The following is a 55,562-nucleotide window of genomic DNA, read 5'->3' as shown; positions in this document are numbered from 1 at the left end:
TTCTGGGCGGCGTTCAAACCGGTTTAACAGCTTGTGATATTGCCCATGGCAGTGGTGCCGTGGCGGCTGCGGCAAAGGTGCTGGCACAAAATACATGATGTAACTGACAAAAGGGGGGGAGCGGCTCCCGCCCCCATTGGCGGGCTGGCTTTGCCAGCCCTGACCAAGATGGCGTTGGGCGTGGCGCGGCCCTTCTGACGAAGGGCCGCGCCTAGGCTGCGATGCAGCCCCAGTAAGAAGAACCATCCATCTGGTTGTACCTTTGCCAAAGAACTGGATCTGGCCATGACCTTCAGGCAGATCTATGCAGCCAAGACCAAGCATGAGAGGTAGTGAAATGTGTGGAGAGACCGGAACTGCCATTCCCACCGTCATAATCGACAATGACCGGGTGCGTGTTACTGAATGGCGGTTTACTCAGGCAGGGGACAATACCGGCTGGCATCGCCACGCGTATGACTATGTTGTGGTTCCGCAATTTGATGGCGTGCTGGAGATTGCCCGAGCTGATGGAACACGCGTAGAGGCACCGATGCAGTCCGGTGTTCCCTATTTTCGCGAACTTGGGGTCGAACATGATGTGATCAACGCCAACGACTTTGAATGCGCTTTTGTGGAAATTGAACTGTTGGAGCCTCGCGCGTCCTGAAACCAGGCGACACGGTACATGGCGGGGAGAGAACCGCCACCACAAAACCGGCCGTTGAAGGAGCATCCTGGCGTGATGTCGCGTCACATTCTTAGGCTTGTCAGAGCCGTTCCTCGGTCACGGTTCCCTCGTCCATAACCACGGCAATACGTGTGATGAGATGGTTCAGAACCAGTGCAAGAATGAGAACCGGGACCATGCCAAAAAGGGCCCAGACAATCATGAACAGCCAGACAAGGCTGACGCCCAGAAACACAAAAAGGGCGGATTGGTAGTCGGGTTGATCTTCGCGTGTCTGCATTGAACAAGCCTCCGTGCAATACAGACACATTAGGGCAAATCCTCTAACAATCGGTGAAAGCCCGTCACTTTGCCCAGAGCAAAGGTACCCAGAGCACAGGTTAACGCAGAGCACAGGTTAACGCAGAACACAAGTTAACGCAGAACACAGGGCGTGTTCACCCCGCCTTAGCACTCTTGCCTGGCACCTACCTCTGCCAAGGCGTCGGGCAGGGCGGTTTCAAAGACCAGAAGCTCTTTGGCAGGGGCGCAGGATACGCGGATGCACCGGTCCTGTGGCGCGACAAAAGGCATGCGGACAAAACAGCCCCGTTTCACCAATGCTGCCAGAACTGCGCGGGCAAAGTCTCCGTCGGAGCAGCAATCGATGGTCACAAAATTGGTGGCCGAGGGCAAAGGCTTCAGTCCGTTGACGGTGGCAATTCGGGCAATTTCGGTCCGCGCCTCGGAAATCTGGCTGAGCCGATGCCCAAGACCCTTAGTGTCCTGCACGCCGGCAAGGGCTGCGATCTGTGCCAGTTTGCCAACGCCAAAATGGTTGCGGACCTTGTCGAACGCCCGGATCAGATCCGGGTGCCCGAGGGCATAACCAATGCGCAGTCCGGCCATCCCATAGGCCTTTGAAAAGGTGCGCATGCGGATCACCCGCGGATCGTCGCAGGAAACCGGTGCGGCTGTGCCTTCAGGGGCACATTCCACATAGGCCTCATCCAAGACCAGCAAACACCCGTCCGGGAGCCTGTCCAGCGCCGAGACAATATCCGCGCCCGGATGCCAGCTGGCCATCGGATTGTCCGGATTGGCCAGATACACCAGCTTGGCGTCGACCTCTGCCGCTTTGGCAAAGAGACAGCCCGGGTCCTCGTGATCGCCAGAATAGGGGACCATCACCAGATCTCCGCCGCTGGCAGCCACGTGATAGTTGAACGTCGGATAGGCCCCGGCCGATGTAACAACACGGTCCCCCTCACCAACCAGCAGACGGACCAATGTTCCCAGCAACCCGTCAATGCCTTCGCCCACGATGACATTGTCGATGTGACAACCATGGGCTCTGGCCAGGGCGGTGCGCAGATCAAAGCTCGTGGGGTCTGCGTATTTCCATACCTCACCGATATGGTCCTGAAGCGCGGTCAGAGCGGCCGGAACGGGACCAAATCCGTTCTCATTTGCGCCAAGCCGCGCAGCGAAGGGTGCGCCGCGGGTGCGCTCGTTCTCTTCGGGGCCGACAAATGGCACAGTGGAGGGAAGGGACTGGATCAGTGGCGTATAGCGTGGAGTTTTCATGAATCTGAATTAACCTCTGCCAGCCCACTCTGGCAACCATACAGGTGCATGTGTGATACTGTTGCCGTTGCGGGAACATTCCCATGGCCACCCTGCCTGCTTCGGGGTCAATTGCACCCTATCAGCGGCGTGTATGTGCCGCCGCAGAAAAACTTTTCTGATGTTAGCGCAAGCATGCGTTGAGAGCGCGCAGTTTCACGTTATAGACGGGACAAAGACCCATTCTTCGGAGAGTGACACGTTATGGTTAAAGACGCATCTATTCAGCAAGCACAGTTTGAACGGATTTCCACAGGCAACGGTTTCATCGCGGCATTGGATCAATCCGGCGGTTCCACTCCAAAAGCTCTCAAACTTTATGGCGTAAACGAAGACGCCTATTCCAACGACGAAGAGATGTTCGGTGAGATCCACAAGATGCGCACCCGTATCATCACCGCGCCGTCCTTTGATCAGTCCAAGATCCTGGGCGCAATTCTGTTCGAAAGAACCATGGACGGTGCCATCGATGGCATCCCGACCGCACAGTATCTTTGGGAAAAATGCGGCGTTGTTCCGTTCCTGAAGGTCGATAAAGGTCTGGCAGACGAAGAAAACGGCGTTCAGATGATGAAGCCGATGCCGGAACTGGATGCGCTTCTGGCGCGTGCAGTGGACGCGGGTATCTTTGGAACCAAGATGCGCTCGGTTGTCAAAGAAGCCAATGTTGACGGTATCAAGGCTGTTGTCGCCCAGCAGTTCGAAGTGGGTAAGCAAATTGTGGCCGCCGGTCTGTGCCCGATCATCGAGCCCGAGGTCGATATCAACTCTGCCACCAAAGCCGAGGCCGAAGGTCTTCTGAAGGGTGAAATCCTGGCCCAGCTGAACGCTCTGGAAGAGGGCACCAAAGTTGCGCTGAAGCTGACCATCCCGACCGAAGCCGGCCTTTATGATGAACTGGCAGACCATCCGGCGGTTGTCCGTGTGGTTGCTCTGTCTGGTGGCTATTCCACCGACGACGCCTGCGAAAAACTGTCCAAGAACACCAAGATGATCGCCTCCTTCAGCCGCGCGCTGACCGAGGGTCTGAATGTTGCCATGTCAGACGCGGAATATAACACCGCTCTGGGTGCCAATATCTCCAAGATCTACGATGCTTCGCTCTGAGCTTTCATCTACCCAAGATCCGAACCTCTCCAGCCCGCCCGTTGGAGAGGTTTTTTTATGCGGTGAGGATTCGCAAGAGCGCACTGGTCATACGCTCGCCGCGCGCTATCACCCCGAGGGGCGCGAGTGTGTGAACGGCAATCCGTGGCGGGTTACAGAATATCTGCGGTACGAATGTCGTTGCTGGCAAAGTCGATCAGCGCCCGGATCTTGCGGGGGAGGGTCCGACCTTCCAGATAGACCGCGTTAAAAGGTCCGCTCACTCCTTTGTACGCCGGAAGAACCGGGACAAGATCCCCCTTCGCCAGCGCGTCATGCAGGGCAAACCGGGGAATATAGGCGATCCCCATCCCATCCGTGGCCAGGCTGGCCGCAGCGCGGGCAGAGTTTACGTTGAACACTCCCGTAACGGTGGTGCCTTCTTCCTTGCCATCCTGAACAAAGACCCAGCGGCGCGGCTGCATGCGGTTGGTGTCCACGATGCAGCTGTGTTGATCCAGATCGCGCAGGGTCTTTGGGGTGCCACGGGTTTCCAGATAACGTGGACTGGCGACAAGCATGGTGCGAAACACCCCCAGCTTTCGCGCTTTGATCGACAGCGCCTCTGGCTGCCCGGCGCGAAAGGCCAGATCAATTCCCTCGGTTGCCAGATCCACATGGCGGTCCGTCAATCGCAGATCAAAGGTCAGGCCGGGATGCTGTCTGGCAAATCGTGTCAGCATCCCGGCGATGTAGATTTCCCCGATGGTCAACGGTGCCGAAATACGGATCACACCGGATAAACTGCGCGATTCTTCTGCAATATCCGCCAACAAACCGTCCAGGTCATCCAACAGCGCCGGTGCGCGGGCCAACAGATCTTCGCCTGCCGGGGTCAACCCCACGCGCCGCGTGGTCCGTTGTAAAAGACGTACCCCCAGCCGCGTTTCCAGCTCGGCCACATATTTTGACGTCAGCCGGTTTGACACGCCCAACTGATCTGCCGCAGCCGTAAACGAACCGCTTTGTGCGGTGGCCACAAAAGCGCGCAACTCATCAACAAGATCCATAGGCTGCCCTTATTGGGAATATTATGAGGATAGTATTTCAATAAAGTCGCCATTTTGTTGATTGTGGTCAAGCGGTAAGTTCTCGTCACTGGCCCGATCTTGTTTGCACCCAAGACATAAGGGCGACGGCCCGGCGGTGCCGTGGGGAACAGTAATTCGGCACCGCCTGGCCATTTCCACAGGAGATCCTCGCATGATTATCCCATCGTCCTTGCAGAACCTGCGCGACCGCCTTTCGCCGAGCGCGCGCATGCCTTTGGTGTTTCTGGGCCACGGCAGCCCGATGAACGCGATTGAGGACACAGAAAGCAGCCGCGCTTGGACCGCGCTGGGCAAAAGCCTGCCTCAGCCCAAGGCGATCCTGGTGGTGTCGGCTCATTGGATGACACGGGGCACGACGCTGGTGGATGTCTCGGCCATGCCCAAAACCATCCATGACTTTTACGGCTTTCCCGACGCGCTTTATGCGCAGGACTACCCGGCCCCTGGTAACCCGGAGCTGGCTCGCGAGGTTGTGTCTCTTTTGGCCAGCCACCATGCCGAAGAGGATGAGACCTGGGGGTTGGACCACGGCGCCTGGACGGTGTTGAAATTCCTCTACCCAAAGGCAGATGTGCCGGTGTTTCAGGTCTCGCTCGATATGTCCAAGGGGCTGGAGTATCAGCTGGAAATCGGCAAAACCCTGTCCGAACTGCGCGACCGGGGCGTTTTGATCCTGGGTTCGGGAAATGTGGTGCACAATCTCTCTGCCTTGGACTTTGGCGGGCGTCCGCATGATTTTGCAGTGGAGTTCGACAGCTTCTTTGCCAAAAAGCTCAGCGATCGGGACATGACCGCGCTGGCCGACCGCAAGGGGATGGGCCGTCTGCTGCGCATGGCGCATCCGTCGGTGGATCACTACCTGCCTGCGCTCACCGTTGCCGGCGCTTCGGACAGCCGCGATGAGCTGACCTATATGACCGAAGGCATCGACCTGGGCTCTATTGCCATGCGGTCCTTTGTCTTTCACGCTGCTTAACAGGAGGTTCCCATGCTTGTTGATGGAAAATGGACAGACAACTGGCAGCCCGTGCAGAAGGCGGACGACAAGGGGCGGTTTGTGCGTCAGACGTCGAGCTTTCGCAACTGGATCACGCCGGATGGCAGCGCAGGCCCCACGGGCAAAGCTGGGTTCAAGGCCGAGGCCGGACGCTATCGCCTCTATGTGGCGCTGATCTGCCCCTGGGCCTGCCGGGCCTTGATGGCGCGCAAGCTCAAAGGGCTGGAAGAGCTGATCCCGGTGACCGTGGTCAACCCGACGTTGGGGGATCAGGGTTGGCAGTTTGGTGGCTATGACGGGGCGGACCAGGACCCGCTGTTTGACGCCCGGTATATGCACCAGATCTACACCCGCGCCGATCCGAACTTCACGGGGCGCGCAACGGTTCCGGTGCTGTGGGACATGAAACAGAACGTCATGGTCAACAATGAAAGCGCGGATATTCTGCGGATGCTGGACAGAGCGTTCGAAGAGTTGGTCCCGTCGGATCTGCGCCTTTACCCCACCGAACACGCGGCAGAGATCGACGCGCTGAACCCGCGGCTTTATGATCTGTTCAACAACGGGGTTTATAAATCCGGGTTTGCCTCCTCGCAGGAAGCCTATGACGAGGCGGTCGACGGCGTTTTTGCCATGCTGGACGAGATGGAGGAGCGCATCGTGGGCGACTTCTTCTTTGGCGACAAACTGACCGAGGTCGACATTCGCCTGTTTGTCACCCTGATCCGGTTTGATGCGGCCTATCACGGGCTGTTCAAGACCAACCGGAAACGGATTGCGGATTATCCGAAACTCTCCGCGCTGATGGAGCATGTTCTGGCGCTGCCCGGTGTGGTGGAGACGGTGAATATGGACCACATCACCCGCGGCTATTACTCGGTCAAAGCGCTCAATCCGCTGGGCATCCGCCCCACCGGTCCCGCCCATGTGGATGCGCTGCTGACCAAGGCCCGCGCCGCCTAAGGGGCTTAGAAACTCCGGACGTACCCACGCCCCTTGCACCTGCTGCGAGGGGCGTTTTTGTCGGACGATGGGGGAGGGGAAGTCTTAAGATCTATTAGGATTGAGCAGGCAAATCCCCCCAAATGTTTCGCACGCGAAACAATGGGTCAGGAGGGTTGATACGCTTTATAGGGGTGCTCTACACTCTATGGTGTCAAGAAGGCGCGTGCGGTAGGGTAGCATTTTTTAAATGGACTTTGCTCGTACCCGTCGGGGAAACTTAGCCACCAAATGGCCGGATCCAATGTGGTCAAATCCAAATTTAGCTATCACAGCGAGAGGGTGAAGTGAATACTGTACAAAAAGGCAACAAGCTTGAGGACGAGTTCTACGACTTCTTAAATAAGCAGCAAGAAGATGAGGCCTTTGTCTTTGATTTGTACCCTTGGCAACTCTGCACGATTTTAAAGAAGGAAAAGTACTTCAGTCCAGACCGAAAGGGCGAAGTCGAATTCGATATCGTGATCGAGTTGCGGAGAAATGATCATAGCGACCCCCATCTGTACGTGGTTTTCGAATGTAAAAACCACTCCAATTCTGTTCAAGAACGAGATGTTCGTGATTTTTCGGATAAGGTCAGAGAGATTTTCCCACACGCATCTAAAAGTGTTTTTGTTTTTTCTTCGAGGTTGCAGTCGGGTGCTGAAAATGTTGCGAAAAGCAGAAAAATTGGCTTGGTTAAATTTGATAACTCCGCAATGGATGTGATTGCAGAGCGTAGTGTTTCGAACCAGATGCGAAGCATGCTTGCTAAGGAGCAGCTAGCGTCATCGTCACAAAAGGTTCGCGCTTTGAAATTTTCTGCATATTACGATGGGGAGTACTTTGGATCTCCAGGGCAATTCTTGCGCCGAATCGAGGCAGGGACCGTCGAAAGCGAACTCTCCCCAAAGCTCGAGAGCGCTCGTGACACAGGTTTTATGTCAAATTCTTTTGCGAAACAGGCGTCAATCGAACTTCTGTCTCAAGTCCAATATAAAGGTGGAGCCGTCGACTTAGAGAAGATTTGCAGGCACTTGAACATAGATGTCCATTTCACGGAACACGAGAAATTTGACGATCAAGGGGAGCCCGTCCTCGGTGTGGCGAATTTTGACAATAGGTCAATATTGATAAGCGCTCATACGAACAGTAATCGTCAAAGATTTACACTTGCGCACGAAATTGGGCATTTTTATCTGAGGCACGATTTGTTTTTATTGTCTGATGAGGTTATCGGAAATAACTTGTTCAGCTACGATGTCGATGAAAGCGCATCGGATATAGAAAGATTAGAGCATCAGGCTAATTATTTTGCCTCAGAAATTTTGCTTCCCAGTGCAATTTTCTATCAAAAAGTTTCCGAATTGAGAGATGTATACGGAATAACGAGTAGGGGGCACGGTTATATTTTTGTGGACAATCAGCGTTGCAACTACGTTCCATACAATCATTTCATAAATGAGTTGTCGGAGTACTTTGAGGTATCCAAACAAGCTATTGAGGTAAGGTTGACGAAAGAGAATATGCTTAATGATCAGAGGTTGCTGTTTTGACAATGTGTCTGTCGAACCCTTTTCTAACCCTCTCGGGCCGTAATTTGCAACTGCGATGTTAGTTTCCGCTTGAAGGCAACACTGAAAGAAACACCCTGGATTTCTCCGAGGCGTTTCTTTGTTTCTGCACTGTCCTAACCCGCGTGGGGATCACACCAACCGTGACGCCTCTTTCGCGGCGCGGACGAAGTCTTTGAACAGCGGGTGCGGGTCGAACGGTTTGGATTTCAGTTCCGGGTGGAACTGGACGCCGATGAACCAGGGGTGGTCGGCCCATTCCACGATCTCGGGCAGGCGGCCGTCGGGGGACACGTCCACACTAGTCTTTGCTTAAGGTGCTTGCCTCCAGCCCCTCAAGCAAAGCATCTTGTATCGCAGCGGCCAAAACATCCAGCTTTTTGCGAGCCACAAGCATCTTCTCAAGAGTTGCCTCAGCGTCAAAAGGTTTGGTGCTACCAGTCTTGATGGTGTCCATGCGTGCTTCCAGGAAGTCCTTCAACGGGGGGATGATGTCGTCTTTGTTGGCCACAATAGCGGCATTGAGGTGTCGCCGAATTTCAGGGGAAGCAATTGAGGTATACCCTGCCTGCCCCATAACGCTGGTCCATCCTTGATAAAGCCGCACCCCTGCGCCAAGCACCACCGCATTGAGGGTAAGGGATAGGATAAAACAGGTAACAAGAACCAATCGACCCTTGTCTATTTTGCGGGTCATTTCAGGCCTCCCAACAGATCAAATAGGATGGCAAAATCCGACAAGAAAGCTGTCATGCCGCCGTCTAGGAGGGGCACGCTGGCATAGCCAACACACCCCATGAACAACAACATCCCAGAAAACCCGCCAATCCATGGCGCGGGTGCGGAGACCACCTCTGCGAACGGGTGTGTATTGGTCCGGCTATGGGTGGTTATGTTATTCAAAACCGCACGGGACATTAATGTGACATCACTGTCACCTGGTGTCTTGAACTGGTCAGAAAAATAGCGATCAAAGGCGTCATCTTCCGGTGGGAGTTCTTGTGTCTCTTTGATCATGATATCTCCTCCTAAGTATCTATGGCTTGACGCAATGTGGATCGTGCGCGCACCAGCAACTGCTCGACAGCGCCTTCGCTGGTCTCCAAAATTTCTGCGATGTCACGCACGCTCCTATCCCCTGCTGTTCTAAGCAAAATGGCGCGTTTTTGCCGGGAAGGGAGCGCAGAGATGGCGTCGCGTACACGACTTAGCTCTTGGCTGGCCATCAGATTCGTTTCCGGAGCAGGCGTGTCATCTGTTATCTCTGCTACTGCCTCTAACCCAACAAATCGACGAAACCGGGTGCGTCTGTTGCGATCGATGCACAGATTGACCGCAATTCTGTACAGCCATGTCGATACAGCTCCTTTGCTTGGATCATACTGTTCCGCTTTGTTCCAAGCTTTGAAAAACACGTCCTGGGCCACATCCTCCGCGTCCGCAGGCACTGTCAGAGCCTGCGCTGCATATCGCCTGATACCGGGGCCATAAAGCGTGATCAATCGGGCCAAAGCTCTGCGATCACCTTGGGCAATCGCGTAGGCAAGGTCCTGCGCTTCTTTCTGACTATTTGTCACAACTCTATGGATCGGATCTCTCCGGGGTTTTGATGGCTGGTGGCGCAGGCCCGAGGGCCTGCGTCAGGTTTGTTTCCCAAATTGACCTGGCGTCTATCAGCGGGAAACAGACACTTTACGGGTGCGGGAATTGCTCTGCCCGTTTGGACCGGAATTGCTAATGGTAGTGCTGCTCGATCCTGGTGTCGTTGTACGTGCCCGCGTTTTTGAGGCGGACTGCCCGCCTGCTGTGGTGGCAGTCGAGGTGGTTTGGCAATTGGCGGTGGCGTTTGAACGGTCACAAGAGCGAGATTTATCCAACGTTCCGCCATTTCCGGTCGTTACTGTCATGTTTTGAGCCATGGCAGGCACTGCAAGAGCAACGCAAAAAATGAGCGGCAGTGAGGTGTGAAGAAGTTTCATAGGAGTATCCTTTTAGAATTTTGCTGAGAGTAAGTTTTTGCCAGCAAGGAAATGCTGCCAAAATGCGGTCAGGGGGAGGTTTACCCGTTGTTGGGCGAAAGATGTTTTTGGACTCGGGCCAATTCTTTGGGACCCAGAACACCGTCGTTGTTGCGATCGGCCCTCTGGAACCCGCTTGCCTGAGACAAGAATTCAGATGGGGTCAACACGCCATCGCCGTCGCTGTCACGAGACAATACACGCGCAGGAAAAGGTGCATATGCACTGATTTCCGCTTTGCTTAATAACCCGTCGTTGTTGGTATCAGCTTGGTCAAACATGTCACGTTGCGTGACCTGGAATTCCGCCAAAGACAAAACACCATCATTATTTGTGTCGTAGGCGGATAATAAATCAGATTGAGCAAAGAGGGGCTGACAGAAAACTGGCAGTGCCGTTGCAAAACCAAGTATCAATGTAAAGGGGCGCATCACGCTCTCCTAAAATGTTTCGATACCTAGAATACGCAGCCAATAGGAGTGCCCTACGCAAATTCCGATTTTTTTTTGGAAAAAAAGTGGAATAACTTTCTGAGGGTGGTTCGCCAACTGGGCTTAGGCTAACTCGCATATTGGGGGCGGGCCCGTCCGTTAAAGCTGCCCTCTTGTGCGGGAGTATGTTTCAGCTTTGCAGCTGTGCAACGCCTACATTGCAGCAGGCGCACAGAGATTTGCGCCGTGACCTGACAAGAAACCGGTCGTTGAAACGAGGCATGGAAGAACTCGTGAACTCACACAGTCTGAGCTGATATGGAGTCATAAACTTTGTTCGACCAAGTCGAGGAGGTCGATCAGTACGCAGCAGTCACGATGATCTCGACCTTCAGGTCCGGACGGGCAAGATTTGCTTCACCACAGGCGCGAGCGGGAGCGCAACCTTCGGGAACCCATGCGTCCCAGACGGCGTTCATCTCTGCAAAATCCTTCATATCGGCAAGCCAGACCATTACCTGTAGCATCTGTGTGCGTGAAGAGCCGGCCTTTTCCAGCAGGGCATCCACACGGGAAAGGCAGTCTTGCGTTTGTTCGGAGACAGTCGCCCCATCGCCAACCTGGCCGCATAGATATGCGACCCCGTTATGCTTGACGATCTTGCTCATGCGAGCACCTGTTTCGATCCGTTCGATCATTGTTGCCTCCTATTCTGCGGCGTTTTGGATCGCATCATTCATGGCCGCAAGCTCACCCAGTGTTACGGGCTTGAGCGGCGCACGGATGCGGTAGTAACCTGTTTGGTCAGGGGTTTGCGCGTTCGCCTCGGCCAGCAATGCTGTCACCGTCAGTCCGCAGTAGCGCCCCTGACAGGGCCCCATGCCAGCGCGACCGAACGCTTTGGTCTGATTTGGGCCAATGCACCCAAGTTTTGCGTACCCACGGATATCTCCTGCCGTCACTTCTTCGCAGCGACAGATTACGGTGCTATCGGCGGGTTGCACCGCGGCGGCATAGGGGGGATATGCGGCATCCAGGAACGGACGCGCGGCGAGTTCGCGGGTCCGCGCTCGACACAACGGATCCGTCATGCGATTGAAGTCCTGTGTGGACAGACGTTCTGCGTCCTTTGCTATCTTCAAAGCAGCCAATCGCCCAGAGACTTCGGCGACTTTTGCACCGCCAATACCAGCCCCGTCACCAGCTATGAAGACCCCCGCGACATCGCTTTGGCCCCAATCGTCCAGTTCCGGCACGAATGCGTTTTGGGTCGCATCCCAGGTGTGGGAAATGCCAAGGGAACGGGCCGCTTGGGTATTGGGGACAACGCCGTGATGGAGGAATACCGTTTTGCAGGCGATCCGGTGCTGGCGGCCTTTGTGCGTGAATGTAACGGCTTCTGCTTTACCGTCACCTTCGATAGAAATGTCAGTTGCTCCCGCATAACGGGGCACCCAGGCACGTATGACTTCAGCCAGCATTTTCAGCCCTTTGAGCATGTAAGGCCAGCCTCGAATGGCCCCGCCCACATGGCGCAGGGCACCGATCATATCGCTGCGTGTCTGTGTTTCGATCATTGCTGAAGGTGGCGTACCCGCACGCACCATCTGAGCCGCGATCAGATAGAGAAGAGGCCCCGAACCCACCAGTACCGCGCCCTGCGCCACAACGCCGGATTGCTTCAGCAAGATCTGCCCCGCACCGGCTGTCATTACACCTGGCAGAGTCCAGCCGGGAATAGGCATAGGGCGTTCCAAAGCACCGGTTGCCAACAGAATATGGTCAGCCTCGATCTGTGCCCCATTCCCTTTGCAGGTGTAGGAAATGCGAAAATCGTCTTCGATGGCCCAGACGACGGCACCGGAAATATGCTCGACACCGCTCTGTCTGAGATCCTGTGTCAGGCGACTGCCGTATGTGTAGTCTTGACCAAGGATGTTCCCGCGCGACGGTGACGCCTTGTCTACATCGCGGTATATCTGCCCGCCTGCGCGAGGTTGCTCGTCCAGAACCGTCACGCTCAGCCCCAGTTCGGCTGCTTGCGAAGCCGCAGCCATGCCGGCGGGTCCGGCGCCAATGATGGCTAAATCACGCTTCATCGTCATATGACCCATTTTTGTGTGCAGGTGCGATAGACATGCCCTCGACGACCTCAAGCATACAGGCCTGAAGGGTTACACCGTCGATTTCAACAAGGCAGTCGAAACAGGCCCCCATCATGCAGAATGGCGCACGCGGTGCCCCGGATACGGGCGTGTGGCGGAACACGTCGACCTCTGCGGCCAGCAAGGCAGCAGCAAGGTTTGCCCCTTCGGGCAGACTGAGCGGCGCGCCATCCCATGTGACATCAACACGGGGCGCGTTTTCCAGCTCAAGAAACGGCGAAGCGGTTTTCACTGAAGACCTCCAGATCTGGCGCTGTGTCTGTGCCTTCCAGCCAATCCGGCAAGAGGCGCGAGTGAGCAGCAGCAAGGGAGATGCCGCTGTGACAGGTTACAAGGTAAGCTCCGGGCATTTCGGTGCTTTTTTGATAAATCGGAAGCCCATCCGGAGAGAGAACGCGCAATGCCCCCCAACTGCGCACCAGTTGGGCGCGGGCCAGTGCGGGGTAGGCAGCAATCGCTTCGGCGGCCAGGCCAGACAGTCCAGGCTGTGTAACCCTGTCGTCATGACCCACTTCTTCGTTTGTTGCGCCGATCTGGATACCGCCTTCGTCCACTTGGCGTGCAATCAGAGAAGGCCTATTGATCAGCTTTGGCAGCTTCTCGGTGATCAGTACCTGTCCGCGCTGCGGGCGCACAGGGGCTTTGAAGCCCATCTTTGGCCCAAGCTTTGAAGCTCCCAAACCTGCGGACAAGACAACCTTAGCCGAAGTCACGATCGTACCGTCTGAACATGTGATGCGGAAGCCGTCGGGCTTTGCCACATCTGTCACAGTCTTGCCAACCAGCACCCGCGCCCCCAGACGGCGCACGTCAGCAGACAAAGCCGTCAGCAATTTCAGCGGGTTCGTATGCCCGTCCTGATGATGCAAAATGGCACCGACAACCTTTGGGCCGATATTTGGCTCTTCTTTGCGTAACGCATTGTGGCCAAGCACTTCGTAGGGGTAGTTGCCGCCAAGCTGAGCCCTCAGCTTTTCGTATTGCTTGAGCGTGGCCTCCAACGTCTCTTCGGAAAAATGGAAATCAAATCCCCCGTTTTGTTCCAGCGGGATTGGTTTTCCGGTATTGCCTGACACCTCGCTTGCGAAGTCGGCCCAGAGTTCGGCAGACTGTTGGGACCAACTGGCATAGCGCGGCTGATCCATCCCCTTGGATTGGACCCATACCAGTCCGAAGTTTCCACGGCTGGCACGGAAAGACCCATCTTCACCGTCCAAGACAGTCACAGTGTGCCCGCGCCGAAGCAAGCCCCAAGCGACTGACAGGCCAACAACGCCCCCTCCGATAATGGTGTAATCGGTTTCCATTTATTCCGTTCCGATGTTGCGAAGTGGTGCCAGGGCGACGATAGCCGCCCTGACGCGTTTTGGCTTACTTGCCTGCTGCGGATACTTTGTCGAGGATAGCCTGACCCCAGTCGGTGCCAACATCTTCGAGGACAGCGGGCCAGATTTCGGATCGGGCTTTTGCGGCCATGATGTCAAGTTCCTCGTCAGTCAATTTGGCAACAGTCGCGCCCAGGTCGTCAACAAGTCGCTGCTCATTCTTTTTCTGATCTGCCTCAGCCACTTCCCAGCGGGTGGCTTCAAAGACAGTCGCCTGTGCTTTCAGGGCAGCCTGATCTTCGTCGGAAAGCTCTGCAAGGCTCTCGTTCGAGATGATCATGTACCAAACTTCAAAGTGTGTATTGGCCGGGATGTAGGTTTTCGTCACATCGCGGAACGACGCATAATAGCCTTCGGCACCCGAACCAATCACCCCGTCAACCACACCTGTCTGCACGGCAGTGAAGGCTTCTGAGAACGGAATCGGAGCAGGAATATATCCAAGAGCCTCTCCAGTCAGCTGGAAGCTTTTGATGCCAGGAACACGCACTTTAATTCCGTTTGGCTCAACTGAACCCGGATTTGCGTTTTCGACGTTCAGGGCAATGCCGCCAAAGTAAACAGGGTATGCAGCCAGCATGGTGATGTCCTGCTGCGCATAAAGGTCTGTCATGACATCACGGACCACACCGCCCGGACCGTAGACCGCACGTGCCTGGTCCCAATTGCTTGCCAGAAACGGAAAGGAGCTAATCTGCATACGGCGATCAGCGGCTGTTGCTGCGGGCTGGGTTGCCATGTCGATTGCGCCGACGCTGATGCGTTCCTGAACGGTTGTGTAGTCACCAAGGGCAGACGCCGCAAAGATGTTGATCTTCACGTCACCGCCTGTGGCCTCATCCACGGCTGCAGAAAACGCGCGCAGTTCCACATCGATGGTCGCGTCTTGTGGACGGACGTGGCTCATCTTCAAGTTCTGAGCTGCGGCATAGCTTCCAATCGCCATCAGGGCGGCAGTGGCTGTTGTCAATAGTGCATGTTTCATTTCAAGGTTCCTCCTTGGTTGGGATGAATTTTATTATTTATTTTCGTGGGTTAGTGCCGGCATTCAGGGTGCTACGTCATATCCGAAGAAGCGCGGCAAGAAGAGCGACAAGTCGGGCCAGAGCGAGGTCAGGAAAACCACCGGCACATACCCAAACAGGATCAGCTTCATGGCGGGCGGGATGACCTTCGTGACCTTCACTTTGCCGATACGTGCGCCAAGATAGAGGATCGAGGCATACGGCGGTGTCACGCCGCCCATCGCAGTATTAACGCCCATGATGGCGGCAAACTGCACGGGGCTGACCCCGATGGCCTGCATCAAAGGCAAGAGCAGCGGCGCGATCAGGATGATGGCGGTCACGTCATTGACGACCATGCCGACGAGGAACAGCATGACGTTGATCATGATCAAGAGCACGATCTTGTTTTCAGTGATCGAGAAAATGCCCTGTACCAGTTGCTGCGGAATGCTTTCGTAAACGAACATCTGGCTGAGGATCATCGAGAACAAGATCATCATCATGATCGCGCCAACGGCGGTTGCGGCTTCTTTACCGGCAGAGAAAAAGTTCTCCCAGCGCAGCCCCTTGTAGATCAGAAACCCCACAGGCACAGCGTAGATGACTGCGACTGCAGCGGCCTCGGTCGGGGTCATGATACCGCCATAGATGCCGCCCAAGATGATGACTGGCATCATCAGCGCTGGGAAAGCATGGAAACCGCGTTTGGCAACCTCACCGGACAGCTCCGAGAAGGACGGTTTCTCATCAAGGATCAAATTGAACTTGCGCGACATGAACAGGTTGATCACCGAGAACAATGTCATGATCAGCAGACCAGGGCCCAGCGTAGCAAGGAAGCAAGCCAAGATTGAGGTATCGGTCACCCAGCCATAAACGATCATAGTTACCGAGGGAGGAATCAACAGGCCAAGGAGGGACGAATTGGCAATCAGGGCCGTCGCATATTCTCGCGGATAGCCTCGCTTCTCCATCTCGGGGATCAACAGGGGGCCGATGGCAGCGATGCCGGTCAGGCCAGACCCGGAAATGGCACCGATCACAGCGCAGGACACAGCGGCAACAACACCAAGGCCACCGCGCACGTGTCCGATAAAAGCATTGACGAAGCGCAGAAGTGACGCGGCTATCCCACTTTCTGACATAACCGTCCCAGCGAGAACAAACAGCGGAATCGCCAGAAGTACCGGATTGCTCAGCTGCTGCGCACCCCAAAGCATCATCCCCTTCATGGTCACATCGCCCATGAAATACATGACCATCAAAGCCGCGCCAAAGCAGTAAGGCAGCGGAACGCCCAACGTAAGTGTGATCACAAGCAGGGCGATGGCAATAAGAGCAATCTCGATCATGCGATTTCTCCGGTCTTCAAGCTGCAGATATGACGCACCAAGTGCGATGCGGTGTACGTCATCATCAGGGCAAGCCCGACAACCAGCGCGACATCAGAGTAGAACGTCGGGATATAGAGCGTCGGGCTTTCGCGCCACACACGCCACGCGTACTGCGTGTAGTTCCAGGCCCAGTAGAGCAACCAAAGACCAACAATCAGACTGATGATTTCACCAACGATGGCAAGAATAGTGTGGCCGCGGTCAGTCTTGATAAAGATCTCAAGAACGTTGGCGCGGATATGCGTATTCTCGCGCGATGCATTGACCGATCCAAGAATGTAGAGCCACACAGTCGGGTAGGCCATCGTCTCTTCCAGTCCCATCACGGGCACCTGAAGAACGTATCGCGTTATGACCTGAACGAACTGACCCAAAGCCACTGACACGATCAGCGCGGTCAGAAGATATTTAGCAAATTTATCCATTTTCTCCCTCGTCCCACAGGATTCGAGCCGTGGGTTATCGCGAGATAAAACTGGACATTTGATATAAAATCAATTTCATACTTTTTTTAAATTCATAAACTGAATTTATACCTATGCATCTGTCTCTTCGGCAACTCTCAACCTTTCGCGAAGTTATGCGCTCTGGCTCTATCAGTCAGGCAGCCCGATCTGTCGGCCGTACGCAACCAGCCGTTTCCACGATGATCCAGACCCTGGAAGATCAGCTGGGATTCGCCTTGTTCCTCAGATCGCAAGGCAAACTGACACCGACACCCGAAGCTCATTTTTTTCTTGAAGAATGCGAGGACATCCTGGGCCGTGTCGAACGCACGGAACGCACCTTGGAGCGGATCAGCTCCCTGCAATCCGGTAAGCTCAAGATCGCCTGCCACCCTGCCGCGTCAAGTGCGTTCCTACCGCGCCTCCTCACCAGGTTTCTGCAAGACCGGGACGATCTTGATGTATCGCTCATCATGAGATCCTCGGACGTAATCGAAGATCTGATCGCTTCGCAGCAATTCGATCTTGGGTTTGCGGAAACCCCGCGGCCGCGTGCGTCAATCCGGCAAACGGATTTCGATCTTGAATGCGTTTGCATGTTGCCAAAAGATGACCCTCTGGCCCGGGCGGAAGTTGTCACGCCTGAAGACCTCGATGGCCGCCCGATGGCCGTTCTTTTTGACGAACATGGAACGGCCGTTCAAACAGAAGCCGCCTTTCGCGCTGCCGGATGCCATATCAACAAGCGGATCGAACTTCGCACCTTTTTCCCGGGACTGCAGTTTGTCGCTGCGGGAGTTTGTGTGATGGTCTGCGATATGTTCACCGCGTACAGCCATCTGGCTCAGGCCCCTGAAAAAGAACGCCTGGCGATCCGGCGCTTCCGCCCACACATATTGAACAGTGTCTCAATACTGACGCCGGGCTACGCCACGCAATCGATGGCCAGCCAGGCCTTCATAGGTGAGCTTCACGCTGCAGTAGAACAGATGCAGATCGAAATCCGCGACGCATTAAGCTAACAGCGATTTAGCTGAACAGCTTTGTGCGAACCCCTCAACGCAATCCGAAGTGAGGATACGCGCCTGCATCCCCGGCCGGAAGAACGGAAGAAACCGGCGAAGTACGATAAGCGTCGCTACAAACGGCGCAACTGCTCCTCTCGTGACATTGCTTTGCAATGCACTGCCGGGCAGCGATGCGAGATCATGTTTGGCAGGTTGAAGGATTGGAGGCGTGCGACGACGCGCTCTGACAGGTGTCCCAAGGTCTTCCTGTCAGCTATCGCTCTCGCGGCCATCGTCATCTACTGGCCTTGATACTCTATGAGTCTAGTCCCTAGTTTAAGCGGAGCTTGGGCCCAAAAACTCTAACCAAGGACAGGGCATCAATTCGATAGCGCAAAATCCCTTTGCCGATGCCCACCCGTTGCCGAAGCTCTGTCTCAGTGGTGCGTTACAGCAAGGCCATGAAAACTTCTGGCCAATGGCTGAATGGCAAGCTGTGCCCCGCGCCTTTCACGATGGTCAGGTTGCAGCTCCTTTCCTTTGCGAATTTCTGCGCTCGTGAGAACGGTACAATCTGGTCAGCATCGCCATGTAGAAAGTGCAGCGGCGCAGAGTGAGGACTGGCAGCACCTCCCCAATCTGACGTAATCAAACGGCAGTCATTGATGAAACTGTCATTCCCGGAAGCCACATGAAAGAAGTGTCCCTGCCACATCAGATCCAGAATTTCGGGGTCGCGACACGCTTCCAGATCAGCAGAGGCGCCACGAAAGACGGTTTCAGCAAAAGCCTCCTGGCCATCGTGACGTAGTTTCCTGTCTCCCAAGATGGCCAAGTATCGAAGCAGCGGTACGGATGTCCGGGCTGCCAACGCGAGGATCCGCTGTTGAGTGGGGGCTGATGCAAAATCCCTGAGGCTGCGCATTGGTGGAGTGATCGATACCGCAATGACTTGGCGTAGCCGCTTGCCAAGTGAGCCCGCTGCACAGCAAGCCAGCGCAGCCCCTGCATCATAGCCTACAAGAGTCACCTCAGAGAGGTCTAGGTGATCGATCAGAGCAGACAGGTCTTCGCCATATCGTGCCGGATCCGATAGAAGCTCTGGCCAGCCTGAGGAACTGCCGTGCCAGGGCCGCGCAGGAGCGATCCAGCGCAGCCCTCGCTTCTCTAGCTCCGCCTCAGCGGCCGCCGGCAATTGGGCTCCCCCCAGACAGCCATGTAGAAAAATGACCGGGCGTCCCATCTGATCACCACTTTGGAAAAAGCTCATAGACCGACCATCTGGCAAACGTAACTCAGAGCTTTTGGCCTTTACGGCCCGATTGGCCTGCATTTGAGTGCTGGAAACACACACAATACGGCCGAGATGCAGTAGGTCCTGCAAGCCAGTGGTTTCGGTTTTGGCGATCATTGCTTTGATCTGTTGACGGATGGTTTCCACCGATCGGGCACGCAGAGAAGCCGCTTCCTGCGGACTGTGGCCGTCGACCAGCAGCCCGAGCACCGCATTCTCCGACCGGCTCAGCCCATAAAGAGCCCTCATCGCGTCTGCTGCTCGATCATGCCAAGGTAGATTGTCTCCAAAACACTGTAGAGCGTCAGACTCAGCACATTTTTCGCAGCGCAGCAGCAACGGTTTACCTGAATCCAGACGGGTCAATCGAAGTACGGGAGCATAACTGGCTTCGCCGCGTAGAAAGTGCCGGATTGCTCCGATTTCGTCTACGGTCAGGTTCAAGGTGTCCAAAGGCATACCTGGGCGCAACCCAAACAACTCCTGCGTCAACTGATTGGGAGCAACAACGCGACACTGCCGGTCGATATAGAACCATGGCCGGAGGTCTTGCCGGGCTGATCCCGGTTGAGCGACCGGAGGGAGCGCCGCCAGCAGTTTCTCTGCCTTGGCCACATGAACTTCGAATTCTCTGCGTAGTTCATCAAACCTGCGGCGCTTGGCTTCATCTGACAGCCGCGTATCAGCCAGCTCCAGAAGCTCGGTAAACCCACTGGTGTCCATGGCCGTAGCGTAAACAGAACCAATCAGTGACGTCATATCGTCATGTTGTTCCATTGTCCCTTTGGTCATGGATTTGGCCCTAACTCTCTACGCAAAACTTTGAACCTAACTCGGGGGATATAACCAAAACTGGTCATGAGCCGTAAGAATAAAGCCGTTATAGCAGCATGAAAGACGCCAAAGTTTGGCAAAAAGGAAACAATCGACTCATGCAATATTTCCCTCTCATCAGCACCGGCCTGATGCTAGCTCCAGCCGCGCTTTTTGCGGCTGACTGCGCTCCTGCGACGATCCGCTTTCCCGAAAATGGCCCGGCTGAGTATATTGTGCCAGACGCAGATGAAACCGCATTGCGGCAGCGCGAGCATGGCTCAGCCCCCAGTTCGGATCATGTTCTGGTCATCCATGAAGGTGACAGCTACTGGGTGCCTGGCAGTGACCTCGATGCGGTCCAAGTGGTGTTAGGGACCGGCGCAGATAGCTTTGTTTATGACGGCCCGGACCATTGCGCCCCCAGGGACCTGCCGCTGGATACCGGGCTGTCCCAACCCGAAGACACGGAAAATTCCGCCACATCGGACCTTCAGCCCCGATCCGGCCTTTGGAAGTTAGAAGTTACGCCAGTTACTTTTGAAGGCTGTCCCGAAATGATCGCACAGAGCCTGCCCGCCGATTTGGTCGCACTGCCTGCAGAAGCAACCACACCTCAACGCCTAACCTTCTCGGTTCCGTTTCATCCCGATCAATTGGCAATGAACCAATATGCCGCGGGTTGGAAAGCCACAGGGCCCAGCCGCTGGGAAACCCGAGCAATGGAACATGTGTTTGCCCAATCGCCGGCCTACGGTGGTCGGCGTTCCTATTTGAACTGGACGTTGACCGTAAGCGGGGCAGAACAGATTTCGCACCGCTCAGAACTGCATGTTGTTATGCCCCCCGAAGCGGTTGCAGTGTTTAAGACAGATCACTGCACGGCGATTTCCACCGGCAACTGGATCCGGGTGGGGGATTAAGCCATGCGATATAGACTGATAGCCTCCGCCGTTTTGGCCATTCTGATGTCGCCTTTGGCCGCGCAAGACCTAAGCCGCAGCACCTTAGTACTGGATGCGTCTGGTTCGATGTGGGGACAAATTGACGGCACAGCCAAAATCACTATCGCCCAGACCGTTTTGCGGGGATTGCTTGAAAATCTGCACCGCTCCCAGGAACTTGGACTGATGGTATACGGGCACCGGCGCAAAGGCGATTGCAGTGATATTGAGCAATTGATTGCGCCCGGGGCAGATACGCGTGAGGCGATTGCGGATGCCGTGGCTGACATTAGCCCAAAAGGCAAGACACCACTGTCCGCAGCCGTACTTCAAGCGGCCGAAGCCCTACGTTACAGCGAAGAAAAAGCAACCGTCATTCTGATCTCTGACGGCAAGGAAACGTGCGGTCTTGACCCTTGTGCGGTTGGAACGAATTTGGAGGCCATTGGCGTGGACTTTACGCTGCACGCAATTGGCTTTGGCATAGCTGACGAAGCGGCGCGGGCCCAATTGCAATGTCTGGCTGAAAACACTGGTGGAGAGTATCGCGATGCTTCGGACGCTGCAGCCCTGTCAGCGGCACTTGCCCAAGTTGCAACACCCGCTTCAGAATCTGCGGAGAAAACTGCTGCCGCGACGCTCTCTGGCCCCACTTCCGCACAGGCTGGCCGTGTGATCGACATCCATTGGCAAGCTCCGGGAGAAGAGGGCGATTGGGTGGGAACTCTGGCCCCTGGGGCTGACGTCGGGGCCTTTTCATCGCGCATAGGCATTGACCACGGCAATCCTGCGCCCATGCCGACCCCCACAAAAGAGGGCAGCTATGATATCGTCTATGTGCGATCCGAGACAGGTGAGGTTTTGGCGCGGCAAGCGCTGAAAGTGACCCCGATGCAAGCCTCAGTCAGTGCCCCCACAACCGGAACCACCGGCGGATCTGTGACGGTGAGCTGGCAAGGGCGCGGCTCAGAGAAGGACTTTATCGGTATTGCACCAAAAGCCGATGGATTTCCTGCCACGAGTTTCTATTTCGAAACCAATGGGCCAGAGCAGCAGGAGTTGCGTCTGCCATCCCAGCCTGGAGACTATGAGATTGTCTTTATTGCCACCACAGATCCCTGGGAGGTGTTGGACCGAACTCCAATCACCCTATCGGACCCAGATCTGAAGCTGAAGGCGCAACCAGAGGTTACTCCCGGAGAAGAGTTTGCAGTGCTGTGGACGGGAATTGCGCCCAATCCGGCTGACTATATTGCGCTGGCAATACCAGGTGAACCACTTCCACATGTGGTTACGTATGCCCACACTGAAAGCCACCTTACGCGTCTCACCGCGCCGCAGGAACCAGGCCAATATGAGCTGCGGTTTTTCTATGCCGAAGGAGACCGTATCGTAGCCACACGGTCCATCACCGTTAGATAGGCTGCGAAAAATGGAAATCGTCTCAAAACTCTTGCCCTTGTTCGGGGCCAAGACAGGTCGCATTGGCGCGATGATCCGGGCTTCACTGTCTGTGCTTGGAACCGATACGAAAGTGGCTCTGCCTTTCATCCTTCTTTTCCTGGTCAAGGCAGGACGTGGGCTTCTGGCACTGTATCTGCTCTATCTGGGCTTTGTCACCCAGGACTGGGACCGCGCATTTGCCGCGATGCTAATCTTCATGGTCTACCTGCCGATCGAAATTCTGGTCCAGACTTTTCTGCAAGCCGCTATGAGCCAGATGGCGCGAGATGCGTTGATCGACGGCCGGATCAGCGGCAAGGAAATTGCCAAGACCCTGTTAGGTAATCTGTTTTCCCTCATATTCATCGGGCTTGTCTCGTATTTCGTACGCCGCGCATCAGACAGCAAACAAGAGGGTTTTTTCGGTTTTTTGGTTGCGTTGTTGACCTTTGTGGTCGCCGAAGTTTGGGATCTGGTATCCAATTTTGGCATATCAGCCATCGTGGTAGAGCGGGGGGGCGTCAAAGTCCTCGTCGCCCGCCTGAAGGCACTGCGCAGCTATGTGCCGGAGACACTGGCGGGAGTGATCGGCATAGATCTGATTGGAGGGGTGGCACAAGGTTTGTTTGCTGGCGGTGTGGTGTTTGGCCTATTTGGAGGCGGCGCGATGGGCTATGTTTTTGCCGAAAACCTACCAGCTACCTTTCTGGCAGAGTTCGGTGAGGTTCCGGTAAACACCCTCCCTGCGCTTGGGCTTCTTGCTCTGAGCTTTATTCTGTCCTCCTTCATCGCCGCGGCGACTGTTTTAGCAAAAAGCCTATATTTTACGTGCTTCTATCTGTTTATCCTTCACAAGGATGAGCTGCCTGGCCGTATGTCGCAGGCATTGGAACAGATGTTAGCAGACAGGCAGACCTGGGCCAAAGAGGGGACCGCCACTCAATGATGCGAAAAGCTGGATTGGGTCGCAGCTGCCCAGCAAGCCCAAAGTGATCTGATTGTGCCCTTGTAAGAAGCGGTTTGTATTCCGACTGTCCCCAAGACTGTGCAAAGCAATGTCCGGTGAGGGTTAGCAATCTTCCCCGCTTTCCCTTTACCGCAACAAGACTGGTTCACCTTTTTCAGGCAGAGACCCGCTACAAACTCTAGACAGGTACGGAACTTGTGGCCTAGGCCGATGAGCTGCTTCCCTGTGAGATCGCATTTTTCATTTGGCTCTGTTCGGCGTTTGGTCCTCTCTTGACCTTTGTTGGGTGATGCTTCCACGAGGTGAGCCGACCTAGGGGGAAACCCGTCGATTCCTTTCGCGCCTGCAGCAGTGGCATTGATCCGCCTTGCATGTTTGTCGTCTCCGCGCTGATGCAGAGTAAAAAATTGCCTGCTGGTGTTCTGCTGAGCGGCTTCGTCCCGATCCTTCAAGACATCGCTTTGCCGCGTGGTAATATTGCTTGTAGCGCCGACTTGGCACGGATGACTGGCCTCTATTGACCCTTCCTGGTACTGGTTTGAGCGCGAAAGACCATTTTAGCTCGGGTTTGCCGCCAGAAACTTTCTTACGCCGATCATGTCCCTGCATGTGCTTGATTTTGTAGTCACGCACATGCAGGGACATCTCGGTGCGTAGTTTGTCAAGTGTCGCAACCGGAAGTGTGTCGCTCCCATCCAAGCCTCGATGGTGCTGAATGGATGCTCGGCCGTCGCGCGGCGCAGCGTCATCAAGGCAGGATTTCGGTTCATTCGGTCCCACATGTCCTCCACCAGATGCTCATGTTCCCAGCGGGTGATCCTGCGCTCTTTGCCACTGGCGCAGGTATAGGTATCGTCTTGTACGTTAGACAAAGTCGGCCTTCACAAACATGCCGTTCTTGCGGCTGCCCGAGGTCTCAGGGCGGGCGAGGGTCGGTGTAATTCCCGCGTCGTGGCTGGCGAGAATTTCGCGTCCGCTAAAGGATCTCTTGTCGGCGACGGCGCTCATGTCTTGGCGATCCAGTGCGGCCTTTGCCCGCTCCCATTGCGTCGCCGAGATCACGCGGGTCGAACCTATAGGCCTGGTCACAGAAATATCGTTTTTCTGGCCCGCCAATTCCAGCGGGCCAGTTTCACACAAGCCTTGTTTACAGAAGAGCTTTAAAGCGTGGGTCTGTCACAATCTTATTAATGGAAGAGGCAAGCGCACGGTTGAATGCATCAGCTGTGTTGTTGCAAGCTGCCGCTGCAGAGAAACTGGTGCTGAATTTATGAACGTTTTTAACGTTGAAGCCTTGTCCCTTGCTCGACGAAATAGTCAAACCAATTGTCCAATTGCCTGAGAAAGAGTCAGGTTTTAGTTCGGTCAAAACGACGTCAATGTGAGTGCCGCGTGGACTGAAAACGTTTCCTGCCAATAGTTCAGCTTGGAACGCTTGTTTAATTGCGTCGGTTACTGAAATTCCGCCACCTACATCGATCGGACCAGCTAAACGGCAAGTTGGATTGGCTACCACACCTTCCGCGGTTGTAACTGAACCTACAGAGGCCCTTTTTCCTGACGCAGCCAATGCTTGCAAGGCAATTACATTGGATGGGTTGCTTTGATACTGTTGAGGGGAATAGGTGTCGCACGCTGCGAGAAGAATTCCCGCGACAGCCAAAGAAAGTAAATGAGTTTTCATTTTAGTTCCAAATTTGCATATTCAAGCTACCTTAAAGCGAACCTAGGAAATTTTGGCAAGCAGGTCGGGAATGAAATTTCTGCCTTTTTCGATAAGTAGCTCGACTTGTAAGAATAAAGGTGGCCATAAAAAAGGAACTCCTCGAAATTCTCCGAGGCGTTCCTTCATTTCTACCCTGTCTGAAACAGCGTGGAGATCACACTAGGCGGGACGCTTCTTTCGCGGCGCGGACGAAGTCTTTGAACAGCGGGTGGGGATCGAACGGTTTGGATTTCAGTTCCGGGTGGAACTGGACGCCGATGAACCAGGGGTGGTCGGCCCATTCCACGATCTCGGGCAGGCTGCCGTCGGGGGACATGCCGGAGAAGTTCAGCCCGCAGGCCTCCAGTTTCTCGCGGTATTTGGTGTCGACCTCATACCGGTGGCGGTGGCGTTCCTCGATTGCGGTTGCGCCATAGACGGCGGCGACGTTTGAGCCCTCGGTCAGAGTGGCGTCATAGGCGCCAAGGCGCATGGTGCCGCCCTTGTCGTCGCCGACCTTGCGTTCGACCTTGTGGTTGCCCTGCACCCATTCCTTGAGGTGGTAGACAACCGGTTCAAAGCGTTTCTTGCCTGCTTCGTGGTCGAATTCCTCGGAGCCGGCTTCCGCGATGCCCGCGACGTTGCGGGCGGCCTCGATCACGGCCATTTGCATGCCGAGGCAGATGCCCAGATAGGGGACGTTGTTTTCGCGGGCGTATTGGGCGGCCTTGATCTTGCCCTCGGTGCCGCGTTCGCCAAAGCCACCGGGGACGAGGATGGCGTGAAAGCCCTGCAGATGCGGGGTGGGGTCTTCGCGGTCAAAAAGCTCGGCGTCGACCCATTCGATGCGCACCTTGACGCGGTTGGCCATGCCGCCGTGAGTCAGCGCCTCGGCGATGGATTTATAGGCATCTTCCAGCTGGGTGTATTTGCCAACGATGGCAACGCGCACTTCGCCCTCGGGGTTATAGATGCGGTCGGCCACATCTTCCCAGCGGCTGAGGTTGGGTTTGGGGGCCGGGGCGATGCCAAAGGCGTCCAGCACGGCCTGATCCAGACCTTCGCGGTGATAGGCGAGGGGCGCCTCGTAGATGGATTTCAGGTCCTGGGCGGCGATCACACTGTCAGGGCGCACGTTACAGAAGAGGGCGAGTTTCTCACGCTCCTTCTTGGGGATCGGCCCTTCGGAGCGGCAGACGAGGATATCGGGGGCCAGACCAATGGATCGCAGTTCCTTGACCGAGTGCTGGGTCGGTTTGGTCTTCAGCTCGCCGGAGGCTTTGATATAGGGCAGGAGGGTGAGGTGCATAAAGATACACTCACCGCGCGGCTTGTCCTGGGCGAACTGGCGGATCGCTTCAAAGAAAGGCAGGCCTTCGATGTCGCCCACGGTGCCGCCGATTTCGCAGAGCATGAAGTCAACTTCGTCTTCGCCGATGGAGATGAAGTCTTTGATCTCATTGGTGACATGCGGGATCACCTGAATGGTTTTGCCCAGATAGTCGCCGCGGCGCTCTTTTTCCAGCACATTGGTGTAGATCCGGCCGGATGAGATCGAGTCAGTCTTGCGTGCGGGCACGCCGGTGAAACGTTCATAGTGGCCCAGGTCCAGATCGGTTTCTGCGCCGTCATCGGTCACAAAGACCTCGCCGTGTTCAAAGGGCGACATGGTGCCCGGGTCGACGTTCAGGTAGGGATCCAGCTTGCGCAGGCGGACCGAATATCCACGTGCTTGCAACAATGCGCCCAATGCGGCGGATGCCAGGCCTTTGCCCAGCGAAGAAACAACACCACCAGTGATGAAGATGAAACGCGCCATGAGTGTCGGCAGCCCCCGTGAGAGTTCAAAAAATAAGAAGACCCAATGGTTAAAAAACCACGGCATCACGGGACTTCAGTATATATGAGATTCGCGCAAGAAACGCAAGGGAACCGCAAGATGCTGTTACGGTTCCCGTTTTTTATTCTAAGTCTTGTGGATCAGTCGGCGCTGGGAACCAGCGGTGCATTGTCGCCAGCAGAAGGCGGCAGCAGATCATTGCCCAGCGGAGCAACAGGAGCTTCGGCCGGTGCCTCATTGCGTGTCGGCAGCAGCCCGCCGTCAAAGATAGATGAGTTGCCTGCCTTTTGCGCGGAAATCACCGTGAGGGTGATCGACGTACAGATAAAGGCAGCGGCCAGGATCCAGGTCAGTTTGCTCATCGCGGTTGCTGCGGCGCGGCCCGATACAGCCCCATTGCCACCGCCGCCACCCATGCCAAGGCCGCCACCTTCGGACCGCTGAAGCAGAACGACGGCAATCAGGCCCAGAGCCAGAAGAAGGTGGATGATGAGAACAACGTTTTCCATGTGATCCTGCGGCGGTTGGCTGACTATCGGGCGGTAAATAGGGGGAAACGCCGGAAGGGGCAAGGGCGGAGTTTCAAATGAGCGGCCTATCTGTTTTGTCGCGGGCGTTTGACGGAAGGGAACACCCAAATTTTACTGGAAATTTCGGCGGATGGCGCGCAGGGTTTTGCACATGGCCCATGACGATCCTCATTCACATGACCCGCACCACCCTCATGCCCATCTGCCGCCGGATCCGGCGCTGCGGGTGAAGGCGCTTGAGACGATTCTGACCCGACGGGGGCTGGTGGATCCGGCTGCATTGGATGAAATCATCGACATCTATCAGAATAAAATCGGTCCGCAGAATGGTGCCCGGGTGGTGGCGAAAGCCTGGAGTGATCCGGCGTTCAAAGCTGAATTGCTGGAAGACGCGGATGCTGTTTTGCGCGGCATGGATATCTATGGTCGGCAAGGGGAACATATGGTCGTAGTGGAGAACACGCCCGAGATCCATAACATGGTCGTATGTACATTATGCTCCTGTTACCCGTGGCCGGTTCTGGGCATCCCGCCTGCCTGGTACAAATCGGACGCCTATCGCGCCCGCGCCGTGCGAGAGCCGCGCAAGGTGCTTGCTGATTTCGGCGTGACCTTGCCCAAGGGAACAAAGGTGCGGGTGTGGGATTCGACCGCAGAGGTGCGCTATCTTGTGTTGCCGATGCGGCCCGCGGGCACCGAAGATATGGATGAGCACGCGCTGGCCGCATTGGTCAGCCGCGATAGTATGGTGGGCACCGCCTTGGTCACTGTGCCAGATGTCTTCACTGCGTCAGAGGTTGCGCCATGAGCCGGGTTCACGATATGGGCGGACGTTTCGGCGATGGTCCGGTGGTGGTTGATGCACCGGACGCGCCGGTCTTCAAGGAAGACTGGCACGGTCGCGCCCTGGCTGTCACCTTGGCCTCTGCTGCGCTTGGGCAATGGAATATCGACGTCTCGCGTCATGCACGCGAATGTTTGTCACCCCAGGATTACATGCGGTTTTCCTACTATGAGAAGTGGCTGGCGGGCCTTGCCGACCTGTTGGTGGAAACTGGTGTGCTTACGGTTGCTGATCTGGCTGATCCCGCGGCTGCGGCGGACATACACGCTTTGGCTGGGCGCAAGCTGGTAGCAGAGCGCGTGGCCGGGATGTTGGCTGCGGGTGGCCCGGCTGAACGCGAGAGCCCAGTGAAGCCTGTGTTCAAACCGGGTGACAGCGTGCGGGCTGTGGCCCATGCAGGTAACCGATTTGTGGATGGGGGGCACACGCGTCTGCCGTCTTATGCTGCGGGCGCGGTGGGCAAAGTGCTGCGCTACCACGGCACCCATGTTTTTCCCGACCGCAGCGCGCATGGTTTGGGAGAAGCGCCAGAGCCTCTTTATGCAGTGGCTTTCCCGTCCAATGCGCTGTGGGTGATTGCCGAGGATGATCACGATGACGTGGTGCTGGACCTGTGGCAGAGCTATCTGGAGCCTGTGTCCACGTGAGTGCCGTATCGACAGTATGTTTACCTCACGGCGGGACCGAACCCGTTTTTGCCGAACCGTGGCATGCGCAGGTCTTTGCTTTGACGGTGCATTTGAATGAGGCGGGTCGGTTTACCTGGGCCGAGTGGGTGGAGCGGTTTTCCGCGACACTAAAACGCCACGGGCTGGCGCGCGAGCTGGATGGCGGTTCAGATTATTTCACGGCCTGGCTGGAAACGCTTGAGGTCCTCATGGCTGAGACCGCGGATGTGGCCGCCGGGGAGATGCAGGAGATGCGGGAGGCCTGGGAAGCGGCCTATCGTGCCACCCCGCACGGGGATCCGGTCTGTTTGAACTTTGACAACGCAAAAGACGGTGCAAAATACTGAGCAAAAGAACTGTAATCCCGCTGTTACACTTTTCGGTTCCCCTTGGCAGCCGCGCTCGCTATACGGGGCGTCGGTTTTAACCTGCATGCAAAGGACCTGAGATGGCCAATGTCGTGGTAGTGGGCGCCCAGTGGGGCGATGAGGGAAAAGGCAAGATCGTTGACTGGCTCAGCGAACGCGCCGATGTAATTGCGCGCTTCCAGGGCGGCCATAATGCGGGCCATACGCTTGTCATTGATGGTAAGGTCTACAAGCTGCACGCGCTGCCGTCGGGCGTTGTGCGCGGTGGCAAGCTGTCTGTGATCGGCAATGGCGTGGTGCTGGACCCCTGGCACCTGATGAAAGAGATCGAGACCGTGCGCGCGCAAGGTGTTGAGATCACGCCGGAAACCCTGATGATTGCGGAAAATACCCCGCTGATCCTGCCGCTCCATGGGGAGCTGGACCGCGCCCGCGAGGAGGCGGCCTCCAAGGGGACCAAGATTGGCACCACCGGTCGGGGCATTGGCCCGGCCTATGAGGATAAAGTGGGCCGTCGTGCCGTGCGGGTGGCGGATCTGGCGGATGAGGCGACGCTGATCGCACGTGTGGACCGCGCTTTGCAGCACCATGATCCGCTGCGCAAAGGTCTGGGTGTGGAACCCATCGACCGCGATGCGTTGATTGCACAGTTGAAAGACATCGCTGGCCAGATTCTGCCCTATGCGGCGCCGGTGTGGAAAGTTCTGAACGAAAAGCGCAAAGCGGGTAAGCGGATCCTGTTTGAAGGTGCACAAGGCGCGCTTTTGGACATTGATTTCGGGACATACCCCTTTGTGACCTCCTCCAATGTAATTGCAGGCCAGGCGGCAACCGGTGTTGGTATTGGTCCGGGCTCGATTGATTATGTGCTGGGCATCGTAAAAGCCTATACCACCCGTGTGGGTGAGGGACCCTTCCCGACCGAGCTTCTGGACGCGGATGGCAAACCGGATGCGGATGGTGAGCGTCTGGGCACGCGCGGCCATGAGTTTGGCACCACCACCGGCCGTCAGCGCCGCTGTGGCTGGTTTGATGCGGCTCTGGTGCGTCAGACCTGTGCGACCTCGGGTATCAAAGGCATCTGCCTGACCAAGCTGGACGTTCTGGACGGGTTTGAGACCCTGAAAATCTGTGTCGCCTATGACCTGGACGGAGAACGGCTGGATTATCTTCCTACCGCAGCCGACCAGCAGGCGCGCTGCACCCCGATCTATGAAGAGATGCCGGGTTGGAGTGAATCGACCGAAGGGGCGCGCAGCTGGAATGACCTGCCAGCCAATGCGATCAAATACGTCAAACGGGTAGAAGAGCTGATCGAATGCCCTGTGGCGCTTTTGTCCACCAGCCCGGAGCGGGAGGATACCATTCTGGTCACTGACCCGTTTGCGGACTGATGGCAAAAGAGCTGAGCTATAAGGCGCGGCGGCGCTGGTCTCTGGTGATCCTGTTGATCGGGATGCCGCTTTATATTCTGGTTGCGGTGAATGTGGTGGCGCTGTTTGAGCGCCCCTCTATCCTGCTGGAACTGGGGATCTATGTGGGGCTGGGGATCTTGTGGATCCTGCCCTTCCGCTTTGTGTTTCGCGGCGTTGGCAAGGAAGATCCGGACGCCTGATATTTGCGTTACATCTGCCTGACCTAAATGGAAAAAGCCGTGGGATACCCCACGGCTTTTGCAGTTTTTGCAGTCCTTTTGCGGCTTAGCCAGCCGCGCGGTCCTGCGGCTGGAACCCAATCTGATCGGAGGCGGCAAAACGGCCGTTGTTTTTGCGGGCGATCTTGCCGTCGCGGAGAAGCTGGCCGAAGGAACGCATGCTGTCTTCGCGGTTGAACTCCGTTCCGGTTGCGCGGACCTTGTTGATCAGCTCGGGGCGAGAGAACACATCCTGACCTTTGACAAAGCTGAGGTAGGAGGCGGCGGCTTCAAGAAGCTCCTGCAGTTCCACTGCGCCGGTTTCCTGCACATATTTGGCAAAGCCTGTGTCGGAGTTGAAGGCTTCTGCCGAGGTCGGTTTCGCCTCGGTCCGCACGCGGCGGGGGCTAACAGGGGCAGAAGGTGCAGCCTCTACCGCCGGGGCTTCGGCAACACGCTGTTCGGCCACCAGTTTCAGCGGCGAAGGGCGGTTTTCTGAAGGCTCCGGGCGCGCGGCTTTGCGGCGGACAACCGGACGGCGCGGGTGCACAACGCTGGCCAGATCCTCGCGGTAGTCTTTTTCGGCGTCCTCTGCACTGGCCTCGGGATCTCCTTGCGCTGCGGCAACCGCTGCGCGCATATGGCTGTAGGTCTCGCGCGAAGAGGCCGTGTTGGGGTCGCCCAGTTTTTCGTCTGCGGCAGCCATCAGGCGGGAGACATCGCTGTCGGGAGCGTCCTTGGATTTGGCGCTGCGGGAAACCGGGGCTTCGGCTTGAGGTTGCTCTGCCGCGTCCTCTTCTTCGGCCATCGCAGCGTCTTTGGCTTCGGCATCGGCGCGTGTCGCGGCCAGCAATTCAGCTTCGACCTCTGCCAGTTCGCGGCGCAGATCATTTTCATCGGCTTCGCTGAGGGTCGAGGCCGGGCCAGCCGGAGCAGCTGCGGCTTCTGCCACTGTTTCCGTTGGCTTGGTGATGCCCCGACGGACGCGAATGATGCGGGCACGACGGGGCTGTGCTGCTGCGTCCTCCGCCTCGGGCTCATCTGTGGCGTCGACCTTGCCCGGTTTCGGCGTGCTCTGCAATTCTTCCAGTGCGCGGGTGATCAGCGTATCGTTGTCTTGCTCGGCTGCGTCTGGCGCTGCATCTGCTTCATCCTCTTCGGCATTCACAGTTGCATTGATGTCTTCGGCAATCTCGGCAATGGCGTCGGCGGCTTTTTTGGTAACAGCCTCTGCGTGCTGATCTTCGGAAAACTCCTCTGCCGGGGTGCGTGAGACAACGGCCCGGATGCGCTGCAGCTTTGCGGCGATGCTGTTGGGGGCGGGTTTGGCAGGTTCCGGTTTGGCAACCTCTTCGGCTTCGATCTCTTGCACATCGTCTGCCGCTTCAGCGCTTGCGCTGGCCGCAACCACGGCTGCGATCTGATCAAGATCTACAGTCTCCGCAACCGCGTCGTTTTGATCATCTGTGGCGTCTTCATAGGCCGCTTCGGCAGTTTCTGCGATCTCTTTGGCTTCTTCGGGCGCGACAAAGAAGTCGACCTCACCCGGAGGTGTTTCCACGAGTGTGTCCGTTGCACCCGCTGCATCTGCGCGAGCAGTTACAACGTCTTCGGCGAAAACTTCGTCTTCAAGCTCATCCGCAAAGGGCTCTTCGGTGCTGCCCTCAAAGCTATAGGTCGCTTCGGCAGGTGCCTCGGCGGTTTCTGCGATCTCTTTGGCTTCTTCGGGTGCGATAAAGAAGTCGACCTCACCCGGAGGTGTTTCCACGAGTGTGTCCGTTGCATCTGCTGCATCTGCGCGCGCAGTTACAACGTCTTCGGCGAACACTTCGTCTTCAAGCTCATCTGCAAAGGGCTCTTCGGTGCTGCCCGCAATGCTATAGGCCGCTTCGGCAGGTGTGTCGGCGGTTTCTGCGATCTCTTTGGCTTCTTCGGGTGCGACAAAGAAGTCGACCTCACCCGGAGGTGTTTCGACGAGCTGGCCTGCTGCAGGTGCCTCAGGTGCAACCGCGGCTTCAGCGACCGCGCTGTCTTCAAAATGGTCCTCAAAGTCGTCGGCAAAAGGCTCTTCTTCGCTGCCTTCGATGCTATAGGCATCTACGGGCTCAGCTGAAGTATCTGCACCGGCTGGAGCAGCCTCAGTCTGGTGTTGGGCTAAGGCAGGGTCGACAAAGAAATCCACTTCGCCTGGTTCGGTTACTGCCAATTCGCGCGGAGCTGGTTCTGCAACCGGCGTCGGCGCAGCTGCGGGCGGTGTAGCAGGCGTGGCGGCCCGAAGGTGGATGCCTTCTTTTGATGTGCGCGCTTCGACTTGGCGGGCAATCTCACGCTGCGCAATACGCGCCAGCATATCAGCGTCCGGTTGCGGTGGCTCTGCACCAAAATATCTGTCATCAGAGGCGAGATCGCGGAAATACTCTGCGATCGCCTTCATGGTGCCAAAGGAATCTTCAAAACCCTCCAGCGTACAGGAAAAAGTCCCGTAGGATACCGTTAGTACCTTATTGTTCTGTACCATTGTTCAGCTCGTCCTCGCCAAAGTCATCTTGTTCACCATATTGGTCAGGACGACAAATTCAGTCCGAATCCGTGCAATTGATCGTATCATTTTGTGTTCAGATTGTGGCTTGTTTCCAAATCTGCAAGGAATAAGGGATGAAAATCCATATTGTTGAAGATGAAAAATCAGTAACGCTTGTGGGCGGGGGGGAGCTTGATCCGGCGGATTTGGCATCCGCAGTTACACTGGCTCCGGTTGTTGTCGCCGCGGATGGTGGCGCGGATTCCGCTTTGAATCAAGGTGTTTTGCCGGATTTTGTGGTGGGGGATTTTGATTCCATTTCACCGCGTGCGCGTGCGAAGCTGGGCGACAGCCGTCTGTTGCATGTTTCAGAACAGGACACCACAGATTTTGACAAGGCGCTGCGCAGCGTATCTGCGCCCGTTGTTCTGGCGGTTGGGTTCCTGGGCGCGCGGGTTGATCATCAGTTGGCGGCGTTGAACGTATTGGTGCAGGATCATCCCAGTCCCTGCATCCTGATTGGCGCGCAGGAAATCCTGTTTCATATTGTTGCTCCGGTGGAAATCCCGTGTCGCGCGGGGGAGGTTGTGTCGCTGTTTCCAATGCAGGCGGTTGGGGGCAGATCAACCGGGCTTGAGTGGCCGATTGACGGTTTGCAGATGGAACCGATGGGGCAGATTGGTACTTCGAACCGGGCGATTGGACCCATCCGGCTTGAGGTCGATGGGCCGGGGTTGATCGCCATCCTGCCCAAGCGGCATCTGCTGGCCGTGATTGAGCAGCTGGCGCAGCGCCGTTAAGCGTTGCTGGGCGCAGAGCTCAGGACTTCCAGTCGCTCGCGCCAAATGGCGTATAGGCCCGCGCACATCGTAACGGCTATGCCAATTCCGGCCAGCCAATTCGGCCATTGATTGAAAACGAGCCAGCCGATCAGCGTTGCCACCGGCATTTCGATATATTGCAAGGGGGCAAGCGTTGCCGATGGAGCAAACCGCAGGCTCCAGGTCATCAGCAGATGCGCCGCAGTGCCCAATAGCCCGATCAGGACCAAGAGAACCCATTGCATATTGTCCACAGAGGCCCAATGCAGCGCGGGTTCGTCAAGCCACCGCCCGAAATACAGAACCGGTAGCATAAGGGCGCAGGCGATCACCCCGGACACGGCCTGAAGGCCAATAGGGTCAGTGACCTTGGCCACACTTCGGGTTGTTATGATGAAAAGCGCAAAGATCACCGCCGTGCCAAGCGGCAGAAAGGCAGGCCATCCCACATCGGAAAAACTCGGCTGGATCACCATCAGCGCCCCGGCAAATCCGACCGCGCAGGCCAGCAGACGGTGGGGGCCAATGACTTCGTTCATAAATAGCCAGCCCAAAAGCAGAAGGATGAAGGGGCAGACAAAAGCAATGGCCACAGCATCCGCGAGAGGCAGAAATTTCAGCGCCGTGAACATCAAGGCGATGCCCAGCATATGCATGAGAGTTCGCAACACCACCAGCCCCACGGCATCGCGCGGGATTGAACAGCTTCGGCCTGTAATCCAGATCAGCGGGAAGAGGATAAGCGCCTGCAAGGCAAAGCGCACAAAGATAACTTGCGCCAGAGGTGTGCCGCCCAGGAGCTTGGCCACGGCGTCACCCATGGGGGCAACAACACAAAAGCCAAGCATCAAGAGCACGCCAATGATGGGACGGTCTGTGGTCATGCACAGACGCTAGCGCCAGAGATCAACTACAGCAAGTCAAAGTTCGATTTTGCACAATTCAGAATTGTTCCGAGAAGAGCCCGCGTCATGCTAGGGTGTCAGCAGTTTGGTACGTTGACAGCCAGACCGCCAAGCGAGGTCTCCTTGTACTTCTCATGCATGTCGTTGCCTGTCTGGCGCATGGTCTCGATCACCGAATCCAGCGGTACGAAATGATTTCCATCACCGCGCAGCGCCAGGGACGCGGCCGAGACCGCCTTGATTGCGCCCAGACCATTGCGTTCGATACAGGGCACCTGCACAAGCCCTTTGACTGGGTCACAGGTCATGCCGAGATGGTGCTCCAGCGCTATTTCGGCTGCGTTCTCTACTTGTTTGGGGGTTCCCCCCATCACCGCACAAAGACCCGCAGCAGCCATGGCAGCGGCAGAGCCGACTTCGGCCTGACAGCCAGCTTCGGCTCCTGAGATTGAAGCGTTGAATTTGACCAGCCCACCGATTGCGGCAGCCGTCAGCAGAAAGTCTTCGATGTGTTTCTCAGAAGCCCCCGGCACATGATCCAGATAGTAGCGCAACACCGCAGGAAGAACACCAGCCGCGCCATTGGTCGGCGCTGTCACGACCTGACCACCCGCGGCGTTTTCCTCATTCACCGCCATGGCATAGACGCTCATCCAGTCGTTGATGGTATGCGGTGCGGTCAGGTTCATGCCGCGTTCCGCCATCAGCGCGTCATAGATCCCCTTGGCGCGCCGACGCACACTGAGACCGCCCGGAAGGATACCATCGCGCTCAAGACCGCGGTTGATGCAATCGTTCATCACCTGCCACAGGCGGGCAGTCCCCTTGGCCAATTTGTCGGAACCGCCGCGCGACAGTTCGTTGGCGCGTTTCATCTGGGCGATGCTCTTACCACTGGATTGCGCCATGTCCAGCATTTCCACAGCGGTTTTGAAGGGGAAGGGGACCGGTGCGCCCTCATCGGTTGCTTTGCCTGCGGTCAGCTCTTCCTCTGTCAGGACAAAGCCACCGCCAATGGAATAAAACACCTGCTGCAGGATCACGTCACCCTGAGCATCCGTAGCCATCAGGATCATACCGTTGGCATGACCCGGGAGCGTACGCTCATAATCAAAAATAAGATCTTTCTTTGGGTCAAAGGCCAGTTCCGGAAGACCCGGAAGCTGCATGCGCCCGGTTTGGGCCAGTTCCGCCAGAAACGCCTCGGCTTTGGTATCATCATAGCTGTCAGGTTCAAATCCACCAAGGCCCAGGATCGTGGCGCGGTCTGTGGCGTGGCCGACACCGGTAAAGGCCAGAGACCCGTGCAGTGAGGCCCGCAGACCTGCACAGTCGAAAGGGGCCGCGCGCATCATGTCCAGGAACCGTGCGGCTGCCACCATTGGACCCATCGTGTGGGAGGATGAGGGGCCGATTCCCACTTTGAACATGTCAAAAACGGAAAGGAACATCAGAGGGCTACTCCTTCGGGAGGATTGGCATAGTGAGGTGCGGAGAACGGCGTTTGGCCAAGGCCCTCCGCTTTGATGGCAGCCTGCGCTGCAGGGCGCGTTTCCAACTGCTGGGAGAGGGCGAACAGATGCGGATAATCCGCTATCTTGAACCAGCCTGTTTCCCCAACCGGATAGAGCGCCGCCCAGCGGAGGCATGTGACGACGTAATAGTCCAAAACGGACGGGGTTTCGCCGCCGCTCCAGGGAGCGTGTCGCAGCGCCTGGTCTAGCAGAGCTAAATGGTCCCGTAAGCGCTGTGCAGTCTGTGCTCGGATATGGTCCATAGCCTCCTGGGGGCCATAACGATGCGCATAGAACTGCATGATCAGATCAGGGTGGAGTGTGTTGGCGGTGAAGAAAAGCCATTTCAGAAACTCCGGCCGACCCGCTTGGCCCGCTTGGGGTGCCATCTGACCATGGGTTTCGCTGAGGTATAAGAGGATCGCCCCCACTTCGGAGATTACGCCATCAGGTGTCTCCAGAGTTGGGATTTTCCCGGCCGGGTTCAAAGCCAGATAGTCGGGTCTGCGCTGCGCCGATACGCTGCGGTCCACCAGCAGCGTTTCATAGGGGAGGTTCATTTCCTCAAGTGCCAGGCGAATGATCAACGAGGCATTGTCGGGCGCGTAGTGGAGGCGGTAGTTTTGGGTCATGGCCATATCCTATGGCGTCTTTGAGAAGGCAAGACGTCTGTTTGCGACGTTTCCTATCGGAAACACGTACCTGTTTTAGGATAGGGTGCAAGAGGGATTTCGCTTTGGGCCATGCCCAAAGCGACCAGCGCCGCGCCGCCTTCGGCGGCGCGGCGCCTGGCCCAACGGCCCGGTGCGTGCCTTGTCAAAGGCGCGCAGCAGGTGGGCGGGAGCAACTGGGAAGGATCAACCCGGTGAGCAAAGATAGCCGAGATGCTTGTTTAAAGAAGAAAAAACATCGCAACATGGGGCGAAGAACACTCGCCCGATGCGGGTGTTCTGCGTATAAACACATAGAATTGCCAGACATCGGAGCATACGCCATGAGCGGAGAACTTTCCCCAATTGACAAGGCCAAGTTTGTGGCAGCCAAACGCGCGGCCGAAATGGTCGAGGATGGCATGCGTGTGGGGTTGGGAACCGGCTCAACCGCAGCTTGGCTGGTGCGTTGCCTCGGTCAGATGGTGGAGGAGGACGGGCTCAGAATTACCGCTGTTCCGACCTCCACGCGCACGGCGGAATTGGCGCGGGAGCTGGGCATAAAGGTGGTCTCGCTGGATGAGGCAAAATGGCTGGACCTGACGATTGATGGCGCGGATGAATTTGACCACGACCTGAACCTGATAAAGGGCGGCGGCGGCGCGCTGCTGCAAGAGAAGATCGTTGCCACAGCCTCTGACCAGATGGTCGTCATCGCCGACGCGGGCAAAGTTGTGGATACGCTCGGCGCCTATCCCTTGCCGGTGGAAGTGTTGCCGTTCGGCTGGCAGGCCAGCCAGGCCCTGCTGGAAGAAACGCTTGTTTCCATGGATGTTCTGGGTCGCACGTCTACCCTGCGGATGAATGGCGCGCAGCCTTATGTGACTGATGAGGGGAATTATATTCTCGATCTGCATCTCAAACGTATTGGCAATGTGCGGCAACTGGCCTTGGTCGTAAACCAGATCCCCGGCGTGATTGAAAACGGGCTGTTCATCGACATCTGCGACCGCGTTGTGATCGGCCATGGCGATGGCACCGTGATCGTCCGCGACATCAATGAAGGCACCGAAGAGCGGGACCGTCTGGATTTTATGGAAGAAGACAACTTGTTTGGAGATTTGAGCGATTAGGATCTTTAGGCGAAGGTTTACACGGCGTCGTTGAGGTTGGGGGCAACTGATACGCCGTTGGAAGCCGTCACGACCCAACGAGCGGAGACCAGCACGGCGATTTAATGCAATCACTTTTCTAAAGACAGCTGGGAACGTGGGAGAACAGAAATGTTAAGGTGGTTAGCAACAATATGGTTCTTTGTGGTGATTGTCGGAGCATTTTTTGTTCGTTCCAACGCTCAACCATTGCCACAAGAGTTTATCGACGCTGGGACAAAACTGTTTATTGAGCAAAACAGATCTAGGGAGCCCGTCACGCTTACTAACAATGGGCAAACTGGCGTTTATCGACAAGTCCAATCCTCCGAAGAACTCTTTCTCTACTATCCTAGTTGCTGCAGCTTCAACACTTACGACCCTGAAGGTCCAAGATTGGGTATTTTGACGAGATTGCGGTACGATATTCGCGGATATGTTTTTATTGAGGCTGGGAGAGTGAAAGCTTCAGGCGATGGCCCAGATCTACTGCCTCCCGAAGACACAGTTTTCATTCTGAACGGCGAATTTGAAGACGTCTATTCCAAAGTTTTTTGACGGATGTGCAGCTTTTCCCAGTTCCTACTATAAGAACAGATGTGCCACTTCGTCCTTCTGAGCACTTTGGGCACCGATGTAAACGAACCTCGTCACGCAAGTTGAATTCCTCTCCAGTCCGCCTGTTATTTTTACATCGCCTTCACATCTTTGCGACTATGAGACCAAAAGCCAGCGTGAAAACCAAAGGTCTGGCAGCAGGCGGTTGAAACTTGGGCAAAAACGACCAACTGGGCGTATGGCAATTGGTGTCTCGTTGTGGGATACCTCGACAAGACTTCTGAAGGGGCGACAGTCATGAGCTTTGACTACGATCTGTTTGTTATCGGTGGCGGATCCGGCGGCGTGCGGGCAGCACGTGTGGCCGCAAGCGGTGGGGCCAGCGTTGGCCTGGCCGAAGAAAGCCGGTATGGCGGCACCTGTGTGATCCGGGGCTGTGTGCCCAAGAAACTGATGGTCTATGCGTCCGAATACCCGGACATGGTCGAAGATGCGCGTGCCTATGGCTGGGACATTTCGGAAAACGGTTTTGACTGGGATGTCTTCAGCGGCAAGCTGAACGCGGAACTGGACAGGCTGGAAGGGATCTATCGCAAGCTTCTGGCGAACTCGGGCGTGGAGAGCTTTGACCAGCGCGCCACGGTTGCGGATGCGCATACGGTTGAGCTGGCCGATGGAACTCAAAAGACCGCAAAGCACATTCTGGTCGCGACGGGCGGCTGGCCCACTGTTCCGGAATTTCCGGGCAGCGAGTTGGCGATCACTTCGAACGAGATTTTCCACCTGGAAAAACTGCCTGAAAACATTCTGATCGTTGGCGGCGGTTATATCGCGTCTGAGTTTGCAGGCATCATGAATGGCCTTGGTGTCAAAACCACACAGTTCTATCGTGGGTCGCAGATCCTGCGCGGTTTTGATGATGAGGCGCGTAATACAGTTGCGGATGGCATGGTTGAAGCAGGGATTGACCTGCAGGTTGAAACCAATGTGACCGCGATGGTCAAAGAGGGCGACAAGATCCGCGTCACCGACACCAAGGGAAATGAAACCCTGTTTGACGTGGTGATGTATGCCACAGGGCGCGCGCCGAATTCCAACGGTTTGGGACTGGAAGAGCTGGGCGTGGAACTGGGGTCAAAAGGTGAGGTGAAGGTGGATGCCTACAGCCAGACCAAAGTGCCCTCGATCTATGCGATTGGCGATGTGACCGACCGGGTCAATCTGACGCCGGTGGCGATCCGCGAAGGCATGGCCTTTGTAGAAACCGTGTTTAACGGCAACCCCACCAGCCCGGATCATGATCTGATCCCAACAGCGATCTTTACCCAGCCGGAAATGGGCACTGTTGGCCTGTCCGAAGAGGACGCCGCCAAGCAGGAGCCGATCGAGGTTTACGCAACATCCTTCAAACCGATGCAACAGGCCTTTGCCGGGCGCGCGGCCAAAGTGATGATGAAACTGGTGGTCTCAAAGGCTACGCGCAAGGTTCTGGGGTGTCATATCGTAGCACCCGGTGCGGGCGAAATGATCCAGCTGGTCGGCATCGCCGTAAAGATGGGCGCAACCAAGGAAGACTTTGACCGGACCGTGGCGGTGCACCCGACCATGTCCGAAGAACTGGTGACACTGAAAACACCGGTGCGTGAAACTTGAAAATTCAAAAAAAACGTTCAGGTTACACTCTACGAACCTGAACGGTTGAACTCTAAGGGATAGGAGACATATGGCGGGCAATAATGGTGGCCCTTGGGGGGGCGGAGGCTCTTCTGGGGGAGGTAACCGGGGAAACAATGGCGGAGGCGACGGTGGTCGTCGGCCAGAGGATCCTCAAATTCCCGAAATTGACGAACTGGTCAAAAAAGGCCAGGAACAGCTGCGTGTCCTGATGGGCGGCCGGAGCGGTCAAGGTGGCGGCGGAAAACGCGGCGGTGGCGGAGCAGGAGGCGGTGCGCCTTTGTTTACCAAAGGATCGCTCATTCTGGGCGGTGTCGCGGCTGCGTTTCTTTATGGGTATGCGAGTTTCTATACCGTGAAACCCGAAGAAAAAGGCGTGGAGCTGTTCCTTGGCAGCTATCATCGAACCACTGATGACGGCCCGCACTTTGCCTGGTGGCCGTTCGTTTCTGCGGAGGTTATTCCGACCAGTACGGAGCAGATCGAAAACATCGGTACCGGTTCACGTGGGTCTGATGCTGGTCTGATGCTGACCGGGGATGAAAACATCATTGATGTTGAATTTCAGGTTGTCTGGAACATCACAGATCCGGCGCGTTTCCTGTTTAACTTGCGGGACCCGCGCACAACGATCAACGCAGTTGCGGAATCCGCCATGCGTGAGATCATCGCCCAGTCTGATCTGGCGCCGATCCTGAACCGGGATCGCGGGATTATTCGTGATCGTCTGCAAGAGCTGATCCAGGCCACATTGGACAGCTACGATTCTGGTGTGAATGTTGTCCGCGTCAACTTTGATGGTGCAGATCCGCCAGAACCGGTAAAAGATGCCTTCCGCGATGTGCAATCCGCAGGTCAGGAACGTGATCGTCTGGAAAAGCAGGCGGATGCCTATGCAAACCGCAAACTTGCGGGGGCCCGTGGTCAGGCTGCGCAAATTCTGGAAGAAGCCGAAGGGTATCGTGCACAGGTTGTGAACGAAGCTTCGGGTGAAGCCAGCCGTTTCTCGGCGGTTCTCAAAGAATACCAGAAGGCGCCTGAGGTTACACGCAAGCGTCTGTATCTGGAAACCATGGAAGATGTTCTGAGCCGGGTCGACAAGATCATCCTGGATGACACATCGGGCGAGGGGTCTGGTGTTGTTCCCTATCTCCCGCTCAACGAATTGCGCCGCTCTGGCTCGGAGGGGAATTGATGAACCGTTCTAACCTTCTGATTATCTTTGTGGTCGGTATTTTGGTCGTGGCGTTGTCGGCGATCTTTATCGTGGACGAGCGTGAAAAGGCCTTGGTTCTGCGCTTTGGTCGGGTTGTGCAGGTACAGGAAGACCCTGGACTTGCGTTCAAACTTCCTTTTGTGGATCAGGTGGTCACCTATGATGACCGCATCCTGAGCCTGGAAGTCGGCCCATTGGAAGTGACCCCGCTGGATGACCGACGTCTGGTTGTCGATGCGTTTGCCCGGTACCGGATCGCCAATGTGGAAACCTTCCGCCAAGCGGTGGGTCGCGTGGGTATTGCAGCCGCCGAACAGCGCCTGGACAACATCATGCGCGACCAAACGCGCGAAGTGTTGGGTACTGTGAGCTCCAACGACATCTTGTCGTCGGACCGTGCAGCGCTGATGCTGAGGATCCGTAACGGTGCGATTGCACAGGCGCGGGGACTGGGGCTTGAGGTGATTGACGTGCGCCTGAAACGCACCGACCTGCCGCAGGCCAACCTTGAGGCAACCTTTGCCCGGATGCGCGCAGAGCGTGAACGTGAAGCGGCGGATGAGATCGCCCGGGGTGAAGAAGCTGCGCAGCGTGTGCGTGCGCAAGCAGATCGGACCGAGGTTGAACTGGTGTCTGAAGCAGAACGCGAAGCCGAGGTTATCCGCGGTGAAGCAGATGCGGAACGCAACGCGATCTTTGCCGAAGCCTATGGTGCAGACGCGGAATTCTTTGAATTCTACCGTTCTTTGAATGCCTATTCAGCGGCGCTGCAGGCTGGCAACTCTTCGATGGTTCTGTCGCCCGACAGCGAGTTCTTCAACTATCTGAAGTCCGCCACGGGTGCTGCTGCAAAATAAGGCAGCGACCCGCGACAAGACTTGAAACCGGCCCTGTGTATTCAGGGCCGGTTTTTTGTTGTTGCAAACCTTACCGTTTCGGACGCGTCAGTACGCCACATTTTAGCCGCCTTGCAGGAAGAGGAAAGTGCTTTGAAAACATATGCCTGCGTTTGCGGGCACTGGTATTGAGGAATAACTTTATGAAACGATCCGCCATTCGGGATGTGCCGTTTTCGTTGTCGAGCCCATTTTTGGAACAAGCCAATTGGGGGGACCGCTTTGAAGTCCTGACAACGCGTGCCTTCGCCCGGCCAAAGGATGCTGTGGATGTAATGTTTGCCGGAAAACCACCGTTATGGGTGCGGGCTTTGAACGAAACCCGGAACAAGATTGTGGGTTTGGTCGGTCTCAAGAACGGCGAGATTTCGGTGGATCAAGAAAAGGCGGGCGCGTTTCCGATCACTCATCAATCGGACGAGGCCGTGGTGTTTGGATTTGACGACTGGCACCTGAACTTCCGGGTTGTCGTAGAGACGGCCCCCACGGAAGACGGAACTCTGGTTGCTGTTTCGACTCTTGTGCAGCGCAAGCATTGGTTCGGCTATCTGTATATCTTTGTGATTACTCCGTTTCACAAGCTGATTGTGCGCAATATCCTGGGTCAAGTGACCGTTGACCTTCCCGCTGTCCGGGCTTGAAGCGAACAGGGCGCGCCCTTTTGCGGTGCGGGCTGCGGTTTCTGGGATTGGCCTGCACCGGTTGCGCCGGGTTTTAGACAAAAGAACGTCCCCAAAAGCTCTTTGCCGACCATGGCGCAGACCACACGGAATGATTTCAAACTGTTTCAATCGCTTTCACTTCGTTTTGAAACTGTGCAACATCCATTGCAGCCCGAAGGGGAGACACTACATTGCTTTTGCGTGTCCGAGGTCGGTCGTTTGTCCGAGCAACCGATCGGGCGAATGCCGTATCATCGGACCAAGGACGAATTTGGCTATGACAAGGAGTAGTTCCGTGCAGCCACAAGTATCAATTTTACCTCGTCAGGAGCGTCAGAATGCGCCCTGGCGCCTGTTTGCCATGGCGGTTCTGGCCACCGCGTTGATGTTGGCACAGGTCATTGTCGCCCAGGCCCGTCCTGAAAGCCTGGCTCCTTTGGCTGAAAAGGTGAGTCCGGCAGTGGTGAATATCACGACCACCACGGTTGTCGAAGGGCGTACCGGGCCGCAGGGTATCGTACCCGAAGGCTCTCCCCTGGAAGATCTGTTCCGCGATTTTCAGAACCGCGGTGACGAAGGCCGTCGCCCGCGCCGTTCCTCTGCGCTGGGGTCGGGCTTCGTCATCTCTGAAGACGGTTTTATTGTCACCAACAACCATGTGATCGAAGGTGCCGATGAGATTGAGATTGAGTTCTTCCCAGGTGAAGGCCAACCGACAGAGCTTCTTCCGGCCAAGGTGATCGGGACCGATCGCAACACGGATCTGGCTGTACTGAAAGTCGAAGCGCCGATGCCGCTGACCTATGTTCAGTTCGGCGACAGCGACGCTGCCAAAGTGGGCGACTGGGTTATTGCGATGGGCAACCCGTTGGGGCAGGGCTTCTCTGTTTCTGCGGGTATTGTATCCGCGCGCAACCGGGCTTTGTCGGGGTCTTATGACGACTACATCCAGACTGACGCTGCAATCAACCGGGGCAATTCGGGTGGTCCGTTGTTCAACATGGATGGGGAAGTGGTCGGCGTGAACACCGCAATCCTGTCGCCCAACGGCGGTTCGATCGGCATTGGTTTCTCGATGGCGTCCAATGTCGTGAGCAAAGTTGTGGCACAGCTGAAGGAATACGGTGAGACTCGCCGTGGCTGGTTGGGCGTCCGGATCCAGGATGTGGATCAGGATGTTGCCGAAGCCATGGGGCTGGAAAGTGCCGAAGGGGCGCTGGTTACAGATGTCCCAGATGGCCCGGCCAAAGATGCTGGTCTGCTGTCAGGCGACGTGATCCTGAGCTTTGATGGGGTCGAAGTCAAAGACACCCGTGGTCTGGTCCGCCAGGTTGGCAATTCCGAAGTTGGCAAAACCGTGCGCGTTGTTGTCTTCCGTGAAGGCAAGACTGAAACCATCCGCGTAACGCTCGGCCGCCGTGAAGAGGCGGAACGTCAGTCCGAAGCCAACGGCGACAGCGCGCCAGAGCCTGACACAAGCGAAAAGCAACTTCTGGGTCTGACTGTTGGTGCCTTGACCGACGACCAGCGCGAGACGCTGAACGTGCCAGAGGGCACAGATGGTCTGGTGGTCCTCTCCGTGGATGAGGCCTCTGAAGCATGGGAAAAAGGGCTGCGTGCAGGTGATGTAATCACCGAAGCAGGTCAACAGAAGGTGGAAGATGTGGCGTCGCTGGAAGCGCGTATTGCAGAGGTCAAAGATGCAGGTCGTAAATCGCTTCTGCTGTTGATCCGCCGCAATGGTGAGCCGCGCTTTGTCGCTCTGAACCTGAGTGAGTGACCCAGGCACTGGGCTTTGAGGGCAGGCCGTGTGTCTGCCCTGTTACTGAAACGAAAAGGCCGGGGATCGCCCCGGCCTTTTTGCGATATAGACATCTCCAGAGACGTCAGATCAGATCATGTCCGGCTCCGCGAGCACTTCCAGTTCGCTACGGTCCAGGATCTCTACTCCGCCGCGGCTGATTTCGAGAATGTCGTTGCGCTTCCAGCCAGCCAGTGTCTTTGAGACGGCTTCGCGTGTGGCGCCGACGTATTCCGCCAGCTCTGATTGGGACAGGGCAAGCCGCCCGTCCTGACCTGCCGGCGAGAGATGCAGCAATTTGCGCGCAAGGCGAACAGGAAGGGGCATAAACACCTGCTCATTCAACTGCGTGCTCATCCATCGCATGCGTTGACCTGCCAAACGCAAGAGATCCTCTGCGAACTCGGGGTGTTGCTGGATCTGTGCCAGCACATCCGCGCGCCGCAGACGCCGTAAGGTGCAGGGGCCAACGGCATGGGCCGACGCCGTGCGCACGCCCGGATCAAAGAGAGCAATTTCACCAAAGACAGCGCCCGCCCTCAGGCGGTCAAGCGTATGTTTGCGCCCGGTGGAGGACAAGACAGAGAGTTCCAGTTCGCCTTCGAGCAAGGCAAAGAGAGCCTCACCCGTGTCGCCTTGCTCAAACAACGTATCGCCCGAGGACAGCGTAACCTCGGTGGATTGGCTGTCGAGCATATCGCGCAGCCGATCTGACGCGCCGGACAAAAAGCCGGTGGTGGGCAATGAAACCATAAAAGGCTCCTTTTCGGTTGAGCCGGGTCACGTGGTTCCGGGGACGGTGGCTCGGGGCAAAGTCCGGAAGGTACAGGTTAACGCTGGACGGATATCAATCCAAGTTTACGGGCATTTTCAAGAGAGAGCGTTGCGCTGTCGAGCCCTTCCGCGCGTTGAAAGGCTAAAATTGCAGCTTGGGTGGCGCGGTCCAGCACCCCGGTGATCCGCCCGTCGTGATGTCCGCGTACGGTGAGGGCACGCTGGAGCGTGGCCACCAGATCCGGTGAGAAATCGGCAGGGCACAGTGTTTCGAACCATGTTTCGCTGCGGGGGCGCACGACTTCTTGTCGGGTGGTGGTGCGGAAGGTTGCCGGGCGCAGCAGATTGCCTTGGGTATCAAACTGTTCGGGTGTCACCTGTTCCTGTCTGGTTACGGTTTCAATGACAGCGGGTGTGATTTCTGTATCCCAGCATGTGCCCTTGGGCGCGCCTGGGGGGGCCTTTTGTGCGGCGCTTCTTACGGATTGACCCAAACCGGTTGGCACGCTGCCCGGCCCCTGCGGTTCACAGGCAGCCAAAAGGGCGGCGACAAGCGCGAAGGGCAGAAACCGATTAGAGGGAAGGCAATGATAAGGCATTGGTTTTTTATGGCGTCGCGCAGGTTTTCGGGGGAGGTTAGCCGAAGTCCTCGCTGGGCGCAAAGGCTGGATCTTGTCTGCGGCCTTGTGGAGCCAGAAGGAGATCCAGCATGGGAGAGATATCCTCGATCTGATGCGCGATCACATGGGTGATGCAATGCGCGCGCTGCAACTGTCCGGTAACTCGTAACAGTCGTCCTGCAATGACCGCACGGCGAAAGGCCTCGTAAATGTTTCGCCAGACGATGATATTGACCACACCGGTCTCATCTTCAAGCGTGAGAAAAATGACACCTTTGGCCGTTCCGGGGCGTTGCCGCAGAATCACAAGCCCCGCAACAGTGACACGGCTGTCATTGGGCTGGTTGTCCAGGGCGTTTGCGGGCAGACAATGCAGGTTACCCGGATGCGTCCCGTAGGGCTGACTGTTTGTCCGGGCTGTGGCTGCAGTCGTCTGGGGCTGGGCGGATTGTGTCTTGACCATTGGATAAGCGCTTGGCCTCTTTGAACAGGATCTAGGCATGTGAATAATGTAGGGCTGGAACATTTATAGAACATTCTTGCGGTGCATCCAAGGATCCAATGCAGAAGTCGGGCATCGCGGAAATGGGGCTAGCCTGTTGCACGGCGCTTGGCTAAATAGTTTGCAAGTACCGAAAAAGGGAAGACGTAAATGGCAAAGATTACCTATGTCGAGCATAATGGCACGGAACATGTTGTAGAGGTCGCGAGTGGCCTTACGGTGATGGAAGGTGCACGCGACAACAATATTCCAGGGATTGAGGCCGATTGCGGCGGTGCCTGCGCATGTTCGACCTGCCACGTTTATATTGCCCCGGATTGGGTGGAGAAGCTTCCGGCCAAGGACGATATGGAAGAGGATATGCTGGACTTTGCCTATCAGCCTGACCCTGCGCGTTCGCGTCTGACCTGCCAGATCAAAGTAACCGATGATATGGATGGTCTTGTTGTTCATATGCCGGAAAAGCAGATCTGATGAGAAACCGGGGAGGCAAACCGCGGACAACGGATGCGCGGCGTCTGATGTTGCGCATCTGGCCCCGGTTCATGCGCCGCGCGCGTCACCTGTTGTGTGCGTGGCTGGCGGCGGCAGGTGCAGCCGCTCCGACATTGCTTCATGCGGAGGGGGTAACCTCCGCCGAATTTGGCGATCCGACCCGTCGTTATGGACATGCAATTCTGGGTGATGATGTCGAATACGGCAGCCTGCGTATCCACGTCGGAGCGCAACAGGACCGGTCAATCCTACTGCCGAGGGACCATGTGTTTGAAGACCTGAAACCGCGTCTTGTCGATATTGACCTTGATGGCGGGTTCGAGGTGATGGTTGTTGAAACCGACATGGCAAAAGGTGCGCAGCTGGCCATATATGATGCGCGCGGCGCCAAAATCGCAGAGACCCCGCATATCGGCCGTACCCATCGCTGGCTGGCCCCAGTTGGTGCGGCGGACCTGGATGGCGATGGCGCTGTAGAAGTGGCATTTGTAGACCGACCCCACTTGGCCAAGACTTTGCGTGTTTGGCGGTACAAGAACGGGCGTTTTGAAGAGGTCGCAAGCCTGCGCGGCCTGACCAACCATCGCATTGGGCAGGATTTCATTACGTCCGGGATCAGAAACTGCGGTACCGGTCCTGAAATAATCACCGCGGATGCCGAATGGCGCAGGATCACTGCAGTGCGACTTGTAGACGGGCAGCTGCAGGCCAGGCAGCTAGGGGGTTTTTCTGCAGACCCGACATTGGAAAAGACCCTTGCCTGCGGCGGCTGAAGTCATGGATCACGGAACCTTGCCCCATACGGGTGCTTTTGTGCACCGTACGGGGCAATTTTGCCGAAGGCATACGAGGTTCTGCGTCACCGTTTTGACCTTGGCGTACGCCGCGCGCAAGCGCGGCGCCATGCCCAACGGGAACTCTCGTCCCAAAGGGGCGAGTGAGACGGGCGGGAGCCCCCGCTTGCGATGGATAGCGCAGCCCTTTTATGTGCAGTGTTTAATCCTCGACCAGGTGATCGCCGGATAAATCCCCCAAGGATGAGAAAAGCGCAGCCGTATTGTTGGCACCGACCTTACGCAGAAGCCGCGCACGATGCACTTCAACCGTTCTGTGGCTCAGTTCCAAACGCCGGGCGATCTCCTTGCTCGTCAGCCCTTCCGCGAGCAAGGAATAGACTTCCCGCTCCCGGCGTGTCAGCGCATGATAGGGGCGATTGGCCGAGAGGTCGGCAAAACTCCAGACGGCCTGCGCCAAGGGATCATCTGGGGTGAAGCTGTGCCCGCGCACACGTACCCAGAACAAATCCCCATTCTTCCGGCGCATAACACGTTCATCCCAATAAAGCGCACCCGCTCTGAGACGTTCGTCGCCGCGATGGGTAATATTCAGGAACTCTTCTTCTGTAGGGTAAAGGAATGCAAAAAGCTGACCCAGCATCTCGGCTCTCTCATAGCCGAAGATCTGGCAGAACCGGGTGTTGCATTCCATCAAAACGCGGTTTTCGGTCACCACCAACCCTATGGGGGCAAAGTCAAAGGCCTCTTCCAACATATAGCGTTCTGCGGTGAGTGGCGGCGGCGTCGGGGTCTTGGTATCGGTCATGCAATCTCCGTCGATCGGGCAACTGGAAAGGAACAAAGTCGTACGCGCGTCTGCTTCCGAGTATATGTCCGCTTTCGCATGAAAAAAGTTCAATACGTATATCCGTTGGGTCAAAGCCCAAAAAATGGCCGTTTTTGTGCCACGACCCATGCTGAACTGCCGCCAGCTCTCATTGTGGCTCCGAAAGGAAAGATTTTTTCCCCAAATGAGGGCGAACCCGATGATTCAAACGGGTGCTTCTACCTGTAGGAGAGGGTGTTTTCGCAAATCCATCATAACGCAGGCTTGGTTTATGGTACGGGCCGCCGCATGGTGATGGACGTGGGGCGATTGTAGCCGGGATGTGCGGTCCGGCGCCATTCCTGAAACCCCATCGATGAAAACGCGGCTTGATTTTCCACCAATTCAACACGCACTTGCAGTTCCAGCTGCCTGCGTTTGTGAAACCGCGCTCGGTTGACTGCGTGTTCAATCAAGATGCGGGCAAGGCCTTCGCCACGCTTTTGGCGGTCTACGGCAAGTTTCCCCAGATACAGAACTTGCGGTCGAAGGCTCAGGACCACGCAGGCGACAACAGGCTGGCCCAGGCACCAGACCTCGTGTTCGCGAGCCAGATCCACCAATGTCTCATTGGTCAGCTTCAGCATCGAAGAGGGTGGGTCTATCCGACCTTCCATGAAGGCAAAACTCTCACGGATGAGCGCCAGGACGTTTGGCAGGTCAGGTGACCCTGGAGAAAGGCGATACGGTTTCATTTGGGCAAGGAAACGCGATTGATCCGATATCTCAAGGTATTTTGACAAAAACAGGCCATTGCGGCATGGTCTCTGCGCGCCGAATAGGCGCGCAGCCACGCCCAACAAAAAAGGGGGCATCTAATGCCCCCGGATTTGGCGGGAGTGCCCCGCTGTATGTGCTGAAGAAACGTCAGAGGGCGCGCCAGCCGATGTCGCGGCGGCAGAAGCCTTCGGGCCAGTCGATCTGGTCCACCATCGCATAGGCCCGGTCGCGGGCGTCTTGCAGATTGTCGCCCCGGGCCGTTACATTCAACACCCGCCCGCCGGTTGCAATGATCTTGCCACCTTCTGCCTTTGTCCCTGCATGGAAAACCATGTTCTTGCTGTCCTCGGGCAGGGAACCCAGGCCTTTGATCTCGGTCCCTTTTTCATAAGCACCAGGATAGCCATTGGCGGCCATCACCACGGTGATCGCGTGGTCGTCCGCCCAGTTCACCTGCACCTCTGCCAAACGTCCTTCCGCAGCCGCCTGCATCAGATCCAGAGCCTGCGCCCCAAGGCGCATCATCAGAACCTGGCATTCCGGGTCGCCAAAGCGGACATTGTATTCCACCAGTCGCGGCTGGCCGTCCTTGATCATCAAACCGGCATAAAGCACCCCCTGGTAGGGCATGCCGCGCTCGGCCATGGCTTTCATCGTCGGTTTCACGATTTCTTCCATCGCCTTGGCCTCGATCTCCGCCGACAGGACCGGTGCCGGGGAATAGGCTCCCATGCCGCCGGTGTTGGGGCCGGTGTCGCCTTCGCCGACACGTTTATGGTCCTGTGCGGTACCAATCGAAAGCACGTCCTCGCCATCGACCAGCACAAATAGCGAGGCTTCCTCGCCCTCCATGAATTCCTCAATGACCACTTCAGCCCCGGCGCCGCCAAAAGCGCCACCGAACATATCGTCAATGGCGTCAAGGGCGGTTTGCTCGTCCATCGCGACAATCACACCCTTGCCGGCCGCCAGCCCGTCGGCCTTGACCACAATCGGCGCGCCGTTTTCGCGGACGTGGGCTTTGGCGGCCTCTGCATCGGTGAAATGGCCATAACCTGCGGTTGGCGCATTGGCCGCGTCGCAGATTTCCTTGGTAAAGCTCTTAGAGGCTTCCAGACGTGCCGCGTCCCTGGAGGGGCCAAAGACCAGAAGGCCCGCCTCGCGCAGGCGGTCCGCGACACCTTCGGCCAAAGGTGCTTCCGGGCCAACGATGACAAAATCAATTGCCTCTTCCTCGGCGAAACGGGCCACGGCACCGCCGTCCAGAATATCCAGGTCCGCACAATCTGCGATGTCCGCGATGCCTGCATTGCCCGGCGCGACAATCAGCTTGTCGCATTTGGGGTTCTGCTTGACCGCCCATGCCAGCGCATGTTCGCGCCCGCCGCTGCCGAGGATAAGGATGTTCATTGCGCTGTCTCCGATGTGCTTGGCCTTGCTTGCGGCGTGTCATATGCTGCGCGCGAACCTAAAACAAGAACCCTTCCCAAAGAGCATCCCCGCAAATCCCATGTCCGACCTGTTTGATGATCCCCAGCCGGGGCAGAACGCGCCTGAATTCACCGTCTCCGAGCTTTCCGGCGAGGTAAAACGCACGCTCGAGGGCTCCTTTGGCCGTATTCGGGTTCGGGGCGAAGTAGGGCGCGTGTTCAAAGCGCGATCGGGGCATCTGTATTACGACATCAAGGACGACAAATCCGTTCTGGCCTGCACCACGTGGAAAGGGCAGATTTCCGGCCTGTCGGTGGTGCCCGAAGAAGGTCTGGAAGTTGTGGTCACCGGGCGTCTGACCGCCTTTGGGGCACAGTCCAAATACAATATGAACGTGGATGAGGTCGCAGTGGCGGGCCAGGGCGCGCTGATGGCCCTTTTGGAAAAGCGCAAGAAACAGCTTGAGGCCGAGGGGCTGTTTTCAGATGCGCGTAAAAAGCCCCTGCCATTTTTGCCGCAATTTATCGGGGTGGTGACTTCGCCGTCGGGTGCGGTGATCCGCGATATTCTGCACCGTTTGCGGGACCGGTTCCAGCGCAAAGTTCTGGTCTGGCCGGTGGCCGTTCAGGGGCAGAACTGTGCGGCAGAGGTGGCGCGCGCCATCGAAGGCTTTAACCAGCTGACGCCAGGCGGTGCGCTGCCACGCCCCGATCTGATTATTGTTGCGCGGGGCGGCGGCTCCATCGAAGATCTTTGGGGGTTTAACGAAGAGATCGTTGCCCGTGCAACTGCGGCAAGTGAAATTCCGCTGATTTCCGCGGTCGGGCATGAGACCGACACAACGCTGATTGACTATGTCTCTGACCGGCGGGCACCGACTCCGACTGCCGCGGCGGAATTGGCCGTGCCTGTGCGGCTGGATCTTTTGGGATGGACGTCTGAACAGGGCGCCCGCCTGTCCCGGGCGGCGGGGCAGGCCGTTCAGCTGCGCAGACAGCGGTTGAGTGACCTGTCACGGGCCCTGCCACGCCCAGAACGGTTGCTTGAAGATCCCCGCCAAAGGTTGGACCGGGTGTCGGACCGTTTGCCGAATGCGCTGATCGCAGGCGTGCAAAGGCGTCGCATAGTCCTGAGCGAGCGTGGCGCAACCTTGCGACCTGCAACTTTGCGTGGGTTGGTCGAAAAGCGGCGGGATCGCCTGAGCAGCCTCTCCCAGCGGATAACGACACGCCCGATTGAGCGCGACATTGTGCAGAAAAAGAATGATCTGGCGGCTTTGATAAAGCGGATGGCTGTGGCCCAGAGCGGGCGGCTCGATCGCCGCGGTCAGGCTCTGTCCGCTGCGGGACGTCAGCTGGAAATCCTGAGCTACAAGGCAACACTGGAGCGCGGATATGCTGTGGTGCGCTCGGATGCGGGGATTGTTACCAGTAAAACAGCGGCGGCCAAGGCGGGCGATCTGAGCATCGAATTTGCCGATGGTCTCTTTACGCTGAGTGAGACACCAGCAAATCCAGCCGCGCCAGATAAAGCCAAACCTGCAAAGCCAGCCCCTGCAAAGCCAGACAAGGATGAGCCGGGGCAGGGCAGCCTGTTCTAGGGGATCAGACTCCGACTTCGGGTCCCGGACAGATGAGCTGGCGATCATTGGGCGGGGCTTCTTGAAGCTCGGTGCGGCCGAACTCGCCTTCCAACACCGCGCTGAGGCCGTTTTCGCCGAGGTCAAAGCTCCAGCACTGTGGAAGGGTGCTGCCTTCATAGAGGAAACAGATCTTGTCCCCTTGCGGATACCAGGACCCTTCCTGGCAGGACCCATCCAGAAACGACCAGCGGACCCTGCGATTGCGCAAATAGGTTTCAGCCCCATAGCTTCGGCCTTGGGAGTCGTAAAACAGGGTTCTGCCTTGTGTGTAGTTGTCAAACCGTTCGGCCGACAGCGATCCGGCTGCGGCTGCGGTCGACAGAAACATGGGAATCAAAAAAGCAAATCGCATAGGGCCATTTTGCCAGAGATAAGCCGCCATGCGTTAAAAATCATTGTGAAGCGAGCGCATTCAGGCGCCGTGCCATGATGCGCCGCCACAATGGCGGGAGAAGGGCGATCACCGCCATGACCGGCAACGCATAGGGCAGGGTTGGCAGGCCGGGATCCAGTGTCAGAGCGGGATAAGGCGTTGCTGGGTGAGTGTGGTGATGCGAATGACGCGGCGCGTTCAGCATCATGACGGATGAATACCAATGAGGCGCATTCCAAGAATGCTGTGGGCCAACGGGTTCAGGTTTACCGTTGTGCTGAATGGCGCGACGCAGACCATAGTGCTGGACGTAATCAGCCAGAAAGATTTGGGCCTGTGCATAAAAACAGATGAACAGGCACGCACACAGGCCAGACAGCCCGCCCCAAACTGTGGCGCACATCAGAGTGGTCATGGCCCAGACAATATGGCCGACATAAGGGTGCGTGATCCAATGCCGCTTCCGGGTGGTCTGGGCGCGGGCTTTTGTTTCCGCCTGCGCTCCCGCGCGGAATGAACCGGTCCAGGCCCGTAGATAGAACCGGTAAAATCCCATGCCACGGGGCGCGGAATTGGGATCCTTATCAGTTCCGACGTGGATGTGATGCACCCTCATATGAGCGCTGGCATGATGGCCCAGCAGCAGACTGCCGTATATTGCGCGCCCCAAACGCCGCATCATCCGGTGTTTGTGGTGGATCATCTCATGCGCCGCGGGGTGGGAAATTTGCCCAAACGCCAGCCCTGCCGCAAGCGCCAGCGGGAGAGCGGCCGAGAACTCCAGCATCGTGATCTGGGTGAGCGTGACGATCAGGGCCGAAAAATGACCAACCGCGACCAAACACAAAAGCGTATCCGCGCCACGGCCAGAGGGGGCGATTGTGTGGCGACTGAAATGATCCAACGCAAAGACGCCAAGCGTGATAGCAACCAGCCCGGCCCAGCCCCAACTCCCGCCTAAACAGGCGGCGGGTATTATCATCGCCAAGGGAGAGAGGCTTGCAAAATAAAACCAGAACACAGGTTGCAACGGCTCCTTTGACGAGGTGGGTGGTCGCCAACTTGGCCGGGTGGGCAGGCCTGAACAAGAGAAAGCTGCGAGATGGCGGTTTTTTTGTCCCTTCGATGCTCCCATGGCTTTGCATGTCACCTCAATCCGCATTAGGTGGAGTGCAAACGATGGTCTGGAGTACTCGATGGCGTTTTTCTCAAAGCTCAAGGAACGGCTGTTCAAATCTTCCTCGAAACTGGTGGAAGGGCTTGATGCGATTGTGGAAGAGGGGGCGGATATGTCGGCTGAGGCACCCGCCTCGGACGCAGCGCCGGACCAGCCGGAGGCAAAGCCTGTTTCCGAGCCACAAGAAACTCCGGTGGCCGCGGTAGAAAAGCCCGAAGCGGAAATTGTCGCAGTGGAGCCTGCATCCGCGCCGGTCTCTGAACCAAAGCCTGCGGCAGCTGAACCTGCCAAAACACCGGGGCTGCTTGGACGGCTGATCGGGCGCAGCGCGCAGGATGAGCCGCGCCGGGTTCTGGATGATGATATGCTGGAGCAGTTGGAAGAGCTGTTGATTGCCTCTGATATGGGCGTTGATACGGCGCTGCGCGTGACGTCGAATATGGCTGAGGGGCGTTTGGGCAAGCGGTTGTCCTCTCGTGAAATCAAGGAACTATTGGCGCAGGAAGTTGCACGTGTGATGGATCATGTGGCAAAGCCCATGCCCATTTATGAAAAGCGCCCGCAGGTGGTTTTGGTGGTCGGCGTCAACGGTTCGGGCAAGACAACAACCATTGGCAAACTGGCCAGCCAGTTCAAAGCGGCGGGCAAATCCGTTGTGATTGCGGCCGGGGATACGTTCCGCGCCGCCGCGGTGGAGCAGTTGCAGGTCTGGGGAGACCGTGCGGGTGTTCCGGTTCTGACCGCGCCCGAAGGGTCCGATCCTGCAAGTCTTGCCTTTGATGCGATGACCAAGGCTGAGGAAGACGGTGCGGATCTTTTAATGATCGACACGGCCGGGCGTCTGCAAAATCGCGCAGATTTGATGGAAGA

General features: G+C 56.8%; 57 protein-coding genes and 3 pseudogenes (2 of these 60 cut by a window edge). 28 read left to right on the top strand and 32 right to left on the bottom strand.

Annotated elements, in window-relative coordinates:
* A protein-coding gene (locus ACXAEW_RS19295; RefSeq protein ID WP_474942874.1) for a pyridoxal-phosphate-dependent aminotransferase family protein crosses the window boundary here: on the top strand, positions 1-98 show its end. 1,114 nt of this gene lie to the left of the window's left edge; the window shows 98 of its 1,212 coding nt (coding positions 1,115-1,212); its start codon lies off the left edge, out of view; the stop codon is at positions 96-98.
* A 224-nt stretch (positions 99-322) separates the two neighbouring features.
* Positions 323-649: a cupin domain-containing protein gene (locus tag ACXAEW_RS19290; RefSeq protein ID WP_474942873.1), complete on the top strand. Its 327-nt coding sequence runs from the start codon at positions 323-325 to the stop codon at positions 647-649.
* Between the two features lie 100 nt (positions 650-749).
* Here the strand turns inward: ACXAEW_RS19290 and ACXAEW_RS19285 are convergent, their stop codons facing one another.
* Both ACXAEW_RS19285 and ACXAEW_RS19280 read right to left on the bottom strand, forming a co-directional pair.
* The gene (locus ACXAEW_RS19285) at positions 750-950 is read right to left on the bottom strand and encodes a histidinol phosphate aminotransferase (RefSeq protein ID WP_474942872.1); all 201 of its coding nucleotides are present in this window, start codon (positions 948-950) and stop codon (positions 750-752) included.
* 167 nt (positions 951-1,117) lie between these two features.
* Positions 1,118-2,236: a pyridoxal phosphate-dependent aminotransferase gene (locus tag ACXAEW_RS19280; protein WP_474942871.1), complete on the bottom strand. Its 1,119-nt coding sequence runs from the start codon at positions 2,234-2,236 to the stop codon at positions 1,118-1,120.
* Positions 2,237-2,479: 243 nt separating this feature from the next.
* On the opposite strand from ACXAEW_RS19280, the gene ACXAEW_RS19275 reads away from it, so the two are divergent.
* Complete coding sequence (locus ACXAEW_RS19275) at positions 2,480-3,382, top strand: fructose bisphosphate aldolase (RefSeq protein ID WP_474942870.1); 903 nt, start codon at positions 2,480-2,482, stop codon at positions 3,380-3,382.
* 152 nt (positions 3,383-3,534) lie between these two features.
* Here ACXAEW_RS19275 and ACXAEW_RS19270 read toward each other — a convergent pair whose 3' ends face one another.
* Complete coding sequence (locus tag ACXAEW_RS19270; protein ID WP_474942869.1) at positions 3,535-4,431, bottom strand: LysR family transcriptional regulator; 897 nt, start codon at positions 4,429-4,431, stop codon at positions 3,535-3,537.
* Positions 4,432-4,624: 193 nt separating this feature from the next.
* Here ACXAEW_RS19270 and ygiD point away from each other — a divergent pair, with 193 nt between their 5' ends.
* From ygiD to ACXAEW_RS19255, 3 genes are all read left to right on the top strand, one after another.
* Entirely contained in the window at positions 4,625-5,449 is an 825-nt protein-coding gene (ygiD, locus tag ACXAEW_RS19265; protein WP_474942868.1) for a 4,5-DOPA-extradiol-dioxygenase, read from the top strand.
* Between the two features lie 12 nt (positions 5,450-5,461).
* Positions 5,462-6,433 carry a glutathione S-transferase family protein gene (locus tag ACXAEW_RS19260; RefSeq protein WP_474942867.1) on the top strand — a complete coding sequence of 324 codons (972 nt, stop codon included), beginning with the start codon at positions 5,462-5,464 and terminating at the stop codon, positions 6,431-6,433.
* A gap of 326 nt (positions 6,434-6,759) precedes the next feature.
* Entirely contained in the window at positions 6,760-8,007 is a 1,248-nt protein-coding gene (locus ACXAEW_RS19255) for an ImmA/IrrE family metallo-endopeptidase (RefSeq protein ID WP_474942866.1), read from the top strand.
* 150 nt (positions 8,008-8,157) lie between these two features.
* Here ACXAEW_RS19255 and ACXAEW_RS19250 read toward each other — a convergent pair.
* From ACXAEW_RS19250 to ACXAEW_RS19195, 12 genes and pseudogenes are all read right to left on the bottom strand, one after another.
* Positions 8,158-8,319 (bottom strand): annotated as a pseudogene (locus tag ACXAEW_RS19250) (glutamine amidotransferase-related protein); the annotation flags it as partial.
* A 7-nt stretch (positions 8,320-8,326) separates the two neighbouring features.
* On the bottom strand, positions 8,327-8,722 hold the full coding sequence (locus ACXAEW_RS19245) for a hypothetical protein (protein ID WP_474942865.1): 396 nt from the start codon (positions 8,720-8,722) through the stop codon (positions 8,327-8,329).
* Complete coding sequence (locus ACXAEW_RS19240; RefSeq protein ID WP_474942864.1) at positions 8,719-9,042, bottom strand: hypothetical protein; 324 nt, start codon at positions 9,040-9,042, stop codon at positions 8,719-8,721. Before ACXAEW_RS19240 ends, ACXAEW_RS19245 begins: the two co-directional genes overlap by 4 nt.
* An 11-nt stretch (positions 9,043-9,053) precedes the next feature.
* A complete protein-coding gene (locus ACXAEW_RS19235) occupies positions 9,054-9,602 on the bottom strand; it encodes an RNA polymerase sigma factor (RefSeq protein ID WP_474942863.1) in 549 nt (182 codons plus the stop codon).
* A 482-nt stretch (positions 9,603-10,084) separates the two neighbouring features.
* The gene (locus ACXAEW_RS19230) at positions 10,085-10,474 is read right to left on the bottom strand and encodes an EF-hand domain-containing protein (protein WP_474942862.1); all 390 of its coding nucleotides are present in this window, start codon (positions 10,472-10,474) and stop codon (positions 10,085-10,087) included.
* A gap of 359 nt (positions 10,475-10,833) precedes the next feature.
* The gene (locus ACXAEW_RS19225; protein WP_474942861.1) at positions 10,834-11,172 is read right to left on the bottom strand and encodes a RidA family protein; all 339 of its coding nucleotides are present in this window, start codon (positions 11,170-11,172) and stop codon (positions 10,834-10,836) included.
* Positions 11,173-11,181: 9 nt separating this feature from the next.
* A complete protein-coding gene (locus ACXAEW_RS19220; RefSeq protein ID WP_474942860.1) occupies positions 11,182-12,573 on the bottom strand; it encodes an FAD/NAD(P)-dependent oxidoreductase in 1,392 nt (463 codons plus the stop codon).
* On the bottom strand, positions 12,563-12,871 hold the full coding sequence (locus ACXAEW_RS19215; RefSeq protein ID WP_474942859.1) for a (2Fe-2S)-binding protein: 309 nt from the start codon (positions 12,869-12,871) through the stop codon (positions 12,563-12,565). The genes ACXAEW_RS19220 and ACXAEW_RS19215 overlap by 11 nt, the downstream gene beginning before the upstream one ends.
* Positions 12,846-13,946, bottom strand: a complete 1,101-nt coding sequence (locus ACXAEW_RS19210; RefSeq protein ID WP_474942858.1) for an NAD(P)/FAD-dependent oxidoreductase — start codon at positions 13,944-13,946, stop codon at positions 12,846-12,848. The genes ACXAEW_RS19215 and ACXAEW_RS19210 overlap by 26 nt, the downstream gene beginning before the upstream one ends.
* Before the next feature lie 64 nt (positions 13,947-14,010).
* Complete coding sequence (gene dctP / locus ACXAEW_RS19205) at positions 14,011-15,009, bottom strand: TRAP transporter substrate-binding protein DctP (protein WP_474942857.1); 999 nt, start codon at positions 15,007-15,009, stop codon at positions 14,011-14,013.
* Positions 15,010-15,072: 63 nt separating this feature from the next.
* On the bottom strand, positions 15,073-16,383 hold the full coding sequence (locus tag ACXAEW_RS19200; RefSeq protein ID WP_474942856.1) for a TRAP transporter large permease: 1,311 nt from the start codon (positions 16,381-16,383) through the stop codon (positions 15,073-15,075).
* On the bottom strand, positions 16,380-16,850 hold the full coding sequence (locus tag ACXAEW_RS19195; RefSeq protein WP_474942855.1) for a TRAP transporter small permease: 471 nt from the start codon (positions 16,848-16,850) through the stop codon (positions 16,380-16,382). Before ACXAEW_RS19195 ends, ACXAEW_RS19200 begins: the two co-directional genes overlap by 4 nt.
* Before the next feature lie 113 nt (positions 16,851-16,963).
* On the opposite strand from ACXAEW_RS19195, the gene ACXAEW_RS19190 reads away from it, so the two are divergent.
* Together ACXAEW_RS19190 and ACXAEW_RS19185 are read left to right on the top strand one after the other, a co-directional pair.
* Complete coding sequence (locus ACXAEW_RS19190; protein ID WP_474942854.1) at positions 16,964-17,893, top strand: LysR family transcriptional regulator; 930 nt, start codon at positions 16,964-16,966, stop codon at positions 17,891-17,893.
* 55 nt (positions 17,894-17,948) lie between these two features.
* A pseudogene (locus ACXAEW_RS19185) lies at positions 17,949-18,190 on the top strand (hypothetical protein); the annotation flags it as partial.
* Positions 18,191-18,326: 136 nt separating this feature from the next.
* On the opposite strand, the gene ACXAEW_RS19180 reads toward ACXAEW_RS19185, so the two are convergent.
* Entirely contained in the window at positions 18,327-19,964 is a 1,638-nt protein-coding gene (locus ACXAEW_RS19180) for a bifunctional helix-turn-helix transcriptional regulator/alpha/beta hydrolase (protein ID WP_474942853.1), read from the bottom strand.
* A gap of 140 nt (positions 19,965-20,104) precedes the next feature.
* Here ACXAEW_RS19180 and ACXAEW_RS19175 point away from each other — a divergent pair, with 140 nt between their 5' ends.
* From ACXAEW_RS19175 to ACXAEW_RS19165, 3 genes are read left to right on the top strand one after another with little or no spacing between them, the layout of a single operon-like run.
* Positions 20,105-20,908 carry a hypothetical protein gene (locus tag ACXAEW_RS19175; RefSeq protein ID WP_474942852.1) on the top strand — a complete coding sequence of 268 codons (804 nt, stop codon included), beginning with the start codon at positions 20,105-20,107 and terminating at the stop codon, positions 20,906-20,908.
* A 3-nt stretch (positions 20,909-20,911) separates the two neighbouring features.
* A complete protein-coding gene (locus ACXAEW_RS19170; protein ID WP_474942851.1) occupies positions 20,912-22,351 on the top strand; it encodes a vWA domain-containing protein in 1,440 nt (479 codons plus the stop codon).
* Positions 22,352-22,361: 10 nt separating this feature from the next.
* On the top strand, positions 22,362-23,318 hold the full coding sequence (locus ACXAEW_RS19165; RefSeq protein WP_474942850.1) for a hypothetical protein: 957 nt from the start codon (positions 22,362-22,364) through the stop codon (positions 23,316-23,318).
* Between the two features lie 888 nt (positions 23,319-24,206).
* Here ACXAEW_RS19165 and ACXAEW_RS19160 read toward each other — a convergent pair.
* The 4 genes and pseudogenes from ACXAEW_RS19160 to secG all read right to left on the bottom strand — a co-directional run.
* Positions 24,207-24,374 (bottom strand): annotated as a pseudogene (locus ACXAEW_RS19160) (IS5/IS1182 family transposase); the annotation flags it as partial.
* A gap of 112 nt (positions 24,375-24,486) precedes the next feature.
* A complete protein-coding gene (locus tag ACXAEW_RS19155) occupies positions 24,487-25,023 on the bottom strand; it encodes a hypothetical protein (RefSeq protein WP_474942849.1) in 537 nt (178 codons plus the stop codon).
* A 196-nt stretch (positions 25,024-25,219) separates the two neighbouring features.
* Positions 25,220-26,863, bottom strand: coding sequence for a CTP synthase (locus ACXAEW_RS19150; RefSeq protein ID WP_474942848.1), 1,644 nt, complete (start codon positions 26,861-26,863; stop codon positions 25,220-25,222).
* Between the two features lie 161 nt (positions 26,864-27,024).
* Positions 27,025-27,393, bottom strand: a complete 369-nt coding sequence (gene secG / locus ACXAEW_RS19145) for a preprotein translocase subunit SecG (RefSeq protein ID WP_474942847.1) — start codon at positions 27,391-27,393, stop codon at positions 27,025-27,027.
* A 172-nt stretch (positions 27,394-27,565) separates the two neighbouring features.
* Here secG and nthA point away from each other — a divergent pair, with 172 nt between their 5' ends.
* From nthA to ACXAEW_RS19120, 5 genes are all read left to right on the top strand, one after another.
* Positions 27,566-28,222: a nitrile hydratase subunit alpha gene (gene nthA, locus ACXAEW_RS19140; RefSeq protein WP_474942846.1), complete on the top strand. Its 657-nt coding sequence runs from the start codon at positions 27,566-27,568 to the stop codon at positions 28,220-28,222.
* Positions 28,219-28,905, top strand: coding sequence for a nitrile hydratase subunit beta (gene nthB / locus ACXAEW_RS19135; RefSeq protein ID WP_474942845.1), 687 nt, complete (start codon positions 28,219-28,221; stop codon positions 28,903-28,905). The genes nthA and nthB overlap by 4 nt, the downstream gene beginning before the upstream one ends.
* Complete coding sequence (locus ACXAEW_RS19130) at positions 28,902-29,273, top strand: nitrile hydratase accessory protein (RefSeq protein WP_474942844.1); 372 nt, start codon at positions 28,902-28,904, stop codon at positions 29,271-29,273. The genes nthB and ACXAEW_RS19130 overlap by 4 nt, the downstream gene beginning before the upstream one ends.
* Positions 29,274-29,374: 101 nt before the next feature.
* Positions 29,375-30,688 carry an adenylosuccinate synthase gene (locus ACXAEW_RS19125; protein ID WP_474942843.1) on the top strand — a complete coding sequence of 438 codons (1,314 nt, stop codon included), beginning with the start codon at positions 29,375-29,377 and terminating at the stop codon, positions 30,686-30,688.
* Positions 30,688-30,909 carry a DUF2842 domain-containing protein gene (locus ACXAEW_RS19120; protein ID WP_474942842.1) on the top strand — a complete coding sequence of 74 codons (222 nt, stop codon included), beginning with the start codon at positions 30,688-30,690 and terminating at the stop codon, positions 30,907-30,909. The genes ACXAEW_RS19125 and ACXAEW_RS19120 overlap by 1 nt, the downstream gene beginning before the upstream one ends.
* 85 nt (positions 30,910-30,994) lie before the next feature.
* Here ACXAEW_RS19120 and ACXAEW_RS19115 read toward each other — a convergent pair whose 3' ends face one another.
* Positions 30,995-33,445, bottom strand: a complete 2,451-nt coding sequence (locus tag ACXAEW_RS19115; RefSeq protein WP_474942841.1) for a chemotaxis protein CheA — start codon at positions 33,443-33,445, stop codon at positions 30,995-30,997.
* A gap of 137 nt (positions 33,446-33,582) precedes the next feature.
* Between ACXAEW_RS19115 and ACXAEW_RS19110 the strand changes: the two genes are divergently transcribed.
* Entirely contained in the window at positions 33,583-34,248 is a 666-nt protein-coding gene (locus ACXAEW_RS19110; protein WP_474942840.1) for a thiamine diphosphokinase, read from the top strand.
* Here ACXAEW_RS19110 and ACXAEW_RS19105 read toward each other — a convergent pair.
* The 3 genes from ACXAEW_RS19105 to ACXAEW_RS19095 form a co-directional block, all read right to left on the bottom strand.
* A complete protein-coding gene (locus ACXAEW_RS19105) occupies positions 34,245-35,153 on the bottom strand; it encodes a DMT family transporter (protein ID WP_474942839.1) in 909 nt (302 codons plus the stop codon). The two genes, ACXAEW_RS19110 and ACXAEW_RS19105, sit on opposite strands and share 4 nt — an antisense overlap.
* A gap of 98 nt (positions 35,154-35,251) precedes the next feature.
* Positions 35,252-36,625: an L-serine ammonia-lyase gene (locus ACXAEW_RS19100; RefSeq protein ID WP_474942838.1), complete on the bottom strand. Its 1,374-nt coding sequence runs from the start codon at positions 36,623-36,625 to the stop codon at positions 35,252-35,254.
* Positions 36,625-37,320, bottom strand: coding sequence for a glutathione S-transferase family protein (locus tag ACXAEW_RS19095; protein WP_474942837.1), 696 nt, complete (start codon positions 37,318-37,320; stop codon positions 36,625-36,627). Before ACXAEW_RS19095 ends, ACXAEW_RS19100 begins: the two co-directional genes overlap by 1 nt.
* A gap of 362 nt (positions 37,321-37,682) precedes the next feature.
* Between ACXAEW_RS19095 and rpiA the strand changes: the two genes are divergently transcribed.
* The 7 genes from rpiA (at position 37,683) to ACXAEW_RS19060 (ending at position 45,275) form a co-directional block, all read left to right on the top strand.
* Positions 37,683-38,471: a ribose-5-phosphate isomerase RpiA gene (gene rpiA, locus ACXAEW_RS19090; RefSeq protein ID WP_474942836.1), complete on the top strand. Its 789-nt coding sequence runs from the start codon at positions 37,683-37,685 to the stop codon at positions 38,469-38,471.
* A 150-nt stretch (positions 38,472-38,621) separates the two neighbouring features.
* On the top strand, positions 38,622-39,047 hold the full coding sequence (locus ACXAEW_RS19085; protein WP_474942835.1) for a hypothetical protein: 426 nt from the start codon (positions 38,622-38,624) through the stop codon (positions 39,045-39,047).
* Positions 39,048-39,344: 297 nt separating this feature from the next.
* Entirely contained in the window at positions 39,345-40,700 is a 1,356-nt protein-coding gene (gor, locus tag ACXAEW_RS19080; RefSeq protein ID WP_474942834.1) for a glutathione-disulfide reductase, read from the top strand.
* 70 nt (positions 40,701-40,770) lie between these two features.
* Positions 40,771-41,916: an FtsH protease activity modulator HflK gene (hflK, locus tag ACXAEW_RS19075; protein ID WP_474942833.1), complete on the top strand. Its 1,146-nt coding sequence runs from the start codon at positions 40,771-40,773 to the stop codon at positions 41,914-41,916.
* Positions 41,916-42,794 carry a protease modulator HflC gene (gene hflC, locus ACXAEW_RS19070; RefSeq protein ID WP_474942832.1) on the top strand — a complete coding sequence of 293 codons (879 nt, stop codon included), beginning with the start codon at positions 41,916-41,918 and terminating at the stop codon, positions 42,792-42,794. Before hflK ends, hflC begins: the two co-directional genes overlap by 1 nt.
* A gap of 182 nt (positions 42,795-42,976) precedes the next feature.
* Positions 42,977-43,474 (top strand): DUF2867 domain-containing protein, encoded by a 498-nt coding sequence (locus ACXAEW_RS19065; RefSeq protein WP_474942831.1) that lies wholly within the window; start codon positions 42,977-42,979, stop codon positions 43,472-43,474.
* 298 nt (positions 43,475-43,772) lie between these two features.
* Positions 43,773-45,275 carry a Do family serine endopeptidase gene (locus tag ACXAEW_RS19060; RefSeq protein WP_474942830.1) on the top strand — a complete coding sequence of 501 codons (1,503 nt, stop codon included), beginning with the start codon at positions 43,773-43,775 and terminating at the stop codon, positions 45,273-45,275.
* A gap of 111 nt (positions 45,276-45,386) precedes the next feature.
* On the opposite strand, the gene ACXAEW_RS19055 is transcribed toward ACXAEW_RS19060, so the two are convergent.
* The 3 genes from ACXAEW_RS19055 to ACXAEW_RS19045 all read right to left on the bottom strand — a co-directional run bounded on the left by ACXAEW_RS19055 (position 45,387) and on the right by ACXAEW_RS19045 (position 47,153).
* Entirely contained in the window at positions 45,387-46,049 is a 663-nt protein-coding gene (locus tag ACXAEW_RS19055; RefSeq protein ID WP_474942829.1) for a Crp/Fnr family transcriptional regulator, read from the bottom strand.
* 77 nt (positions 46,050-46,126) lie between these two features.
* Positions 46,127-46,669, bottom strand: a complete 543-nt coding sequence (locus ACXAEW_RS19050) for a peptidoglycan-binding domain-containing protein (RefSeq protein WP_474942828.1) — start codon at positions 46,667-46,669, stop codon at positions 46,127-46,129.
* A gap of 37 nt (positions 46,670-46,706) precedes the next feature.
* Positions 46,707-47,153, bottom strand: coding sequence for an OB-fold nucleic acid binding domain-containing protein (locus tag ACXAEW_RS19045; RefSeq protein WP_474942827.1), 447 nt, complete (start codon positions 47,151-47,153; stop codon positions 46,707-46,709).
* Positions 47,154-47,342: 189 nt separating this feature from the next.
* Here ACXAEW_RS19045 and ACXAEW_RS19040 point away from each other — a divergent pair, with 189 nt between their 5' ends.
* On the top strand, positions 47,343-47,666 hold the full coding sequence (locus ACXAEW_RS19040) for a 2Fe-2S iron-sulfur cluster-binding protein (RefSeq protein ID WP_474942826.1): 324 nt from the start codon (positions 47,343-47,345) through the stop codon (positions 47,664-47,666).
* Entirely contained in the window at positions 47,666-48,460 is a 795-nt protein-coding gene (locus tag ACXAEW_RS19035; protein ID WP_474942825.1) for a VCBS repeat-containing protein, read from the top strand. The genes ACXAEW_RS19040 and ACXAEW_RS19035 overlap by 1 nt, the downstream gene beginning before the upstream one ends.
* Before the next feature lie 223 nt (positions 48,461-48,683).
* Here the strand turns inward: ACXAEW_RS19035 and ACXAEW_RS19030 are convergent, their stop codons facing one another.
* From ACXAEW_RS19030 to purD, 3 genes are all read right to left on the bottom strand, one after another.
* Positions 48,684-49,289, bottom strand: coding sequence for a LuxR C-terminal-related transcriptional regulator (locus tag ACXAEW_RS19030; RefSeq protein ID WP_474942824.1), 606 nt, complete (start codon positions 49,287-49,289; stop codon positions 48,684-48,686).
* 290 nt (positions 49,290-49,579) lie between these two features.
* Positions 49,580-50,044, bottom strand: a complete 465-nt coding sequence (locus tag ACXAEW_RS19025; RefSeq protein WP_474943070.1) for a GNAT family N-acetyltransferase — start codon at positions 50,042-50,044, stop codon at positions 49,580-49,582.
* Between the two features lie 172 nt (positions 50,045-50,216).
* Positions 50,217-51,479, bottom strand: coding sequence for a phosphoribosylamine--glycine ligase (gene purD / locus ACXAEW_RS19020; RefSeq protein WP_474942823.1), 1,263 nt, complete (start codon positions 51,477-51,479; stop codon positions 50,217-50,219).
* A 100-nt stretch (positions 51,480-51,579) separates the two neighbouring features.
* On the opposite strand from purD, the gene xseA reads away from it, so the two are divergent.
* Positions 51,580-53,100, top strand: coding sequence for an exodeoxyribonuclease VII large subunit (gene xseA / locus ACXAEW_RS19015; protein ID WP_474942822.1), 1,521 nt, complete (start codon positions 51,580-51,582; stop codon positions 53,098-53,100).
* A 4-nt stretch (positions 53,101-53,104) separates the two neighbouring features.
* On the opposite strand, the gene ACXAEW_RS19010 is transcribed toward xseA, so the two are convergent.
* Both ACXAEW_RS19010 and ACXAEW_RS19005 read right to left on the bottom strand, forming a co-directional pair.
* Positions 53,105-53,494 (bottom strand): hypothetical protein, encoded by a 390-nt coding sequence (locus ACXAEW_RS19010; RefSeq protein WP_474942821.1) that lies wholly within the window; start codon positions 53,492-53,494, stop codon positions 53,105-53,107.
* 40 nt (positions 53,495-53,534) lie between these two features.
* Positions 53,535-54,536 carry an alkane 1-monooxygenase gene (locus ACXAEW_RS19005; protein WP_474942820.1) on the bottom strand — a complete coding sequence of 334 codons (1,002 nt, stop codon included), beginning with the start codon at positions 54,534-54,536 and terminating at the stop codon, positions 53,535-53,537.
* Between the two features lie 175 nt (positions 54,537-54,711).
* Between ACXAEW_RS19005 and ftsY the strand changes: the two genes are divergently transcribed.
* Positions 54,712-55,562 carry the 5' portion of a signal recognition particle-docking protein FtsY gene (ftsY, locus tag ACXAEW_RS19000; protein ID WP_474942819.1) on the top strand. Its footprint extends 310 nt past the window's final position, so the window shows 851 of its 1,161 coding nt (coding positions 1-851); the start codon lies at positions 54,712-54,714; its stop codon lies beyond the right edge, outside the window.

Source organism: Epibacterium sp. ABZ3_068, assembly GCF_056159265.1.
The sequence above is the reverse complement of the archived record's forward strand: the minus strand, read 5'-3'. Positions and strand labels throughout refer to the sequence as shown.

Coding starts and splice junctions, on each gene's coding strand:
- ACXAEW_RS19050 (WP_474942828.1), bottom strand. CDS start 46,669: ATGCCTTATCATTGCCTTCCCTCTAATCGGTTTCTGCCCTTCGCGCTT.
- ACXAEW_RS19155 (WP_474942849.1), bottom strand. CDS start 25,023: ATGAAAACTCATTTACTTTCTTTGGCTGTCGCGGGAATTCTTCTCGCA.
- hflC (WP_474942832.1), top strand. CDS start 41,916: ATGAACCGTTCTAACCTTCTGATTATCTTTGTGGTCGGTATTTTGGTC.
- ACXAEW_RS19030 (WP_474942824.1), bottom strand. CDS start 49,289: ATGACCGATACCAAGACCCCGACGCCGCCGCCACTCACCGCAGAACGC.
- ACXAEW_RS19060 (WP_474942830.1), top strand. CDS start 43,773: ATGACAAGGAGTAGTTCCGTGCAGCCACAAGTATCAATTTTACCTCGT.
- ACXAEW_RS19105 (WP_474942839.1), bottom strand. CDS start 35,153: ATGACCACAGACCGTCCCATCATTGGCGTGCTCTTGATGCTTGGCTTT.
- ACXAEW_RS19025 (WP_474943070.1), bottom strand. CDS start 50,044: ATGAAACCGTATCGCCTTTCTCCAGGGTCACCTGACCTGCCAAACGTC.
- ACXAEW_RS19210 (WP_474942858.1), bottom strand. CDS start 13,946: ATGGAAACCGATTACACCATTATCGGAGGGGGCGTTGTTGGCCTGTCA.
- ACXAEW_RS19195 (WP_474942855.1), bottom strand. CDS start 16,850: ATGGATAAATTTGCTAAATATCTTCTGACCGCGCTGATCGTGTCAGTG.
- hflK (WP_474942833.1), top strand. CDS start 40,771: ATGGCGGGCAATAATGGTGGCCCTTGGGGGGGCGGAGGCTCTTCTGGG.
- rpiA (WP_474942836.1), top strand. CDS start 37,683: ATGAGCGGAGAACTTTCCCCAATTGACAAGGCCAAGTTTGTGGCAGCC.
- ACXAEW_RS19065 (WP_474942831.1), top strand. CDS start 42,977: ATGAAACGATCCGCCATTCGGGATGTGCCGTTTTCGTTGTCGAGCCCA.
- dctP (WP_474942857.1), bottom strand. CDS start 15,009: ATGAAACATGCACTATTGACAACAGCCACTGCCGCCCTGATGGCGATT.
- ACXAEW_RS19280 (WP_474942871.1), bottom strand. CDS start 2,236: ATGAAAACTCCACGCTATACGCCACTGATCCAGTCCCTTCCCTCCACT.
- ACXAEW_RS19285 (WP_474942872.1), bottom strand. CDS start 950: ATGCAGACACGCGAAGATCAACCCGACTACCAATCCGCCCTTTTTGTG.
- ACXAEW_RS19200 (WP_474942856.1), bottom strand. CDS start 16,383: ATGATCGAGATTGCTCTTATTGCCATCGCCCTGCTTGTGATCACACTT.
- ACXAEW_RS19040 (WP_474942826.1), top strand. CDS start 47,343: ATGGCAAAGATTACCTATGTCGAGCATAATGGCACGGAACATGTTGTA.
- ACXAEW_RS19115 (WP_474942841.1), bottom strand. CDS start 33,445: ATGGTACAGAACAATAAGGTACTAACGGTATCCTACGGGACTTTTTCC.
- ACXAEW_RS19085 (WP_474942835.1), top strand. CDS start 38,622: ATGTTAAGGTGGTTAGCAACAATATGGTTCTTTGTGGTGATTGTCGGA.
- xseA (WP_474942822.1), top strand. CDS start 51,580: ATGTCCGACCTGTTTGATGATCCCCAGCCGGGGCAGAACGCGCCTGAA.
- ACXAEW_RS19190 (WP_474942854.1), top strand. CDS start 16,964: ATGCATCTGTCTCTTCGGCAACTCTCAACCTTTCGCGAAGTTATGCGC.
- ACXAEW_RS19125 (WP_474942843.1), top strand. CDS start 29,375: ATGGCCAATGTCGTGGTAGTGGGCGCCCAGTGGGGCGATGAGGGAAAA.
- ACXAEW_RS19230 (WP_474942862.1), bottom strand. CDS start 10,474: ATGCGCCCCTTTACATTGATACTTGGTTTTGCAACGGCACTGCCAGTT.
- ACXAEW_RS19165 (WP_474942850.1), top strand. CDS start 22,362: ATGGAAATCGTCTCAAAACTCTTGCCCTTGTTCGGGGCCAAGACAGGT.
- ACXAEW_RS19260 (WP_474942867.1), top strand. CDS start 5,462: ATGCTTGTTGATGGAAAATGGACAGACAACTGGCAGCCCGTGCAGAAG.
- ACXAEW_RS19120 (WP_474942842.1), top strand. CDS start 30,688: ATGGCAAAAGAGCTGAGCTATAAGGCGCGGCGGCGCTGGTCTCTGGTG.
- ACXAEW_RS19010 (WP_474942821.1), bottom strand. CDS start 53,494: ATGCGATTTGCTTTTTTGATTCCCATGTTTCTGTCGACCGCAGCCGCA.
- ACXAEW_RS19110 (WP_474942840.1), top strand. CDS start 33,583: ATGAAAATCCATATTGTTGAAGATGAAAAATCAGTAACGCTTGTGGGC.
- ACXAEW_RS19170 (WP_474942851.1), top strand. CDS start 20,912: ATGCGATATAGACTGATAGCCTCCGCCGTTTTGGCCATTCTGATGTCG.
- gor (WP_474942834.1), top strand. CDS start 39,345: ATGAGCTTTGACTACGATCTGTTTGTTATCGGTGGCGGATCCGGCGGC.
- ACXAEW_RS19175 (WP_474942852.1), top strand. CDS start 20,105: ATGCAATATTTCCCTCTCATCAGCACCGGCCTGATGCTAGCTCCAGCC.
- ACXAEW_RS19270 (WP_474942869.1), bottom strand. CDS start 4,431: ATGGATCTTGTTGATGAGTTGCGCGCTTTTGTGGCCACCGCACAAAGC.
- ACXAEW_RS19290 (WP_474942873.1), top strand. CDS start 323: ATGAGAGGTAGTGAAATGTGTGGAGAGACCGGAACTGCCATTCCCACC.
- ACXAEW_RS19180 (WP_474942853.1), bottom strand. CDS start 19,964: ATGACCAAAGGGACAATGGAACAACATGACGATATGACGTCACTGATT.
- ygiD (WP_474942868.1), top strand. CDS start 4,625: ATGATTATCCCATCGTCCTTGCAGAACCTGCGCGACCGCCTTTCGCCG.
- ACXAEW_RS19035 (WP_474942825.1), top strand. CDS start 47,666: ATGAGAAACCGGGGAGGCAAACCGCGGACAACGGATGCGCGGCGTCTG.
- purD (WP_474942823.1), bottom strand. CDS start 51,479: ATGAACATCCTTATCCTCGGCAGCGGCGGGCGCGAACATGCGCTGGCA.
- ACXAEW_RS19240 (WP_474942864.1), bottom strand. CDS start 9,042: ATGATCAAAGAGACACAAGAACTCCCACCGGAAGATGACGCCTTTGAT.
- ACXAEW_RS19275 (WP_474942870.1), top strand. CDS start 2,480: ATGGTTAAAGACGCATCTATTCAGCAAGCACAGTTTGAACGGATTTCC.
- ACXAEW_RS19100 (WP_474942838.1), bottom strand. CDS start 36,625: ATGTTCCTTTCCGTTTTTGACATGTTCAAAGTGGGAATCGGCCCCTCA.
- ACXAEW_RS19055 (WP_474942829.1), bottom strand. CDS start 46,049: ATGGTTTCATTGCCCACCACCGGCTTTTTGTCCGGCGCGTCAGATCGG.
- ACXAEW_RS19150 (WP_474942848.1), bottom strand. CDS start 26,863: ATGGCGCGTTTCATCTTCATCACTGGTGGTGTTGTTTCTTCGCTGGGC.
- ACXAEW_RS19225 (WP_474942861.1), bottom strand. CDS start 11,172: ATGATCGAACGGATCGAAACAGGTGCTCGCATGAGCAAGATCGTCAAG.
- ACXAEW_RS19245 (WP_474942865.1), bottom strand. CDS start 8,722: ATGACCCGCAAAATAGACAAGGGTCGATTGGTTCTTGTTACCTGTTTT.
- secG (WP_474942847.1), bottom strand. CDS start 27,393: ATGGAAAACGTTGTTCTCATCATCCACCTTCTTCTGGCTCTGGGCCTG.
- ACXAEW_RS19220 (WP_474942860.1), bottom strand. CDS start 12,573: ATGAAGCGTGATTTAGCCATCATTGGCGCCGGACCCGCCGGCATGGCT.
- nthB (WP_474942845.1), top strand. CDS start 28,219: ATGAGCCGGGTTCACGATATGGGCGGACGTTTCGGCGATGGTCCGGTG.
- ACXAEW_RS19095 (WP_474942837.1), bottom strand. CDS start 37,320: ATGACCCAAAACTACCGCCTCCACTACGCGCCCGACAATGCCTCGTTG.
- ACXAEW_RS19045 (WP_474942827.1), bottom strand. CDS start 47,153: ATGGTCAAGACACAATCCGCCCAGCCCCAGACGACTGCAGCCACAGCC.
- nthA (WP_474942846.1), top strand. CDS start 27,566: ATGGCCCATGACGATCCTCATTCACATGACCCGCACCACCCTCATGCC.